The sequence below is a fragment of the Sinorhizobium sp. 22678 genome (assembly GCF_052044265.1).
GTDB lineage: Bacteria > Pseudomonadota > Alphaproteobacteria > Rhizobiales > Rhizobiaceae > Sinorhizobium > Sinorhizobium meliloti_A.
In genome coordinates, this window is record NZ_JBQEMS010000013.1 from 114,600 (window position 1) to 161,114 (window position 46,515).

Below are 46,515 nucleotides of genomic sequence, written 5' to 3' on the forward strand. Positions count from 1 at the left end.
GCGTCGCTGCGCATGATCGCCAAGATGCCGACGATCGCCGCGATGGCCTACAAGTACCATATCGGCCAGCCCTTCGTTTATCCGAAGAACGATCTCGACTACGCCTCGAACTTCCTGCGCATGTGTTTCGCCGTGCCTTGCGAGGAATATGTCGTGAATCCGGTTCTGGCGCGCGCCATGGACCGGATCTTCATCCTCCACGCCGACCATGAGCAGAACGCATCGACCTCGACCGTTCGCCTCGCCGGCTCGTCGGGTGCCAACCCGTTCGCCTGTATCGCTGCCGGTATCGCCTGCCTTTGGGGACCTGCCCATGGCGGCGCCAACGAGGCGGCGCTCAACATGCTCGCCGAGATCGGCACGGTCGACCGCATTCCGGAATATATCGCCAAGGCCAAGGACAAGAACGATCCGTTCCGTCTGATGGGCTTCGGCCACCGGGTCTACAAGAACTACGATCCGCGCGCGAAGATCATGCAGAAGACGACGCATGAGGTTCTCGCCGAGCTTGGCCACAAGGACGACCCGCTCCTGGAAGTCGCGATGGAGCTCGAACGCATCGCTCTGACGGACGAGTACTTCATCGAGAAGAAGCTCTACCCGAACATCGACTTCTACTCCGGCATCACGCTGAAGGCCCTGGGCTTCCCCACCACGATGTTCACGGTGCTCTTTGCGCTTGCCCGCACCGTCGGCTGGATCGCTCAATGGAACGAGATGATCGAAGATCCGGAACAGCGCATCGGCCGTCCGCGCCAGCTCTATGTCGGTGCGCCGCTGCGCGACTACGTGCCGATCTCCAAGCGGTAAACGGCGGACAAACTCGACAAAAAGCCCATTGCGCCAACCCTCATCCTCGGGCTTGCCCCGAGGATGACAGGTGGCAGGGTTTGCAGAGGCTGTGGCGAGGTTCTTGCCCGTCATCCTCGGGGCTTGGCCCGACGAACCACAGCGGTTCGAAGCACTCGCCTCTCCTCACCCCGCTCGAAGGCAAGCGAGAACGATATCCGCCGCCTTTTCACCGGGCGGACGGTTCGTTTCCATTCGCTGTTGAACGAGGGCGAAGCCGTCGAGCATCGCACGACGTTGCGCCGTATCGCTCGAAAGCCGTTCGAACCAGCGCGTCAGAACGGCCGGGCGGATCGACTTGTTGAAATATTCGGGCACGACCGGAAAATCCGCGATGAGGTTCGGAAGCGCCGCGGTCCATATCCGAATGCGGGAATGCAGGAGGCTGACGATCCAGTCCGCAGAATAGGTAGAGACGACCGGAACTCCGGCGAGCGCCAGTTCGAGGATCACCGTACCCGAGGCGGCAATGGCCGCGTCGGCTTGGGCAAAAGCCTCCCATTTCCTGTCGGCGGTTATGCTTATCTCGGGCTGGACCCTCCAGGATGCCGTCAACGCCCTCACACGGTCTTCCTGGCGCGGCACGGTCGGCAAGAGGAACCGAATGCCTTCGTGCCGCTCCGCGAGCTCTTCGGCTGCTTCGCGGAAGATCGGAAGCAGGCGGCTGACCTCGCTCCCGCGCGATCCGGGCAGCAGGAGGCAGGCCTTCGGCTCGCGCCGATCCTGCATCTGCCGTCTCAGTCGTTGGCGCTCCCGGACGGCGAGAACATTGCCGTCAGATGCGAGCCGATGCCCGACATAGGTCGTCGGCGGACCGCCGAGCTTCCCCATCGCTTCCGGCTCGAAGGGTAAAATCGCGAGCACGTGATCCACATAGGCCCGCATGCGCGGCGCCCGCTCCGGCTTCCACGCCCAGACGCTCGGGCAGACATAGTCGATCACCGGCAAGTCGGGCAATGCGTCGCGGACGCGTTGCGCCACGCGGTGGGTGAAGTCCGGGCTGTCGATGATCAACAGAGCATCCGGACGCGCAGCGGCGATCGCGCGGGCGGTCTGCCCAATCCGCAACAGAAGCTTCGGCAGGTTCGCCAGAACCTGCGAGAAACCCATGATCGACAGTTCGGAATAGTCGAAAAGCGACCGGAGCCCTTCGGCTTCCAGCCCCTCGCCGCCAACGCCCACGAGTTCGAGCGGACCGTCTAGACGATCACGCAATGCCCGCACCAGGTCGGCGCCGAGCAGGTCTCCGGAAACTTCTCCGGCGATAACCGCCAGCCTGTAGGCTCTGCCTGTCATCTCCGGTCCTTGCGGCAATCGCGCTCGATACCGAGAACGAACAGCCCGCTCCTGTCGGCTTCCTCCACGAGACGCGCGCGATCGAGAACCAGCGCGCGCCCTGCCTCGAGGGCGATGCCCGCGAGGCCGGCAGCATGCGCTCCTGCGACCGTCGACGGACCGATCGAGGGCAGATCCGCCCGCTCGTCCTGTTGCGGCTTGCAGAGCTTGACGAGGACGCCGCGACGACGATTTGAAATCCGTCCGTCTTTCCTGAGGTCGGCCACTCTCGCCAACATGGCGTCCGTCCCTTCCGCCCCCTCCAGCGCCACGACCCTGCCGCCGACCGCAACGGCGCCCTGGCCGACATCGAGCGCACCCAGCGCGTTGGCTGCGGCAATCCCGGCTTCGATGTCACGCCGATCTTCGTCCGTCGGGACATGGGCGCCGAGCGGACCGGTATCGGCAAGAAGCCCCGGAACGACCTCGTGCGCGCCGATCACATGGGCGCCGCTCGCCTCGATCAATTCGATCACCATGCGCAGCACGGCGTCGTCCCCGCCGGATATCAAGGTGCGGAAAACCCGCGGCACCTTGGCCAGCGTCTTCAGCGTAGGACGGATATCGCGCCACTCCGGCCGCCGCCGCACCGCACCGGAAAGGACGACCCGGTCGATTCCCTCGGTCTCGAAAGTGCGGCTGATCGCGGCAAAGTCTCCAATTGCGCAAACGACATGGTCGAAGCCGGTCCAATCGGTATCCGCCTCACGCGAAAGCGCAATGATGAACGGGTCTTCGCCCTGGAAGCGCGCTGCCTCGGCCACGTGATGGGGAAGCGTTCCGGCGCCGGCGATGATGGCGAGCCTGCCTTTGGAATGCGGCAGGCGATGAATCGCCACCGCCATCAGCCCTTGGCGCCGCGATTCGGCGACGACAGCGCGCGGTCGCTCTCCGCGGCAATGAAATCCAGGATCTCGATTGCCGGCGCGCAATCGAGATATTCGTTGCGGATAGCGGCTGCATTCGCGCGAATCGAGCCGTCTCCCTCGAATATCTGCTTATAGCACCGCCGGACGCGATGAATCGCCGCACGCTCGATCCCCGCACGGGTCATCCCGACCACGTTAAGGCCGCTCAAAATGCCGGGGTTGCCGTTAAGCATTCCATAGGGAATGACGTCATAGCTCACCGCCGACAGGCCACCGATGAAGGCCTGACGCCCGATGCGGGTAAACTGGTGAACCGCCGATCCCCCCCCGAGTATGGCTCGGTCCTCGACTGTGACGTGCCCCGCAAGCATGACATTGTTGGAAAGGATGATATTGTTGCCGAGGCGGCAGTCATGCGCCACGTGCGAATAGGCCAGGAACAGGTTGTTGTTGCCGATGATGGTCGCGCCGCCATGCTCCACCGTGCCCGTATTCATGGTCACGCCTTCGCGGATGGTACAGTTTTCGCCAATCACCAGTTTCGTATTCAAGGCGCTGTGGTGGACGCTCTGCGAGTCGCCGCCGATGACGGCACCCGGAAAGATCTTCGAGCCCTTGCCGACGCTCGTATGACCGATGACCGCGACGTGGCTCAGAATTTCGACGTCATCTGCAAGAATGACATTCGGCCCGATATGGCAGAACGGGCCGATCTTCACGTTTTCGCCGATTACCGCACCGTTCTCGATGGCCGAGGACGGGTGGATCTTCGCACTTGATGCTATCATTCTCAGGCGTCTTCCTTGCTGACAATCATCGCGCCGATATCAGCTTCCGCGACGAGTTGCCCGTCAACTTTTGCATCACAGTGAAACTTCCAGATATTGCCGCGCTGCTTCTGCTTCACCACATGGAACTCCACCCGGTCGCCTGGCACGACGGGCTTGCGGAAGCGGGCATTGTCGATCGTCATGAAATACACGAGATTGCTGCCGATTCCCGTCTTGCGCGCACAGATCGCGCCGGCCGTCTGTGCCATCCCTTCGATCAGAAGAACGCCCGGCATGATCGGCTTCTCGGGAAAGTGCCCGGTGAAATGCGGCTCGTTGGCCGTCACGTTCTTGATCCCGATGGCCGAATTGTCGTCATCGATCTCGATGATGCGGTCCACGAGCAGGAAGGGATAACGATGGGGAAGAAGCTTCAGGATTTCCTGTATGTCCGCCGTGCCGAGGACCGTTGCAGCCTCATTCATCCTTGCCACCCTTCTTCTTCTGCCTCTCGCTCGACCGCAGCGCCATTTCGGCGACATCGCGCAGGAAATCCCGCATCGGTCGCGCCGGAATTCCGCCATAGCGCTCGCCGGCCGGCACATCGCTCGCCACGCCACTCATCGCAGCGATCTGCGCTCCGTCTCCAATGGTGATATGACCGTTGACCCCGACGCCCCCACCGATCATGACCCCGTCGCCGATCTGCGTGCTGCCGGCGATACCGACCTGGCTGACGATGCCGCAGTAACGACCGATGCGGACGTTATGGCCGATCTGCACCAGATTGTCGATTTTCGTCCCCTCGCCGATCACGGTGTCATCCATCGTGCCGCGGTCGATCGTCGTGTTCGCACCGATCTCCACGTGATCCTGGATGATCACCCGCCCGACCTGGACGATCTTGATCATTCCGCCCTTCGGGCCCGGTGCATAGCCGAATCCGTCCTGACCGATGCGTGCGCCCGGATGAATGATGACGTTGTTGCCGACCAGCGCACAAAGGATGCTTGCACCGGCCGAAATGGTGCAATCGCGGCCGATCCGCACGCCCGGTCCGATCATTGCTCCCGCTGCGATGCGCGTTCCGCTTCCAATCTCGACGCCGGCTCCGATCACAGCCATCGGCTCGACCTCGACGCCCGCCTCGAGGCGCGCCGTCGGATCGATGAAGGCTCCCGCCGCTACGCCCCTCTCGCTCGTATTATAGGAAGGACGCATGGCCCTTTCGTGAAGCAAGGTGCCGGCAAGGGCGAAGGCCGTGTGCGGTTTCGACGTCAGCAGCACGGGTATCGTATCGGGAACAAGCGACGAAATGGCCTTGTCGCAGATGATCGCGGCGGCACGGCAGCTCTGCAACTCTTCGCGATTCTTGCGCGACAGCATGTAACAGATGTCGCCCGGCTTGGCGCGATAGACAGGCGCGACCGAACGCACCGTGCGATCGGCGGCAGCAATATCCAGCAACTCCGCCCCAATCTGATTCGCGAGGTCGCCCAGACGAATCCCCTGATGGGGCGGAAAAAACCAATTCTGTTCCATGGACACTCCAGAACGATTCTCTGGCAGTTCTGGACTGCTCTCTATCAGAACGACGAGTTGATACCGAACTTGAAGTTCTGGACCTCGTCGAAGTCTTCCTTCGCAACCGGCACGGCATAATCGACACGCAGCGGACCGAAAGGTGAAGCCCAGATAAGGCTGACGCCGACCGACGCACGCAGCGAAGCGTCGTTGCCGCGCACCGATTCACCGGCTCCGGTCAGCTCCAACTCATTGTTGTAGAGCGTGCCCGCGTCGACGAACAATGCACCGCGGAAGCCGCTGTCACGCGGAAGGCCCGGCAGCGGGAACGTCGCTTCCGCAGACGCCGTGAAATACGTCGTGCCGCCAAGGGCATCGCCGTTGTTTGCCCGCGGACCGATACCGTTGCGCTCGAAGCCGCGGATATCGTTGCTGGTCAGCTGGAACTGGTCGAAGACTTCAAGCGAACCGGACGTCTTGAACAGCTGGCCGGCGCTGCCGGAGATCGAGCCGATGATGTCGGCCTCGTCGTGCAGCGTATAGTACCATTTGGCCTTACCCGTCAGCTTGTAGAAGTCCGACGTACCGCCAAGACCTGCAAACTCCTGGGTGACCGAAGCGAGAATGCCCTCGTGCGGCAGTTGCGCATCGTCGAGCGTGTTGTAGGTGATCGACTGGGACACGGAGGAACGCGTCCAGGGGCCGTCCTCGATCGCGCGAACATAGGGAGAGGAAAGCTCGTCCTCGTCGCCGAAATATTCGAGCTCCGTGTAGTTGTAGCGCAGCGTCGTCGACAGGTTTTCCGTGATCGGCGCAGTCACGCGCAGGCTGAATCCCTGATCGTTGTAGCTGTAGTTGTCGTCATCGAAGTCGTTTTCGTTCTTGAAGAGGTCGAAGCCCGCCGCGAGACGGTAGCCGAGGAAATAGGGCTCGGTGAACGAAACATTGTAGGTCTGGCTGTCTTCGCCCTTACCGGCGGCAAGACGAATATACTGGCCGCGGCCCAGGAAGTTCTTTTCTTCGATCGAAGCTTCGACGAGGAAGCCGCCGCCGTCGCCGGCGGAATAGCCGGCGCCGATGCCGAACGAGCCGGTCGACTGATCCTGCACGTCGACGACGATGACCACACGGTCAGCCGCACTGCCCGGCTGCGTCGAGATGTTGACCGACGAGAAATAGCCGAGCGCTTCCAGGCGGCGCTTGGCGCGCGCAACCATTTCCTGGTTGAAGGCATCGCCCTCGCCGACGTCGAACTCGCGACGAATTACGTAGTCACGCGTCCGGGTGTTGCCGCGAATCTCGATGCGCTCGACATAGGCCCGCTCGCCCTGGTCCACGAGATAGTCGACGGCGATCGTGTGATTGGCGAGATCGCGATTGCCGCGCGGCGTGACGCGCGCAAAGGGATAACCCTCCGACGCGACGCGCTTCGAAATCTCGCTCATCGTGTTCTGAATGTCCTTGGCCTTGTAGACCGTGCCTTCGCGGCTCTGAACGAGCCCCCTCAGTTCCTCGGCGTCGATGCCTTCGACGGTCGATTCGATGTTGACCGAACCGAAGTCGTATCGAGGACCTTCCTCGACCGTGATCGTTACCGTGTATTCGTTGGTCGCCTCATTGAGCGCCGCTTCGGACGAGACCACCTGAAAATCGGCATAGCCGCGGTTGTAGTAGAACTGCCGCAGCAATTCCTCGTCGGCCCGCAGCTTATCCGGATTGTAGACGTCCTTGCGCGTGAGGAACGAGAAGATGCCCGATTCCTTGGTCGCAATCACCGACTGCAGACGGCCGTCGCTGTAGGCCTCGTTGCCTACGAAGTTGATCTGCGTGATCTTCGTGCGTTCGCCTTCATTGATGACGAAGGCCAGGTTGACACGTCCTTCGGCAATCGGAACGACCTGGGTCGTCACGGTCACGTCGCTGCGGCCGATGGCGGCATAGGCGTCCTTGATCGCCTGAATGTCGGTTTCGACGGTCGCCTCGCTATAGGGACCGAGCGGCTGGGTGCGAACGACACCCTGGAGCTTGTCATCCTTGATCTTGCGGTTGCCGTTGAAGACCACCTGGTTGACGAGCTGATTCTCGCTGACGGAAACCACAAGCGATCCGCCGGAAACCGTGATGCTGACATCGGAGAAATAGCCGGTGGCATAGAGCCGCTTCACGGATGCGTCGATATCGGCATTGCTGAAGCTCTTGCCGGGAACGATCGTGATGTTGGCGCGAACGGTTTCCGCGCTGACACGCGTTGCCCCACGCACGTCAACCCGATTGATGACCGCGGCTTGCGCGACTGAGGTACCAGCAACAAGTCCTACCCCGGTACCCGTGGCGACCATGCTTGCTGACAGAGCAAACGCCGACACCGCGTTCAAAAACCTTGAACCAGCTTTCATGTCAAAATCTTACCTTTTCCCAACGTCCCGCGGCAGTTTCGTGCCGACTCCGGTCACGGTTGCCGTTTTAACCGCTTTTCCCATACAAGCAAGTCAGCTCGTTAATTTCTGTTTACTTCAATTCCAACCGTGGCTTAACAGCCACTACGGCCTCTTATTATCGTAAACAAACCGTTATCGAGCAGCCGGCTAAACTCCCTCGCTCTCCGAATCCTTAACGATGTCCGCTCCCGCCCAAGGCTCCGCTCTATCCGAAGAGCCAGTTGATATCGTTCCAGGCCGCAAAAACCGTCAGCATGAGCACCATGGCAAAGCCGATACGGAATGCGAGATCCTGTGCGGCGGGACCGACCGGCCTGCCGCGCAGCGCTTCGACCGCATAGAACATCAGATGACCGCCATCAAGCACCGGCACGGGCATCAGGTTGAGCAATCCAATGGAAACCGAAAGGACGGCCGCGAAATTCAGCACCTCGGCAATACCGAGCTTCGCCATCTGACCGGACATCTGGGCGATGCGGATCGGTCCGCCGACCTGATCGGCGCTCATCCGGCCGACAAAGAGATTCGAAAGATAGTCGAGCGTGCCCGTTACGATCCGCCAGCTCTGCAGTGCCCCTTGCCCCACCGCTTCGAGAGGTCCGTAGGTCTCGACCCGGAAATTGCCGGCCTCCTGGTTCGTTCCGATCCCGATCTTGCCCTCCTCCATCTTGTTGCCGAGCGGGTCGACGGATTCGGTGCGCTGGGGCACCATCGGCAGGTCGATCGCAGCGCCATCGCGCTCGATCCGAACGGTGATCGGCAGCTCGGGACGGACGCTGACATAGCGGCGCACGTCGTCGAAGGTCGCGATCGGCTTTCCGTCGATCGAAAGCAGCCGGTCCCCCGGCAGAACACCCGCCTTTTCCGCGGCGCTGTCCGGCGCCACGAAAGCGACGACGGGATCGGCGACCGCACGGCCGTAAATGGAAAAAAGAACGGCGAAGATCGCAATCGCCAGTAGAAAATTCGCGATGGGACCGGCCGCGACCGTCGCGGCGCGCTTCCATAGCTTTGCACCCAGGAATGTGCGGCCCCGTTCTTCCGGCGCGATCGTCTCCAGCCGCCGGTAGTCGGGCGTGCTCGCCGCATCCTCGTCGCCGAAAAACTTCACGTACCCGCCAAGCGGGATCGCGCAGAATTTCCAGCGGGTGCCATGGCGATCGGTCCAGCCGAAGAGCTCGGGTCCGAAGCCGACGGAAAAGGCCAGGATGCGGATGCCCGACCAGCGCCCAACCAGGTAATGTCCCATCTCGTGAACGAAGACCAGCAACGTCAGGAGAAAAAGGAAGGTGGGGATCGTGTACTGGAGATTGTCAAGCAGCAGGCTCATAGTCATTCCTAACGCGTCCGTTGCCACGTCCGCCAGTTCAAATTGCAAGGTCGGGGCCGTGACGCCATGGTCGGACCGCCGCAGGATAGTCCCGCTTCGAGCCCGATATAAGGACTACACCGGCAGTCTTCAAAGACCCAGCAGAATCGCGCCGAAAGAGACTTCCCGGCCGCCCGCCAGCAAGAACTGCCCAAGCACCAGAGCCAGTGCGGCAATGCAGGCGAATATCAGCCCGTCCACCCGGTCCATGACGCCGCCGTGACCCGGGATCAGCCTGCTTGAATCCTTGACGCCGAACCGGCGCTTGACGAAGGACTCGAACAGATCGCCTGTCTGGCTTGCGACGGACAGGATCAGCGCGATGACGGGAATGCGCAGGTCCTCGAGGGCAAAGTGAGCCATGAAAACGGCGACACCCGCAAGAACGCCGAAAATCGCCCCGCCGATCGCGCCCGACCAGGTCTTGCCCGGCGAGATTGCGGGCGCCAGCTTTGGCCCGCCGATCGCCCGCCCTGTGAAGTAGGCGAAAATATCGGTTGCCCATACGACGGCGAACACGAACAGCATCGCCATCAGACCGAGATAGTCCGCTCCGCGGATCGCCGCGAGCGAAATGCTCGTCAGACCCGCATAGACGATCCCGCCCGGCAGCCACCAGCTGGTTCCCTTTATCGCCACCCAAAGCGCTGCCGCGAGCACACAGAGGGCAAGCCCCGGGAGGCTGACATGCATATAACCGAGGAGGACGAGACCGGCGATCACCGCCTGCGCCAGCCAGCCGAGGGCATTGCCCTGAAAGTCCCGCTCGGGGAGCTTCGTGATAGTGGACCACTCGTAATAGACGAGAAGGCCGATCGCGACGGAGAGAAGCTGGAAGGCAAAGCCGCCGATCCAGGTTGCAGCAAGAACCACCGCAGCAAGAACCACCCCGGAGGCGATACGAAGTTTGAGTTCGGCCTGCATCAGGAGCCGACCGCCAAAGTCGGTTGGGTCAGCCCGCCGAACCGGCGCTCGCGGCAGGCATATTGTTCGATCGCCGCAAAGAATGTCTCGCGCGTGAAATCCGGCCAGAGGTCCGGAATGAACAGCAATTCGGAGTAGGCCCCCTGCCAAAGGAGAAAGTTGGAGAGACGCTCCTCGCCGCTCGTCCGGATGATGAGATCGGGATCTGGAATGCCCGCCGTATCGATCGTCGAGGATATCCGTTCCGCGGTAATCTCTTCCGGCCGCAGACGACCGGCGGCCACGTCCCCCGCCAGGCGGCGCATGGCTCTCGCCAGCTCGTCTCTGGCGCCGTAATTGAACGCGATGACCACCGTGATGCCGGTGTTCGCGACCGTCGTCTCCTCCGCTTCGATGAGCAGAGGCAGGATATCGCCGCTCAGATTCGATCGGTCGCCGATGACCCGGATGCGGACGTTCTCACGGTGGAGATCGGCGAGATCCCGTCGGATGAAAGCCTTGAGCAGGCCCATGAGGTCGCTGACCTCGTTTTCCGGCCTGTTCCAGTTCTCCGACGAGAATGCGAACAGGGTCAGGTAACGGATACCGATCTCCGCCGCCGTCCTTACCGCCCCGCGGACCGCCTCAACGCCCTTGCGGTGGCCCATGGTACGGGGCAGTCCACGCGCATTCGCCCAACGACCGTTGCCGTCCATGATGATGGCGACGTGAGCCGGTACGTTTGCGGGATTGAATTCTTGCATGGGTTGTCCGGACAAAGAGACTCACCTATCCGCAGGTCAGACCTGCATGATTTCCTTTTCCTTCTCCGCGAGCAAGCGGTCGATTTCGGAAATTACGTCATCGGTCATTTTTTGGACCCGCTCGGACTGAGCACGGCTCTCGTCCTGGCCGATCTCGCCGTCCTTTTCGGCTTTTTTCAGGTCGTCCATACCGTCACGGCGAACGTGGCGGACGGCGACCTTGCTTTTTTCGGCATAGTCGTGGGCGACCTTGACCAGCGATTTGCGGCGCTCCTCGTTCAGTTCCGGCAACGGAATGCGCAGGTTCTGCCCGTCGACGATCGGGTTGAGCCCCAGATTGGACTCCCGGATTGCCCGCTCCACGGCACCGACCATGGACTTGTCCCACACCGAAACCGAGAGCATGCGCGACTCCGGAACCGTGATGTTTGCCACCTGGTTCAGCGGCATGCGAGAACCGTAGGCTTCGACGGTCACCGGATCGAGTACGTTCGCCGAAGCGCGGCCGGTCCGCAGCGACGCGATGTCGTGCTTGAAAGCAGCGATCGCCCCGTCCATCCGACGCTTGAGTTCCTTCAGATCCACACCTTCACTCATGGTTCAAGACTCCCGTTCTTATCAGCAGCCCTTGCGGGCCCCAGCAGCTTGTCAATTATCGGTCACGATGGTGGCACGGCCGCCACCCGTCAATATCTCCGTGAAGCCGCCCTTCTCGTGGATGGAGAAGACGACGATCGGAATGGCATTCTCCCGCGCAAGCGCCACGGCGGCAACATCCATGACTGCGAGGCCTTTTTCGAGAACCTCGCTATGGGTCAGGCGGTCGAAGCGGGTGGCCGAGGGGTCCTTCTTCGGATCCGCGGAATAGATGCCGTCGACCTGTGTTCCCTTGAAGATCGCCTCGGCGCCCATCTCCGCCGCACGAAGCGCCGCAGCCGAATCCGTCGTGAAGAACGGATTGCCCGTGCCGCCGGCGAATATCACGACACGCCCGAGCGAAAGATGATAAAGCGTCGCGCGCTGCGAGAAGCTCTCGCAGATTTCCGGCATGGCGATGGCCGACAGGACGACGGTGTCGATATCGAGTTTGCGCAGCGACGTCGCCAGCGCAAGTGCGTTGATGACCGTCGCCAGCATTCCCATGTGGTCGCCGGTTACACGGTCGCCGCCCTTGGACGCGACAGCGACACCGCGGAAGATGTTGCCGCCGCCGACGACGACGCCGACTTCGACACCCATCGCTCTCGCTTCCGCGATATCGGAGGCAATCCGGTCGGCTACGGCAACATCGATGCCGAACCCCTGGCTTCCCATAAGCGCTTCACCGGAGGCTTTGAGAAGAACGCGCTTGTAGATTGGCTTGGCCGACATCGTCACTCCTGAAATAGATCGGCGCGCGTGTGCAGGCATCTGGCGCACACCGGCGTAGAGGCAAATTCCGCTGCGTGGTATCAACCGCTCCGGCGGGTCCTACGCATCGACTGGAGCCGGATACACGAAGGGCACCGCGTTGTCACGCGATGCCCCAACGTTTTCCCATTCGAGGTGAAGAAATCAACCCTTCGCGGCGGCTGCCACCTCTGCCGCGAAATCGCTCTCTTCCTTTTCGACGCCTTCGCCGAGCAGGAGACGGGCAATGCCGGCAACTTCGATCGGCGCGCCGACGGACTTTTCCGCTTCCTTGATCGCGGCTTCCACCGTCAGATCAGGGTTCATGACGAAGGCCTGCGACAGAAGGGCGACTTCCTCGAAGAACTTGCGCATGCGGCCATCGACCATCTTCTCGATGATGTTGTCCGGCTTGCCGGAAGCGCGCGACTGCTCGATGAAGACGTTGCGCTCGCGCTCTGCGACCGCCGGGTCGATTTCGCTCGAACGGACCGCGAGCGGGTTGGTCGCGGCGACGTGCATGGCAACCTGCCGGCCGATCGCGTTCAGAGCTTCCTTGTCGCCGGTCGACTTCAACGCGACGAGCACGCCGAGCTTGCCGATGCCGTCGCCTGCGGCATTGTGCACATAGGTCGCGACGACGCCGTCCTCGACCTCGAGCAGTGCCGAGCGGCGCAGCGTCATGTTCTCGCCGATCGTGGCGATGGCGTCCTTGATCGTATCTTCAACGGACTTGCCCGTCGCCGGATAGGTCGCCTTGGAGACGGCTGCAACGCTGCCGTCGGTGCCGAGGGCGACATTGGCGACACCGCGAACCAGCTCCTGAAAGGCGTCGTTGCGGGCAACGAAGTCGGTCTCGGAGTTGATTTCGACGACGACGGCCTTGGTGCCGGAGCTGGCAATGCCGATGAGGCCTTCGGCAGCAGTGCGGCCGGACTTCTTGTCAGCCTTGGCGATGCCCTTGGCGCGCAGCCAGTCGATGGCGGCTTCCATGTCGCCATTGGTCTCGGCAAGCGCCTTCTTGCAGTCCATCATACCTGCGCCGGTCTTTTCGCGCAGCTCCTTCACCATTGCGGCGGTTACAGTCATCTTTGTGCCTCTTGTCTGTTTGCTGGCGCGCCGACCGGGATTGGCGCAGTGCCAGAAGGTTTGGCAGGAAATGGCCTTTCTGTGTGACATCGTGATGAAGCCACTTTAGCGATGTTCGCGGGCTCACCGCGCGCGATCGGCCGGGCCATTTCCGGCTGATAAAGAACAAGGCCGTTCAGATTCTACATCACAAACGGCCTCGTCCCGATATTTCATGCGTACGGCAGCGCTTGGTCTGCCGGTCGGGCCGATCAGGCTTCGGACGCTTCCTCGAGAGCCGGCTCGACCGGAACCTCTTCGGATGCGCCGAGATCGCGGCCAGAGGCGCCCTGCTGACGGGCGATACCGTCAATGGCGGCGCGGGCGATGAGATCGCAGTAAAGGGCGATAGCGCGCGATGCGTCGTCGTTGCCCGGGATCGCGTAGTCGATCTGGTCCGGATCGCAATTGGAGTCGATGACGGCAACGACCGGAATGCCAAGACGCTTGGCTTCGTCGATGGCGATCGATTCCTTGTTGGTGTCGATGATGAACATCAGATCCGGGGTACCGCCCATATCGCGGATACCGCCGAGTGCGCGGTTGAGCTTCTCGCGCTCGCGCTCGAGGTTCAGGCGCTCCTTCTTCGTGAAGCCGGAAGCTTCCGAAGCCAGGATTTCATCGAGCTTGCGCAGGCGCTGGATCGAGTTGGAGATCGTCTTCCAGTTCGTCATCATGCCGCCGAGCCAGCGGGCATTGACGTAGTACTGGGCGGAACGCTTCGCTGCGTCCGCGATGATCTCGGAAGCCTGGCGCTTGGTGCCGACGAAAAGCACGCGGCCGCCGCTGGCGACGGTGTCGCTGACGACCTGCAGGGCGCGCGACAGCATCGGTACGGTCTGGGCGAGATCGATGATGTGAACGTTGTTACGGTCGCCGAAGATGTACGGCTTCATCTTCGGGTTCCAGCGGTGCGTCTGGTGACCGAAGTGGACGCCCGCTTCGAGAAGCTGGCGCATAGTAAAATCAGGCAATGCCATGCCTTTGTCTCCTTTTCCGGTTGAACCTCCGCAAGGCGTCGAGCGCACCGCAATGCGCCCACCGGCGGAACGATCCGGATTTCTCCCGGAAAATCCCATGCCTTACGTGTGGAATGGCCAGCCCCATAGCGGTAACCGGCCCGGAAATCAAGCCTTGGGGACGCTTTTTGTATCGCGCCGGCTCAGGCCGCCTTCGTTCGGCACCGAGCCAGCACCTCGGCGGTGACATGTTCCGGAATGTCGCCGATTTCGGCCATGCGCGCATCGAGCTTGGCCAGCATTTCCTCGAACACAGCGGAGTAGGCCGGCTCGTTCGCCCGGTTGCGCAGCTCGAACGGGTCCTCCTCGCAATCGAACAGTTCCCATTCCGCAGGCTCGTCGCCGGAAAAGGCACCAGGCTGGCCGAGCGGATCGTTATACCAGTAGATGAGCTTGTAGCGGGCGTCGCGCACGCCGTAATGCGCGAAGGCATTGTGGAACTCGTCCTTGTGCATCCAGTACCGGTGATAGGCGAGACCCTTATCGTCCTCGTCCGCCGTCTGCTCGATAATCGGGCGCATGCTCCTGCCCTGCATGTAACTGGGGATCGGCAGGCCCGCATAATCGAGAAAGGTCGGCGCGAAATCGACATTGGTCGCGATGTGGCCGGCTTGCGTGCCGGGCCGGATGCCCTCCGGATAGCGGATCAGGAAAGGCATCCGGAGCGATTCTTCGTACATGAAGCGCTTGTCGAACCAGCCGTGCTCGCCAAGGAAGAACCCCTGGTCGGACGTATAGATGACGATGGTGTCGTCGCGCAGGCCTTCGGCGTCGAGATAGTCGAGCAGACGGCCGACATTATCGTCCACGGCGGCAATGGTCTGCAGGTAGCGCATCATGTAGCGCTGGTACTTGAAGAGGGCGAGTTTCCGCGGATCGGTAAAGAGATAATTCTCTCCGGTGGCTCCGTCGATCAACCGCAGTTCCTGACCTTCCTCGATGTCCGGAACCTTGCGCTGGGTCCAGCCTGGCAGAAGCGGTTCGCCGATCTCGTCGCCGCCTTCGGGCTGGACGAGGCCGAGGTCCCTGTATGTCATGTCGGAGCGAATGCGCATTTTCGCCGCTGCCGCCGCTGCTGCGCGGTTGGAATAATCGTCGGAGAAAGTTTCCGGAACCGGCAGTTTCCCGTCGGCATAGAGATGCCTGTCGCGCGGGTGCGGCTCGAAGCTGCGATGCGGCGCCTTGTGGTGGCACATCAGGAAGAACGGCCGCTCCGGATCACGCCTGCCGAGGAAATCGAGGCATTTGTCCGTGATGATGTCCGTGGCGTAGCCTCTCTCCGTTCGCGGTCCGTTGCGGTCGATCATCACCGGATCGAAATACTCGCCCTGCCCGGGCAGTACCGACCATTCGTCAAATCCCGTCGGCTCGTGCGCCTGGCCCTCGCCCAGGTGCCACTTGCCGAAGATCGCTGTCTGATAGCCGCCCGCGCGCAGATGTTTGGCGACATTGGGGAGCCGGTTGTCGATATGGGTATCGAGCGTGGTGACCATGTTCACATGGTTGTAGGTGCCGGTCAAAATGGCGGCACGGCTGGGCGTGCAAATCGAATTGGTGACGTAGCACCGATCGAACCGCATGCCTTCGTCGGCGATGCGGTCGATATTGGGCGTGCTGTTCAGGCCCGCGCCGTAGGCGGAAATCGCCCGCGCCGCATGGTCGTCCGACATGATGAACAGAATATTGGGCTGCTTTGTCATTCTAATCTCGATGGAGAGTGCCGGCGCGACGGAGCGCGCCGGCGGGTTGGCGTTCAGTCGCCTGCGTAGAGGTCGGCGAGATAGTAGTCCTTCGGGTCGAGCGGGTTCTGCATCTTGCCGAAAGCGACGAACTGGTCGTTGAGACCCTTCAGCCAGTTGGCCACCGTCCCATCCCTGCTGGCTGCAACGAGCTCGGCGGTGGTCAGGAACTTGCCGTTGCGGCTTTCGACTTCAAGCGGTTCGGCCGGCACTCCGAGGAACTTGGCGGTAATCGCGACCGAGCGCGGCACGTCGGCAACGCGATAGTCGTTGGCCTCCTTCATCGTGGCGATGAATTTCCTGACCACGTCCACGTCGCCGGCTATCACCTCATTGCGGGCGACGAAAGCCGAAGGGAATGAGTTCTCGGGATAGAAATCGTCGCTCTTGGCGACTTCGACCAGATCCGGGACGGTCTTCTTGATGATGCCCACCAGCGGATACCAGATGCCGGCGCCGTCGATCTGCTTCGATGCAAAAGCCGAAACGACCGTCGAAGGGTCCATCTTCACCACTTCTATGTCGGAAATCGTCATGCCAGCCTTGGCAAGGCCGAGACGCAACAGCATGTCGCCCGATGTGCCTTCCGGAACGCCGACCTTCTTGCCCTTGAGGTCCGCGACGGAGTTGATGCCCTTCTGCGCGATGACGCGGTCGGACAGTCCGAGCACATTGATCGCGACGAGTTTGGCCTTGCCAGTGGCCGGGAGCCAAAGGGCGCCTGGACCGACATACCCGAAATCGAGACTGCCCGCGCCCAACGCCTGGATCTGGATCGGGCCGTTGGTGAAGATCTTCAGGTCGGGTTCCAGGCCGTGTTTTGCCCACAGGTTCTGGTCGGTGGCGATCGCCGTCAGGCTCGTGCCGAAATAGTCGGCGATGTAACCGATCCGCACGGGCTTTGCCTCTGCGTAAGCGGCTCGCGTGGTGGCGCCCACTATGGGGACCGCCAGCGCACCGGCAGCGGCAACGCGGATGAAACTGCGTCGGGTAAAAGTCACGGCATTCCTCCTCCTTGTGATGAACTCGAACTGACCTGGGGTTTCTGATGGTAAACGGCGTGCCAAACCCGATTGCGGACCTGCGCGAATTCAGGCGATAGCCGGATCTCTTCGTTGCGCGGATAGGGCAGGTCCACGGGGATGATCTCGTGCAGGCGGCCTGGCCGCGCGGCCATCACGATGACGCGATTGGCGAGATAGACCGCCTCATCGACATCATGGGTGATGAAGATCACCGTCCGTCGCTCGCGGCTCCAGGTGTCGAGCAGCTGGTCCTGCATGTTGACGCGGGTCAATGCGTCGAGCGCGCCGAAGGGCTCGTCCATGAGGAGGATCGTCGGATTGACCGCATAGGCACGGGCGATTGCGCAGCGCTGCTTCATGCCGCCGGACAAGGTCTTGGGCAAGGCATCGGCGAAATCCTTCAGCCCGACGAGATCGATGAAGTGATCGGCGATGCGCCTGCGCTCGGCCGCCGGCATGTTTTTGATGCGCAGGCCGAATTCGACGTTCTGGCGAACCGTCAGCCACGGAAACAGCGCATATTGCTGGAAGATCACGCCGCGTTCGGGCCCCGGCCCGTCGACCGGCTTACCGTCGACCAGAACACGTCCGTCCGACACCTCCGTCAGGCCGGCCGCGATATTCATGGCCGTCGACTTGCCGCAGCCGGACGGCCCGACCACCGTGACGAATTCACCCTCGCCGATATCCAGGCTCAGCCTGTCGAGCGCGAGGACCGAGCTCTCGCCTTCGCCGAAACGGCGGGTGACGTTTTGAAATGAAATCTTCGGGTCGGAGGCCGGGTCCGGAACAGCTGTCATTGCGCGCGCTCCTGCCAGCGGGTCAGACGGCGTTCCGCCGCCTGGACGATGCGATCCATGAGCAGGCCGAGAATGCCTATCGTGACGAGGCTGACGAAAATGGTGGGTAGGTCATAATAGAGTTGCGCCTGCTGCATTCGGAAGCCGAGGCCCGATTGCGCTGCGATGAGCTCGGCCGCGACGACCGTTGCCCAGGCCGAGCCGAGCCCGATCCGGACGCCGACCAGAATGAAGGGAATGGAGGCAGGGACGATCACGCGGTAGAACAGCACGCCGTCGTCGGCCCCAAGCACGCGTGCAGCGCTGATCAACGTACGGTCGACGCCGATGACACCCTGATAGGCGGCGACGACGCAGGAAAGGAACGAGGCGAGGAAAATGACGAAGACCTTCGGCGCTTCGTCGATGCCCATGGTCACGATCGCGAGCGGTATGACCGCCAGGGGCGGAATCATGCGGAAAAACTGGATGTAGGGCTCGATCAGTGCGCGGGCGACGCGGTACCAGCCCATCAGGAAACCGACGGGAATGGCTGCCGCCACGCCGAGCAGGAAGCCGGCCAGCACGCGGCGAAGACTGGAGACGACGTCCAGCGGCAACTGGCCGTTCGCGATCAGCTCCACTGCGCGCCGGAAAACCTCGGCCGGTCCCGGCAGGATCACCAGCCCCGCCGCCGTGATGCCCCACCATACCGTGACGGCGAACGCCAAGGCGATCAGGTTCAGGACGATGGGCGCCAGCTCCGCCGGCGAAAACCCGTTCCCTGTCGTTTCCTCGTCTTTGGACGTCAGAGTGCTCAATACCGGGCTCCCGAATAGAAAAAGTGGTCGAGCGCGACCGCCGCCCCGCCGATCGCGCCCGGCTGCGAGCCAAAAGCGGTTCGTTCGAACCGCAGGATATCGCGCATATGAGGCATGACCCGTGGCGGCAGATGTTTTCGCAGATGCGCGAACAGGTTCTCCGGCGCGTCAGCGAGGTGACCGCCGAAGACGATCAGATCGGGCGTAAGCAGACTGATTGCGATAGCGAGCGAGTCCGTCAGCCGAGCGAGTGTCGGACGCCAGACGTCCGTGTTCTCCACCTGCATCAGGAGATCGGCCGGAGCAGAGCCTTCCAGCCCCAATGCACGCATCAGGACGCGTTCGTTCACATAGCTTTCGAGACAGCCATGATTGCCGCAACTGCACCGTGGCCCGTTCTGTGAGATCTGGATGTGACCGAGCTCGACTGCACCATGGCCGCCCGGCCGAAACGGCACGCCGTCGACCACCAGCCCTGCCCCGAGACCGGAACGCAGATAGACGTAAAGCAATGCCGGGACCCCGCGGCCGAGACCGAAGCGCGCCTCCGCGACCGCCATTGCCGTAACGTTATGCTCCAGCACCACCGTCAGGCCCGTGCGTCGCTCCAGCATGCCCGCCAGCGGCAGGTTGCGCCAGCCGGTGTTGATCGAAGCCAGGATGGTGCGCTGGCCGGCATCGACGGGTCCCGGCACTCCTACTCCGACGCCGAGCAGATGGTCTGTGCGCGCGAGAAGCTTCAGATTTTCTATTTCGTCGGCGATCCGCGCGGTCACGGCCTCCGGCGAGGTGTCCGGCAGCGCGAATTCGAACGAAGCGGCCGCTTTCGGCGAACCCAGGAGATCTGTGACCGTCAGTTGAACGAGCCCGGCACCGATATGCACGCCGGCAACGTGATGAGCGTTCGGCAGGAGCCGGATCGCCAGTCCCGGCCGCCCCACCCCGCTGCTTGCCGCCGGCTCCACCTCGGCGACGGAGCCGTCGGCGAGGAGCTGCGCCGTCACATGGGTAAGGGTCGTCGCGGACAGCCCGGCGCGGCGCGCAAGGATGGCGCGCGATTGGGGCCCTTCGTCGCGAAGGATGCGCAGGACCTGGCCGTGATGCACACCCACTGTTCGCCCCCCCATTTATTTTCTCAACTTTAGAAAATAAATGGCCGCTGTCAATAGGAGCAGGTTGCGGTCACTTTCGAAAATCGCTTCTGCGGTTGCCTATTTGCACTCTTCGCTATTGAAGACCTCGAGCTTTGCGAGTTTTCCGCTCAGGACGAAGTCTCCGTAGTCCATGGTGAGATCCCGCGTCACGCCGTTCTCGTAGAGCTTGAACGCCATGCGGTAGACGGGCAGCGCGTCGCCGTTCGCTTCGTCGTTGAAATAGGTGATCGTCACCGGCCAGTAGTTCTCGCCCGCAAGCTTTCCGGCCTTGCCGACATCCGCATCGTCAGGAGCGGGCTTACGCGGCTTGCCCACGAAGGTCGAGGTAATCAGCGTCTTGTCGCCCGAATCGGAACCATCGAAAATACGCGCCTCGAAAAAGGTCTCTCCTTTTTTCGCACGTTCGATCACCTCGAGCATGTGTTCTGTCGGAAACCGGCTGGCCGCAAGCGCCACCTGGCGCTTGTCGGGGGCGGTCAGCTCGACCTTGACGCCGGACTTATCGTCATGCGCGCTTCCGCGCACCTCCTTGTCCAGCTTCTCATCGGTAAAGGAGCGGGTGAGGAAACGGAAATTGCCGTTCTTCATGTCCTCGTAGGTGGTGGTCTGCTGATCGGTTAAGCGAACCTCGTCACCCGTATCGACCTGGGTGACGAAGCGGAAGCTGACGGTATAGCCTTCGCAGGAGGAGCCGTTGAACTCATAGACCATTCGGCCATACATGCCGGAGATGCCGGACCGCTCGGAGGCGTCCTTCAATTCCAGATCGTAGACGGCGCGGTGGGGAACGAGAGCAGTCGCCTGTGCCGCGCCCGCCGTCATGACCACGACACAGACGCTTCCCACAGTGACGAGACCGAAGCCTTTACGAAACATCCGTTTCCTCCTGTTGGACTCGCCGCCAATGCGATAAACATGCATTCGGCAGAAACAAGGCAGATCGGTTCTGGTCCACGCCTGTCAAGATCTGCTTTGCATGCCGGATTTTAGCACAAAAGACAACAACGGAGCCTTCCATGTCCGCAGAGATCGAAACCCGCCTCACCGAACTCGGCATCGTCCTTCCGCAGGCAGTTGCGCCTGTCGCGAACTACGTGCCTTACGTCGTCTCGGGGTCGATGCTCTACATTTCCGGGCAGTTGCCGATGGAAAACGGCAAGGTCGCCGTAACCGGCCATGTCGGCAAGGATGTCGATGTCGCCGGCGCGCAAAGAGCCGCCGAACTCTGCGCGATCAACATCCTGGCCCAGGCCAAAGCGGCTCTCGGCGATCTCGGCCGTATCCGCCGCCTCGTCAAGATCAACGGCTTCGTCGCTTCCACGCCGGACTTCGTCGAACAGCACCTGGTGATCAACGGCGCCTCGAACCTGCTTGCCAATGCGCTCGGCGAAGCGGGCAAACACGCTCGTGCCGCTGTCGGAATGGCTTCCCTTCCCTTCAACGCGGCTGTCGAGATCGAGGCCGTGATCGAAATCGCATGATCAGGGACGTCCAATGAAGGATCTTTCCTGGCTCAAGGCCCAGCCGATCGCCCATCGCGGCTTCCACGACATGAATCGGGAGGTTTGGGAAAACACGCTCTCCGCCTTCTCTCGCGCGGTCGAAGCCGGCTTCGCGATCGAGTGCGACCTTCAATTCGCGGCTGACAGCGTTCCCGTCGTTTTCCACGACCACGACCTGCAACGGCTCTGCGGGATCGCGGGCGACGTGCGCGCGAAGACGTCCGCCGAGCTGGGGCTTCTGTCAGTCGGCGGCACGGGCGACAAGGTGCCGACCCTGAAGCAGATGCTGCGCCTCGTTGCCGGCCGTGTCCCACTGATCATCGAGCTCAAGGGGCGACTGGGCGACGACGAAGGCTTTTGCGCGGCCGTGCTCGAGACGCTGGAAGGCTATGAGGGCCACGTGGCGCTGATGAGCTTCGACCATTGGCTGCTCAGGGACCTGAAGGAACTCGATGCGCCCTACCCCCTCGGCCTGACTGCCGAGGGTGTCAATCCGGAAACCTTCTTCGTGCACGAGGAGGCGATGCATCTCGGGCTGGATTTCATCTCCTATCATTACGGCCATCTTCCCAACGCGTTCACGGAAAAGGAGCGCGCGCTCGGCCGAACGCTCATCACCTGGACGGTACGCGACAGACAGGCCCAGGAGCATACATTCGCCAATGCCGACCAGATGACCTTCGAGGGTTTCGATCCCCGGTAGAGCATGATTTCCTAGGCGCATGACAGACGCGATCACCATCCGCATAGAACCTTCGTTCACGTCGATATCGCCGGCGAGCTGGGGCAGGCTTGCCGGCGCTTCCAAAGGGCATGCCGGCACGGCCTACAATCCCTTCGTCTCGCATGCCTATCTGTCGGCATTGGAGGAATCGGGCTCGGCGACGGCGGAGACTGGCTGGCTCGGGCAGCATCTCCTCATGGAGGACGCGGACGGTTTCCTGCGGGGGGCTCTCGCCTGCTACGTCAAGAGCCACAGCCAGGGGGAATATGTTTTCGACCATGGCTGGGCGGATGCCTTCGAGCGGGCCGGCGGCCGCTACTATCCGAAACTGCAATGTTCCGTGCCCTTCACGCCGGCGACGGGGCCAAGGCTGCTGGTGGCCGGGGGATGCGATCCACGAACCGTGCGCGACGCGCTCGCTGCCGGCCTCAAGGAGCTCACGCGCCGCCACCGCCTCTCCTCGGCCCACGTGACCTTCGTCCCGACCGACGAAATGCCCATCCTGGAGCAGGCGGGCTTCCTGCATCGGATGGATCAGCAGTTCCACTTCATGAATGAAGGCTATGGATCGCATGACGACTTTCTCGCCACGCTCACCTCGCGAAAGCGCAAGGCACTCAAGAAAGAACGCCGATCGGCGGTGGAAAACGGGATAACCATCGACTGGCTGACCGGCAGCGACCTGACGGAAGCTATCTGGGACCAGTTCTTTGCCTTCTACATGGATACCGGCGGACGCAAATGGGGGCGTCCCTATCTGACCCGCGCCTTCTACTCGCTGATCGGAGAGCGCATGGCCGACGATATCTTGCTGGTCATGGCCAAGCGCGGCGGGCGCTATATCGCCGGAGCGATCAATTTCATCGGCGGCGATGCGCTATATGGCCGACACTGGGGCTGCATCGAAGACCACCCCTTCCTGCATTTCGAAGTCTGCTACCATCAGGCGATCGACTACGCGATCGCGAAGGGATTGAAGCGCGTCGAAGCCGGCGCGCAAGGCGAGCACAAGCTTGCACGGGGCTATATGCCGGTGACGACTCATTCCGCACATTTCATCAGCCATCCGGGGCTTGCGCGCGCCGTAGCCGATTATCTGGAACGGGAGCGCCGGGATGTGGAAGAAACCGGCGAGTTTCTTGCGGAACACGGTCCTTTCCGCAAAGGTGAACGCCAGGACGGCTGAGACGCCGCGAACGCCTGCCAGGAAGAGGAAACGACATGAGCGCATACGACACCAACAATATCTTCGCCAAGATATTGCGCGGCGAGATCCCCTCGCATCGCGTCTATGAGGATGAGGCCACCGTCGCCTTCATGGACGTGATGCCTCAGGCCGAAGGCCATGTCCTGGTGTTGCCTAAGGCGCCGTCCCGCAACATTCTCGATGCGGATCCAGCCACCCTCGCCAGCCTGATCGCGACCGTCCAGAAGATCGCCCTCGCCGCGAAGGCCGCTTTCGCGGCGGACGGCGTCACCATCATGCAGTTCAACGAGGCGCCGGCCGGTCAATCCGTTTTCCATCTGCACTTCCACGTGATCCCCAGGCGGGAGGGCATTCCGCTGAAGCCGCATTCCGGCAAGATGGAAGACGGAGAGGTGCTGGCCGCAAACGCGGAGAAGATCCGCCGAGCGCTTTAGGCTGCCATGTAACGTTTGATTCAACCGCTTACGGAATTTTACTATTATTCCGCTTTAACTCATCAGAAGCCCAGCCACCAGAGGCCTGCGGCCAGGGCAGCGATCGCCGTTCCGATCCCGGCGACGGGTTTCTGGCGGGCGAGGAAAAACGCGATCGCGCCGAGAACGACGGAGCCGAGCCGAAGCCACAGAGGCGACTGGGCCAAAACGCCGGTCGGGTAAAGTACGAGTTTGGCAATGACGGCCGCCACCAGCGCCGTCGCCACCGCCCTCACCCAGTTCAGCGCCTCCGAATCGTCGCGCAGCCGATTTCCGGCGAGCACTCCGAGCCACCGCCAGATGTCGGTCGCGAGCCAGCCGGCGATCGCAATGAATGCGTAGGCCCACCATCCGTCCATCCAGCTCACGCGCTCGTTTCCTTTCGCATGCGCCAGAAGCGCTCACCAAGCCAGGCGAGCGTTCCTCCGCCGAGGCCGGCGAGCAGAATGTCGAACTCCGGGGCGATCCGGTAGCAGACCGGCCCTGCGGCGAGACCGATCGCGAGCGCGGCATAGACAACCGGATGACGGGCGGAATTCCAGATCGAGGCGAGGAAATAGACCGGCGTCAGAAAGAAGAGACATCCGGCGACGATCGGCGGGAAATCGGCGACGAGGCGATAAACGATCCCGACCAGCGCCATGTTCGTCGCGACCAGCGTGATGCCGAAGCCGGCGAAGAAGGTCGCGCGGTGCCGGCGCGGAACCGCATGCACGCGCTCCATCGCGAAGACCCAGGCGGTGATGGCGATGAAATGCGAAAGCAAGAGAAGCAGCCATGTCGGCGTCTTCGGCGTACGGAGTTCGGGAACGAGTGCGGCGACCATCGGCATCAACCGAACCGACGAAAGCGTGACTGCCAGGAACGCCGTCGCAAGACTGGCGCCGCTGAGGATGGAACTTACGAGAATGACCTTTGCCGGCAGGGCCCAGACGATGCCGGTCATGAACACGACTTGCGCCGGTGGGAGCCCGGCCTGAACCGTCAGCGAGCAGAAGCCCACGAAGGAAAGCATGAGGATTATGGCCGGAAGGCTGAATATCCCACGCGCACCCGCCAGAAACCAGCCCAGAGGCGATCGCTCCTCTTCGATACGGTTAGTGGAATCCACCCGCTATGCTCCACGCTCACAAGAAAGTGCCGGGTAACTCACCCGGCACTGTCACGTCCAGTCGCGATCGCGTTATTTCTTGCGCGGCACCTTCGGAACCGTCCGCCCCCTGAGCGGAGCCGCGCCGGAACCGCCGCTCTTGTTCGAGGACTTGGCGGCCGTCTTCTTCGACTTGGCTTTCGCGCCCTCTTCGGATGCGGCTACGCTTTCCTTTTCGGCAGCCTTCTTGGGTTTCGCGCCCTTGCCGGCGGGACGCGAGACCTCGGCCTTGGGCTTGATCGGAGCCGTTTCCGGCACGGCTTCGAGCATGAGCCCTTTCGTGCCGTCTTCCTTTGCCCCGATCGTCACCTTGACGACACCGCCCTTCTTCAGCTTGCCGAAGAGGATTTCGTCCGCGAGCGGCTTCTTGATATTTTCCTGGATGACGCGTGCCAGCGGCCGTGCACCCATCTTCTCGTCATAGCCCCTCTCCGCGAGCCAGGCGATCGCATCAGGCGCAAGGTCGAAGGTGACATTGCGCTCCGCAAGCTGCGTTTCGAGCTGCATGACGAACTTCTGCACGACCTTGTGGATAACCGGGGTCGGCAGCGAGTTGAACGGAATGACGGAGTCCAGACGGTTGCGGAACTCCGGCGTGAAAAGGCGATTCAGCGCCTCCACGTCCTCACCCGTCCGCTTGGAGGAACCGAAGCCGATCGCCGCCCGAGCCATGTCGGACGCGCCGGCATTGGTCGTCATGATCAGGATGACGTTCCGGAAATCGATCTTCTTGCCGTTATGGTCGGTCAGCGAACCGTGGTCCATGACCTGCAGGAGGATGTTGAAGAGATCCGGATGCGCCTTTTCGATTTCGTCGAGCAGCAGCACGCAATGCGGATGCTGGTCGACGCCGTCGGTCAGGAGTCCGCCCTGATCGAAGCCGACATAGCCGGGAGGCGCGCCGATCAGTCGCGAGACCGTGTGGCGTTCCATATATTCCGACATGTCGAAGCGCAGCAGCTCGACGCCGAGCGAGGTGGCGAGTTGCTTCGCCACTTCCGTCTTGCCGACGCCGGTCGGGCCGGAGAAGACGTAGCAGCCGATCGGCTTGTTGGGCTCGCGAAGGCCTGCGCGCGCCAGCTTGATCGACGAGGCGAGCGCCTCGATCGCCAGATCCTGGCCATAAACGACGGAACGCAGTTCCTGCTCGAGATTGGCGAGCACCGCCTCGTCGTCCTTGGACACGGTCTTCGGCGGGATGCGTGCCATCGTTGCGACGGTCGCTTCGATCTCCCTTTCGGTGATCAGCTTGCGGCGTTTGCTGACGGGCAAAAGCATCTGCGCGGCACCGGACTCGTCGATGACGTCGATCGCCTTGTCCGGCAGCTTCCGGTCATTGATGTAGCGTGCCGAAAGCTCCACCGCCGCCTTGATGGCATCGTTGGTGTATTTCAGCTGGTGGTAGTCCTCGAAATACGGCTTGAGGCCCTTCATGATCTCGATCGTGTCCGCGATCGTCGGCTCGTTGACGTCGATCTTCTGGAAGCGGCGAACGAGAGCCCGGTCCTTCTCGAAGAACTGGCGATACTCCTTATAGGTGGTCGAGCCGATGCAGCGGATCGCGCCGGAAGACAGCGCGGGCTTCAAGAGGTTCGACGCGTCCATGGCGCCGCCCGACGTGGCGCCGGCACCTATGACCGTGTGGATCTCGTCGATGAACAGCACCGCACCGGGGTAATCTTCGAGTTCCTTGACCACCTGCTTCAGGCGCTCCTCGAAGTCGCCGCGATAGCGCGTGCCGGCCAGCAGGGTTCCCATGTCGAGCGCGAAGATCGTGGCGTCCTGCAACGCCTCGGGCACCTTCTTCTCGACGATGCGCTTGGCAAGGCCCTCGGCGATCGCCGTCTTGCCCACGCCAGGATCGCCCACGTAAAGCGGGTTGTTCTTGGACCTGCGGCAAAGCACCTGAATGGTCCGGTTGACTTCGGCGTGACGCCCGATCAACGGATCGATCTTGCCGGACTTGGCCTTTTCGTTGAGGTTCACGCAATAAGCCGTGAGCGCATCCTGCTGCTTCTTCGGGCCCGCCTCCTCGCTCTCGCGCGAAGCCTTCTGTTCGGAGTCCTGGTCTTCCGCCCCGCGCACCGGCCGCGCCTCGGAGCTTCCCGGCCGCTTGCCTATACCGTGCGAAATGAAATTGACTGCGTCATACCGCGTCATCTCCTGCTCCTGCAGGAAATAGGCAGCATGGCTCTCGCGCTCGGCGAAGATCGCCACGAGCACGTTGGCGCCCGTCACCTCTTCGCGGCCCGAGGACTGCACATGGATGACGGCTCGCTGGATCACGCGCTGAAAGCCCGCCGTCGGCTTGGAGTCTTCGTCGTAGCCGGTGACGAGGTTCGACAATTCGTTGTCGACGTAATCGGTCACGGTCTTGCGAAGCGTGTCGAGATTGACATTGCACGCGCCCATCACAGCCGCCGCATCGGCATCATCGATCAATGCCAGCAGCAGGTGCTCGAGCGTCGCATATTCGTGATGGCGCTCGTTGGCAAAAGTCAGTGCCTGATGCAGCGCCTTTTCGAGGCTGGGCGAAAATGTTGGCACGTTAGTTCCTCATTTCTTTTCCATGACGCATTGCAACGGATGTTGATGCTGCCTGGCGAAATCCATCACCTGCGTCACCTTGGTTTCGGCGACCTCGTAGGTGAAGACGCCGCATTCTCCAACGCCGTGGTTGTGGACATGTAGCATTATGACGGTCGCTTCTTCGCGGTTCTTCTGAAAGAAGCGCTCGAGGATGTGAATGACGAATTCCATCGGTGTGTAATCGTCATTCAAAAGCAGAACGCGGTACAAACTCGGCTTCTTGGTCTTCGGCTTGGTGCGGGTGATAACGGACGTGCCACGACTGGGGCCGCCTCCGTCTCCTTCGCTTCCCTGCTGCATCCGGACCGGCATGGCGATCATTCTTGTTCATTCCTTTACAGCCGCGGATCCATTTGCATTCGGCCACGACATGCTTGCCTTTATCTAATGGTTCGTTCTTGGATTTTAAGACCGAACCCACGCACTGCAAACATATTCGCACGGCGAAACACAAGATTGATCAAATTTCTTCGCCGGCACCTGCTGCCTTCAGGCCGTCGGCGGTCTTGAAGACGCGCAGAATACGAACGGACGAAGGCCGGCCGCGGCATCCGCGACCGGCCTGGTCTGCAATAGCGATGAAGCTGATGGTCAGGCGGCGGCGGCCGTTTTGACCGCAGTGCCTGCCTTGGCAACCGGCGCCTCATAGGGCTTGTAGGCGTCCTTGGCGAGGTCGGCATACATCTCACCGATCTTCGTCGCCTCGGCGAAAAAGCCTTCGTAGCTTGCCTTCAGATAATTCGTCTGAAGCTCGAACGCTGCTTCGAGGCTTTTGGCACTGGTAAGCTTTTCGACATGAGCAACGCCATCCTCGAAGGATTTTTTCGAATAGTCGGCCGCTTCGGTCGCAATAGCCTGGAAACCTTTGGTCATGGCTGAGTAGCTCTTCACGGCCACGTCGAGCGCTTCCTTGCTCTTCCTGTTCGCATCGTCGAAGTTAAACATCGGGCGTCTCCTTGTAACGGCTCGGCTAGGAACGCGGCCAGTCTAGGTGCACTGCACAAAAAGTCAAGTTCAGTGTGCGTTGCAATAAAATACAGTTTTTGCAACGACTTGATGAAGACGGACGCCTCCAGTCAAATTTCTCCGAAAAGTATGATTTAACAACAGGAAACCCGGCCTGATTGCTCAGTACCGGGTCTTGCAACGCGCGATTACCACGGATCCAGGTGGATTCGTGTTGCTCTCAGAGGTCTATGTCGAGGATCGCCATCGAGAAATTATAGGAGAGCTCGCCGTCCTCTTCGTCACGGAAGACGACACCGAGAAATTCGTCCCCGAGATAGACTTCAGCGGATTCGTCCTTCTTCGGGCGAGCCTTGACGACCATGGACTGGTTGAACGTGCGCTTAAGATAGGCCTCAAGCTTGCGGATTTCTTCGGGCTTCAAAACTATTCTCCGTAGCCGATTGATTTGCCGCGCTTGTTGCACGGGCCATTGCCAGGTGTAAACCCATCAGAGCGCCAAGCGTTCGCCGGGAGGCGAAGAAATGCTCGCAACGCCTTGAATTGGTGCACTGATTTTTCGCAGCGTCGATGCCCGGCACAGCCGGGCTTCGGGCGCCTTGATCAGATATCGAACGACGCCAGGATCTGGTCCATCTGACGCGACGGCTCGGAACAGCCGGCCTCGCCGACGACCTTCGCCGGCACACCGGCAACCGTCGATTTGGGAGGGACCGCCTTCAGCACGACGGAACCGGCGGCCACGCGTGAGCAGTGGCCGATGTGGATATTGCCGAGAATCTTTGCGCCGGCGCCGATCAGCACGCCGTTGCCGATCTTCGGATGACGGTCGCTGCCTTCCTTGCCGGTGCCGCCAAGCGTCACGCCATGCAAGATAGATACGTTATCGCCGATGACCGCGGTTTCGCCGACAACGAGCCCCGTTGCATGATCGAGGAAGATACCGCGCCCGATGCGGGCGGCCGGATTGATGTCGGTCTGGAAAACGCTGGAGGAGCGGCTCTGGAGATAGAGCGCAAAGTCTCTCCGGCCGCGGCTCCACAGCCAGTGAGCCAGACGGTGCGTCTGTATGGCATGGAAGCCCTTGAAATAAAGCACCGGCTCCATGAAGCGCGTGCAGGCGGGATCGCGATCGTAGACCGCCTGGATATCCACGCGCAGGACGGCGCCCCATTCGGGCCAGTCCTCGAGCATCTCGGCAAAGGTCTGGTGCAGGAGGCTCGCCTGGAGGTCGGGATGATCCAGCCTCTCGCAAATCCGGTAGATAACGCAATCTTCCAGGGAATGCTGATTGACCACCGTCGAATAGAGAAAGGCCGCCAGCATCGGGTCGCGCTCGGCCGCCAGCCGCGCCTCCTCACGCAGGCTATCCCAGATCGGATCGATCGCTTCGAGCGATTCCGTATGACGAAGTTCTGTCTTGGCGACCATGGTCGCTCTCCTTCCTGGGCGTTCCCTCTGCGGGGTCGTCTTTGGCCTGCCGTCTTAAGATGGGGTCGTGTTCGGGCATATATAGGCCAATTCCCCGCCGACATAAATGGCCTGGCCGGATTTCACCTCTCGTTGGTCGCACGGCCGAGAGCAGCTCGAGGAAAAGTGCGCAGGGTTTTCCGCCTGGATCGGCCTCACCCAACTCCGGCAAGAAACTCCAGGACCGCCTTCTTGAACACACGGTCGCCGACCGCCAGCATGTGGTCGCGCCCGGGAATGTCGAGTGCCACGGCATGCTGCATCAGCGCGGCAAGCTCCTCAGCCGACCCGGCGATGTCATCCTTTGTCCCGACACCGATCAGCACCGGCACGTCTATGCGGCCCACCTCGTCGGCGGTAAGCAGGTCGCGCGATGTCGATATGCATGCGGCAAGCGCCTGACGATCGCTTTTCGTCTGGTCTGCGAAGGCGCGGAACGTCCGGCCCCGCTCGTGCGTAACGTCCTCCAAAGAAGGTGCAAGCAGCGCGTCGGCGATCGGATCCCACTCCCCCACCCCCGTGATCATGCCTATCCCGAGACCGCCGAATACCAGCGAACGGACGCGATCCGGGTGCTGCAAAGCCAGGAATGCCGAGATCCGCGCGCCCATCGAATAACCCATGACATGCGCCTCGCCGATGCCGAGATGCACCAGAAGTGCCGCCGCATCCCCCGCCATCTGCGGCGGGTGATAGAGCGAGGGATCATGGGGCTTGCTGCTTTGCCCGTGCCCGCGATTGTCGAGCGCGATGACGCGGTATCCGGCGTCGCCGAGCGTCTTCAGCCATCCGGGAAACACCCAGTTGACATTGGCGCTCGATGCAAAGCCGTGAATGAGCAGGATCGGGTCGCCCGAGGGGTCACCTTCGTCGAAATAGGCGATTTCCAGTCCGTCATGCGTGAAGCGGGAAAATGGCGGAGGGTTCAAGTCCATCTGGTTTTCCTGGTATTGTCCTGTCGGCGCGGACGTTAGTTGGTAAAGCAACCGCCGGAAACCCCAACCGCTTCAAAAACCATAAAGCGCGGCATGTTTGCCGCTACACATTTTCGCCAAAGCTCACTATGGTGCCGGCAAATTCGACACCCCAATCGACATCTAAGACTTGCATATATCGGAGTACGACATGGCCGGCCACAGCATCCCCCATTTTCAGAACGACGGCGGGCACCGGGTCATCGAGATCGGCGTCAAGGAATTCATGTGCACGGGTGCTTCCGTCCCGTTCGACCACCCTCACATCTTCGTCGACATGGGCGACGAGAACGAGAAGGTCTGTTCCTATTGCTCGACCCTCTACCGCTACAATCCTTCCCTGAAGGCGACGGAAACGATTCCTCCGGGCTGCCTTTTCACGACTAAAGCCGCCTGATCCTGCGCAGGCGACGGCGCGACATCCATGCAAAAGGCTGATCCGGTTGCGATCGTCGGTGCCGGCATCGCCGGGCTGACCGCCGCGCTCTGCCTTGCACGGCAGGGTTTCCGGACGGATATATTCGAGCAGGCCGAAGCATTGGAGGAGGCCGGTGCCGGGCTTCAGCTTTCGTCGAATGCATCGCGCATCCTCATCGACCTCGGCTTGCTGCCCGCTCTCGAACGCGTCTGGAATGAACCGGAAGCGATCTCGCTTACCGACGGCCGCTCGCTGCGGCCACTTGCCAGCGTGCCTGCCGGCGCACGCGCCCGCGAGCGCTGGGGCGCTCCCTATGGCGTCCTGCATCGTGCCAGCCTGCAAACGATCCTTCTGGATGCGGTCCGGGCGGAGCCGCTTTGCCGTCTTCACCTGGGAAATCGCGTCGGGGACGATCCGCGAGCAGTCATCACCGAAGCGAGCAAGCGATCACCGGCAGCGATCATCGGTGCGGACGGTATCTGGTCGCGGATACGCTTCTCTGTCCCCGGCGCCGGCACCGTCCGTTTTTCGGGCAATGTCGCCTGGCGCTTCACGCTGTCACGCACCCGGGCGCCCGCCTGCCTGTTGCCTGATCGCGTCACCGCCTTCCTCGCGCCGAAGGCCCATCTCGTCGCCTATCCGATCAGAAAGATCGACGGCTTCAACCTCGTCGCGATCGTTGCCGGAAAGGCGTCGGGCGAAACCTGGACGGGGCACGAAACCGGCGATCGCCGGCGCGAGTTCGAGGCGGCCTTCACGGATTGGCATCCCGACCTGCGCGCGCTTCTCGGTCACGCCGGCTCGGCGACCTACTGGCCGCTCTGCACGGTTGAAGACGGGGCCTGGCACAATGGGCGCGACACCATTCTCATCGGCGATTCTGCCCATGCCATGACGCCATTTGCAGCCCAGGGCGCGGCGATGGCCATCGAGGACGCCCGTGAACTCGCCCGCTGTATGGCCGATACTCCCGACCTTCCCTCCGCCTTCGCGCGTTATGAAGACGCACGCAGAACGCGGATCGGCCGCGTTCGCAAGCGCGCCGCATTCAACAGCTTCGCCTACCACGCAGCAGGTCCGGTGCGGATCGCGCGCGATTTCGTTCTCTCTTTCAGAAAACCCGAAGCGCTCGCAGCCGATTTCGACTGGCTTTACGGCTACGGCGCTTAGTTGGAACGCGATGAGGGAAGCCTATTCGCCTCCCTGTCGCTTCGTTCAGACCTCAGACGGCGTTTGCCGCGGCGAGGCCCGCCTCGATATCCCGGCGGATGTCCGGTACATCCTCGAGTCCGATCTGCAGCCGGATGACCGGCCCCTCGGACGGGGCCTTCGCGACCTTGCGGTCGGAGAGGTTCACGTGAACGGCGAGGCTTTCGAAGCCGCCCCAGGAGTAACCGAGCCCGAACAGCGAGAGCGCATCCAGGAAGGCATGCGCCTTTGCCTTGCCGTCTTCGGGTTCAGCCCTGAGCACGAAGGAGAATATCCCGCTCGCGCCGCCGAAGTCGCGCTTCCACAATTCGTGTCCGGGAAAGCTCGGCAGTGCCGGATGAAGCACGCGCGCCACCTCGTCACGGCCCTCGAGCCATTCAGCGATCGCCAGCGCGCTTGCCTGATGGCGCTCCAGGCGGACGCCCATCGTGCGCAGGCCGCGCAGGATTTGATAACTGTCGTCCGGCGAAACGCAGACGCCGAGCGTAACCATCGCCTCGCTGAGGGCCGGCCAATGGGCCGCATTGGCGGAAACGGTTCCGAGAAGAACGTCCGAGTGACCGGAGGGGTATTTGGTCGCCGCATGGATCGAAACGTCGACGCCGTGGTCGAGGGGCCGGAAGTAGACCGGCGTCGCCCAGGTGTTATCCATGGTCACGATACAGCCGTGCCGGTGCGCCGCGGCGGAGATTGCCGGAATATCCTGCATCTCGAACGTATTCGAGCCCGGAGCTTCCGTATGCACCAGCCGCGTGTTCGGCCTGATCAGGTTTTCGATCCCGGCGCCGATCGTCGGGTCATAATATTCGACAGTGACGCCGAGCCTGGAGAGCATCGTGTCGCAGAAATGGCGGGTGGGGAAGTAGACCGAATCGACGATGAGAACATGGTCGCCCGAAGAGAGATAGGCCAGGAACGGCACCGTGACCGCAGCGAGCCCGGAAGGAACGAGGATCGTGCCCGCTGCGCCCTCCAGCTCGTTCACGGCCTCGCAAAGCGCGTCAGTCGTCGGTGTGCCGCGCGTACCGTAGGTATATTTCTGCGCCCGCGTCTCCATCGTCCTCGCATTCGGGAACAGCACGGTGGAAGCGTGAACCACCGGCGGATTGACGAAACCATGGAAGTCGGAGGGATTGTTGCCGGTATGCGCGAGGCGGGTATTGATGCCCTGCTCCGCTCGCCCGCTCGTGTTGTCTGCCATTGAAACATCCGCTGTTGATTTTCGCTGCCGACTCATCGAACGGGCTACGGGCCGGGTCAAGGAAAAATTCGAGCCGGCCGGCTGTGAATCACGAAGGAGGCGCAACTGGCGGTTTTTTATCCATGGCGGGCAAATCCGTCGCGGGACCTGCCTAAACTTCTGGCGAGCTTCACGTTTTTCACATGGAAGATCACAAAATCGGCCACGTCTCTTGACCCTTCCAGATTTTGAGCATGAGATAGTTTTTACTCAGGCCAGGAGGGTGGCTGAGGCTGCACGCGCCAAGAGCGCGCTACCGTGCAGACGCGAAAAACGACAACCGAAAAGGTTCGAAAAAATGGCAAGAAGAATTCTGACAGCTCTCGTTGGCGCTGCTGTCGTGGGGATTGGCACACATGCGGCATCCGCCGCGACGCTCGACGACGTAAAGGCCAAGGGCTTCGTCCAGTGCGGCGTGAATACCGGCCTCGCCGGTTTCGCAGCCCCTGACGCCTCGGGCAATTGGAGCGGTTTCGACGTCGACTACTGCAAGGCGATTGCGGCTGCGATCTTCGCCGACGGCAGCAAGGTCAAGTATACGCCGCTCTCCGCCAAGGAACGCTTTCCGGCGCTGCAGTCCGGCGAAGTCGACGTGCTTGCGCGCAACACGACCTGGTCGATCAACCGCGACACCGCGCTCGGCTTCAACTTCCGTCCCGTCAACTATTACGACGGCCAGGGCTTCATGGTTCGCAAGGAACTCGACGTGAAGTCCGCCCTCGAGCTTTCCGGCGCCGCCGTCTGCGTGCAGACGGGCACGACGACCGAGCTCAACCTTGCCGACTACTTCAAGGCGAACAATCTGCAGTACAATCCGGTCGTCTTCGAAAAACTCGAGGAAGTGAACGCTGCCTACGACGCCGGCCGTTGCGATGTCTATACGACCGACCAGTCCGGCCTCTATTCGCTGCGCCTCACCCTCTCGAAGCCCGATGACCACATCGTTCTGCCGGAGATCATCTCCAAAGAGCCGCTCGCACCGGCGGTCCGCCAGGGTGACGATCAGTGGTTCGACATCGTCAGCTGGGTTCATTACGCCCTGGTCCAGGCCGAAGAGTTCGGCATAACCCAGGCCAATGTCGAAGAAATGAAGAAGTCGACGAACCCCGACGTTCAACGCTTCCTGGGCGTCGAGGCCGACAGCAAGATCGGCACGGACCTCGGCCTCACCAACGAATGGGCGGTCAATATCGTCAAGGCAGTCGGAAACTACGGCGAAGTGTTCGACCGCAACATCGGCGCAGGCAGCCCGCTGAAGATCGAGCGCGGCCTCAACGCCCTCTGGAACAAGGGCGGTCTCCAGTACGCACCGCCGGTCCGCTGATCGGACGCGGGTGGAGGGGGGACGGCGCGGCCGTTCCCCCGATCAACGATAAAAACCCGATAACGGGAACATCCGAAAGGATGGATTAGGGGAAAGAGGCATTGCATGGCCATCGGCGTCACCAACGCGCCTGAACGAAGCACGTCATCGGGATCGATCATCAACGATCCTCAGGTGCGCGGGATATTCTATCAGGCAATCACCATCATCATCCTCGCAGCGCTCATCTACTGGATCGTCGACAACACCGTCGACAACCTGAGACGCGCGAACATCGCATCCGGCTACGACTTCGTTAGAAGCCGCGCCGGCTTCGATGTCGGACAGTCGCTGATTTCATTTACCAGCGATTCCACCTATGGCCGCGCCTTGCTGGTCGGCTTCGTCAACACTTTGCTCGTCGCAATTACCGGAATCATCACGGCGACGATCATCGGTTTTATCGTCGGCATCGGACGCCTTTCGCACAACTGGATCATCGCCAAGCTCTCGCTGGCCTATGTCGAGGTGTTCCGCAACATCCCGCCGCTGCTCGTCATATTCTTCTGGTACAGCGGGGTGCTGTCGATATTGCCGCAGGCACGAGATGCGCTTGCCCTGCCCTTCGATATCTTTCTGAGCAATCGCGGTGTCGCCTTTCCGAGGCCGATTGCCGAAGAGGGTGCAGGATACACGCTCCTCGCGTTTGTTATCGCCGTCGCCGCAAGTGTGTTCTTTGCCCGTTACGCGCGCCAACGGCAGTTGGCGACCGGCGAGCGCCTTCCCGTCCTGTGGACCGTGCTCGGACTGATCATCGGCCTGCCGCTGGTCACATTTCTCGTGACCGGTGCGCCGATCACCTTCGACATTCCCGTGGCGGGCAAGTTCAACCTCACGGGCGGTTCGGTCGTCGGACCGGAGTTCATGTCGCTGTTCCTCGCGCTTTCCTTCTACACGGCAGCCTTCATCGCTGAAATCGTCCGGGCCGGTATCCGCGGCGTTTCCAAGGGCCAGACGGAGGCGGCACATGCGCTCGGCATACGCCCGGCGCTGACGACGCGCCTCGTGGTCGTGCCGCAGGCGATGCGCATCATCATTCCGCCGCTGACCAGTCAATATCTCAACCTCACCAAGAACTCTTCGCTGGCGGTTGCCATCGGTTATGCCGACCTCGTCGCCGTCGGCGGCACCATCCTCAACCAGACCGGACAGTCAATCGAGATCGTAAGCATCTGGCTCATCGTCTATCTCAGCCTGAGCCTCGCGACGTCGCTGTTCATGAACTGGTACAACGCCCGAATGGCGCTGGTGGAGAGGTGAGATCATGAGCACGAATCAGGCCTCTTTCGTTCGCGCTTCGATGATCGAAGCTTCGCCAGCCCCGTCGCTGGAAAGCGGTGTCGTCTCCTGGCTGCGGAAAAATCTGTTCGCCACGCCCAAGGACACGGCCCTGACGATCATCAGCTTGCTCATCCTGGCATGGCTGGTGCCGCCCGCAATCCAGTGGCTCTTCATCGATGCCGCCTGGAGCGGCGGCGGCCGCGGCGTCTGTGCCACGCTCTCGCAAGGCGGCTCGCAGCCGGAAGGCTGGAGCGGCGCCTGCTGGGCTTTCGTCAATGCGAAATTCGCCCAGTTCCTTTTTGGCCGCTACCCGCTCGATGAGCGCTGGCGTCCGGCACTCGTCGGCATCCTTTTCGTGTTGCTGCTGGTGCCGATGCTGATACCGAGAATCCCATACAAGGGATTGAACGCACTTCTGCTGCTGGTCGCCCTGCCTATCCTTGCGGCGATCCTCCTGCCCGGCGGCTGGTTCGGCCTCACCTATGTCGAAACGCCGCTCTGGGGCGGCCTGATGGTCACCCTGGTCCTCTCCTTCGTCGGCATCGCAGTTTCGCTGCCGCTCGGCATCCTGCTGGCGCTTGGACGCCGGTCGAACATGCCGGTGATCAAGATGCTGTGCACCGTCTTCATCGAAGTCATCCGCGGCGTTCCATTGATCACGGTCCTGTTCATGGCCAGCGTCATGCTGCCGCTGTTCCTGCCGCAGGGCGTCACCTTCGACAAGTTCCTGCGCGCCCTGATCGGTGTGTCGCTCTTTGCCTCCGCCTACATGGCGGAAGTCGTTCGCGGCGGTCTGCAGGCAATTCCGAAGGGCCAGTATGAGGGCGCCGATTCGCTGGGGCTCAGCTTTTGGCAGAAAATGGGCTTCATCGTTTTGCCGCAGGCCCTGAAGCTGGTCATTCCCGGTATCGTCAACACATTCATAGGCCTGTTCAAGGACACATCGCTGGTGTCGATCATCGGCATGTTCGATCTGCTCGGCATCGTTCGCCTGAACTTCAGCGATACGAACTGGGCCAGCGCCGTCACGCCGCTGACCGGCCTTATCTTCGCGGGCTTCGTCTTTTGGCTTTTCTGCTTCGGCATGTCGCGCTATTCAGGCTTCATGGAACGCCTGCTCGACAGAAGCCAGCGGTAAAAAAGGGGAAAAGAAAATGGCAAATACCGCCACTGCACCGAAATTGGCCGTCTCGACGACGGATGTCGCGATCGAAATCACCAACATGAACAAATGGTACGGTGATTTCCATGTGCTGCGCGACATCAATCTCAAGGTCATGCGGGGCGAGCGCATCGTCGTCGCCGGCCCGTCGGGCTCCGGCAAGTCGACGATGATTCGCTGCATCAATCGGCTCGAGGAACACCAGAAGGGCAAGATCGTCGTCGACGGCATCGAACTCACCAACGACCTGAAGAAGATCGACGAAGTGCGCCGGGAAGTCGGCATGGTCTTCCAGCACTTCAACCTCTTCCCGCATCTCACGATCCTGGAAAACTGCACGCTGGCGCCGATCTGGGTCCGCAAGATGCCGAAGAAGGAAGCTGAGCAGGTGGCGATGCACTTTCTGGAGCGCGTGAAGATTCCGGAGCAGGCGCTCAAATATCCAGGCCAGCTTTCGGGCGGTCAGCAGCAGCGCGTCGCCATCGCCCGCTCGCTTTGCATGCGGCCCAAAATCCTTCTCTTCGACGAGCCTACCTCTGCGCTCGACCCGGAAATGGTCAAGGAAGTGCTCGACACCATGGTGGGACTCGCCGAAGAGGGCATGACCATGATCTGCGTCACCCACGAAATGGGCTTCGCCCGACAGGTCGCCAACCGCGTGATCTTCATGGATCAGGGCCAGATCGTCGAACAGAACTCGCCGGCCGAGTTCTTCGACAATCCGCAGCACGAGCGGACCAAGCTGTTCCTCAGCCAGATCCTGCACTGATCGTCAACCGCTCGAAATGACTGCGGCCCGCTTTCACGGCGGGCCGTTACCTGGAAGTGCTCTGGTGGAGGTCGCGTTTTAAACCTGCAGCGACGGAGGCGAGTTCGTCCACTCCTCGGGTTTCCCCACGCCCGTTCCCTCTCCCCGCGCGCGGGAAAAGGCGATCCCCCACAAATGCTGGTGATTATTGGCAGCCGGAGCGCCCGCCACGAGTCCCTTCGCCCCGCTTGGGGGGAGAAGGTGCCGGCAGGCGGATGAGGGGCGAAATTTCTTTAGAGCACTTCAAGGAAGAGTGTGTGACGGTTTACCGTCCGGAAGTGCGTTGAATCAGATCGCTAGAGCATTTCAATGTTCCTATGAAACGTTGAAATGCTCTAGGAGGACGCTATTGCCCTCGGCGGCAGGGATCAGCCGACGAACGCACGTTCGATGACGAACTCTGCCGGCTTGTTGTTGGCGCCTTCCGTCAGGCCGGCGGCTTCGAGGATTTCCTTGGTGTCCTTCAGCATGGCAGTGGAGCCGCAGATCATGCCGCGGTCGATCGCGGGATCGAGCGGCGGCAGGCCAAGGTCGGCGAAAAACTTGCCGTTGGTCATCAGGTCGGTGATCCGGCCCTTGAAAGGATATTCCTCACGCGTCACCGTCGCGTAGTGCCGGAGCTTGTCGCCGACGATCTCGTTCAGGAATTCGTGGCTGCGGATTTCCTCGACAAGGTCGAAGCCATATTTCAGCTCCGCCACGTCGCGGCACGTGTGGGTGAGGATGACCTCCTCGAACTTCTCGAAGGTTTCCGGGTCGCGGATGAGGCTCGCAAAAGGCGCGATACCCGTGCCCGTCGAAAACATATAGAGCCTGCGGCCAGGCACGAGCGCATCCAGCACCAGCGTGCCCGTCGGCTTCTTGCGCATCAGCACCTGGTCCCCGGGCTTGATCCCCTGCAGATGCGACGTCAGCGGTCCGTCAGGCACCTTGATCGAGAAGAATTCCAGTTCCTCGTCCCAGGCCGGGCTCGCGATCGAATAGGCACGATAAACGGGCTTGTCGCCAACCATCAGGCCGATCATCGCAAATTCGCCCGAGCGGAAGCGGAACTCCTGCGGGCGCGTCATGCGGAAGCGGAAGAGCCGGTCGGTGTAGTGTTCGACGCTCGTCACCGTTTCAGCGAAGACGCCTGCCGGAGCCTGTACCGCGAAATCTTCTTTTTTTGCCGGAGCATTCATCGTGACCACAGTCCTATAAATGGTGACGCTGTTTATCAACTACAAGCGGATATTCCAACCCATGCCGAATTGAAAGGAAATCCCTTCCAAATATAGTCGCTTTCGAGGATTTCGGCTTGCTTCACACTGTCGCGGCCGCGCCGCTCACGAGACGCGGCGCCAGCTGTAGGAATTGGCGTTGACGGACGGCTTTGCCGTCGGCTGGTAGTGGTTGGAAATCCCCGGCAGGCGGCCCTCCGAAAGCCGCTTGATCGCCGTGGCGTTGGTTACGGCGAAGCTGTCGACGCCGCAACGCAGCATAAGCGGGATCGGGTCGATCAGCACGTCGCCGACGGCGCGAATCTCGCCCTGATAGCCGAGCCGCGAACGCAGCAGCGAAGCATGGCTGAAGGACCGGCCATCGCTGAAAGCCGGAAATGCCACCGCCACCAGCGCTATCCTTTCGAGATGGGGCTGAAGACGCATCACGTCGTCTGCGGGGTTGATCAGAACGCCAAGCTCCGAGGCATCGCTCTCCGCAACCGCTGCCAGGAAGGCGTCGATGTTCAGGATCGCCTTTTCGTTCGACCCGGCTTTGGTCTCGTCGGTTTCGATCACCCAGGGATCATCGTTCACGAAGCCCGTTTCTTTCCAGATTTTCGTCATCTTATGCTGTCCTTTGATCACGCCGCCGCCTGGGCGCCGCCGCCATAGAGCGCGTCCTTGAAAGGCTGCGGCCCCACCCGGCGATAGGCTTCGAGGAAGGTCTCGGACTTGTCTCGGCGCAAGCCGAGATAGGTGTCGACGATCGTTTCCACCGCGTCGGTCACTCTTTCCGGCTCGAAGCCGCGGCCGATGATCTCGCCGATCGATGTATGTTCGTCACCGGAGCCGCCGAGCGTGATCTGATAGAGCTCCGCGCCCTTCTTCTCGACGCCCAGAAGACCGATATGGCCGACGTGATGATGCCCGCAGGCATTGATGCAGCCGGAGATCTTGATCTTGAGCTCGCCGATTTCGGCCTGCCGCTCGGCCGAGCCGAAACGGTTCGAAATCTCCTGCGCGACCGGAATCGAGCGCGCATTGGCAAGCGCACAGTAGTCGAGCCCCGGACAGGCAATGATGTCGGTGATCAGCCCCGCATTGGCGGTGGCGAGGCCGGCGGCGACCAGGGCGCGATAGACCGGCTCGAGGTCCGCCAGCGCCACATGCGGCAGGATCAGGTTCTGCTCATGGCTGACGCGTATCTCGTCGAAGGCATATTCCTCGGCGATATCGGCGACCGCATCCATCTGTTCGTGGCTCGCGTCGCCCGGAATGCCCCCGATCGGCTTCAGCGAGATCGTTACCATGCCGTAATCGGGATGCTTGTGCGGCTGAACGTTCTGGTGCACCCAGCGGGCAAATTCCGGATCGGCCTTCTTCCAGCGGGCGAGACTGCCCCAGCCCTCGGGCCGGTTCGGCAGCATCGCCGGCGCAAAATAAGCAGCAATCGCCTGGATATCCGCATCCGGCAGCTTCAGTTCCGTGTCCTTCAGATTGGCGAATTCGACCTCCACCTGACGGGCCAGTTCCTCGGCACCGGTTTCATGAACCAGGATCTTGATGCGCGCCTTGTACTTGTTGTCGCGGCGACCATGAAGGTTGTAAACGCGCATGATCGCGGTCGTGTAGGAAAGCAGATCCTCTTCCGGCAGGAAGTCGCGGATTTTCTTGGCGATCAGCGGCGTGCGGCCCTGCCCGCCGCCCACATAGACGGCAAAGCCAAGCTTGCCATTCTCGTCCTTCTTCAGGTGCAGGCCGATGTCATGCACCTGAATGGCGGCGCGGTCGCGCTCGGCGCCGGTCACCGCGATCTTGAACTTGCGCGGCAGGAACGAGAACTCCGGATGGACGCTCGACCATTGCCTGAGGATTTCGGCATAGGGGCGCGGATCGGCGACTTCGTCCGCCGCGGCACCGGCGAAATGGTCCGCCGTCACATTGCGAATGCAGTTGCCGGAGGTCTGCAGCGCGTGCATCTCCACGCTCGCCAGCTCCTGGAGGATATCAGGCGTGTCGGAAAGGCGCGGCCAGTTGTACTGGATGTTCTGGCGGGTGGTGAAATGTCCGTAGCCGCGGTCATATTTGCGGGCGATATGGGCGAGCATCCGCATCTGCCGGCTCGAGAGCGTACCATAGGGGATGGCGACGCGGAGCATATAGGCATGGAGCTGCAGATAGACGCCGTTCATCAGGCGCAGCGGCTTGAACGCATCCTCCGCGAGTTCACCGGACAGCCGCCGCTGGACCTGGTCGCGGAACTGCTCGACGCGTGCGGAAACGAAGGCGTGGTCGAATTCGTCGTAACGATACATGGCTTCTCAGGTCCTCAGGCAGCAACATTTTTTGGGCCCGCAAGCCCGCTATATCCGGGAGCGTAGGGGATCGACGGCCCTTCGGCGCGGATCCGCTCACGCATGCGCAACGGCCGCAGCGTACCGTCGACTTCCTCGACGTCGACAACGTTGACGTCTACCACTTTATTCTCGTCGAACGAGCGCTTTCCGGTCGCCTCCAGGGCCGCGACGGCCTCCGCATGGCGAGCCACGAAGGCATCCTGCAACGACTCCACCCAATTGCCGGAAGCGTCGAGCCAGACGGAAATGCCATCCGCCAGACGGTTTGCCGTCAGAACCTTTTCCACCATCGCGTCGTCCTCAATTCCAAATCTGTTCGGTGCGTTTCGCTGAAACTTTGCCGGCACCGCTATACTTGATGCGGCCGGCGGTAAGCGGCTCGGAGCGTGCGAAATTCGCGCCCGCGACCGCTTCGCCGATGATCACCATGACCGGCCCGTCCAGTTCCGTGCGGGCCTCGAGGTCCGGCAGATCGCGGAGCGTTCCGTGCAGGAGACGGCGCTCGGCACGGCTCGCATTCTCGATGACAGCGACGGTCGTGTCCTGCGGCAGACCGGCCTGCATGAGCCGCGAGGCGACGGAAGCCGCAACGGAGCGGCCCATATAGACCGCAATCGTCGCGCCGGAAACAGCCAGTCGCGCCCAATCGGGAAGAACGCTGCCTGTCAAATCGTGGCCCGTCGTGAAAACCAGCGACGACGCCACGCCGCGCAGCGTCAGCGGCAGTTCGAAATCGGCGGCCGCGGCAAAGGCCGATGTGATCCCCGGCACCACCTCGTAGCTGATGCCGGCCTCACGCAGCGCCGCCATTTCCTCGCCCGCCCGGCCGTAGACCAGAGGGTCGCCGGATTTCAGCCGGACGACGCGCTTGCCTTCGCCGGCAAGCTTCACCAGCAACTGATTGATCTCGTCCTGCGACTTGCTATGGCAGCCCTTGCGCTTGCCGACCGAAAGCCGCTCGGCGTCGCGGCGGCCCATGTCGACGATCGCTTGCGGCACCAGCGCATCATAGACGATGGCGTCCGCTTCCATCATCACGCGCTGCGCCCGGAGCGTCAGCAGGTCTTCGGCGCCCGGCCCGGCGCCGACCAGCCACACATGGCCGGCCACGCCGCCAGCGGCATCCAGAAGCTTCGAGGCCTCCCGGCGTGCGGATGCAAGATCGCCGACCGCGACGTGATCCGCCACGGGGCCCGAGAAGAAGCGCCGCCAGAAAACACGCCGCGCGACGCCGCGCGGCACGAGGCGGTCGACGGCGTCGCGATAGTTGGCTGCCAAGGAGGCAACGATACCCAGCGACGGCGACAGCAATTGATCGATCTGCGCGCGGATCATCTGCGCCAGAACCGGCCCTGCCCCTTCTGTGCCGATCGCAACTGCGACGGGCGCCCGGTTGACGAGTGCCGGCGTCAGGAAATCGCAATAGTCCGGCTGATCCACGGCATTTGCGGGGATTTTCCGCTCGCGCGCCGCAGTCACGACAACGCGGTCAAGCGCCGCATCTCCGGTCGCGGCAAAGACGAGGACGGCGCCTTCCACCTGATGAGCCCCAAAGGGTTTGCGCACGGTCTCGATATTGTTGGCATCCAGAAAAGCTTCGAATGCCGGTTCCGGCCGATCCGCATAGGCGACGATGCGCGCCTCGGTGTTCAGCAGCAACCGCACCTTGGCGAAGGCCTCGTCCCCATTGCCGAACACCGCCACGCTTTTCTGCGCGACGCGAAAGAATGCCGGAAAGACGGACAATTTCTGCGACATGACGAGGGGACGGCTCCTTTTGCAGGCTGCGGCGAATATCCCCTATAGGCCGCAACAATTGAAGGAACAGAAATTTCAATGCTTTTCCGGTCACGTATTGTTTTGCTCGACAGCCGATCTTTTTGAGCAAATATCTCCGGAGCCCTGAACCACCGGTGGTTCGGCCATTGCGCCGATCGGCTGACCTCCGTTAAATGCCGGCTCAAGCAGGAGACCGAGACATGAAGCAAACCCAACTGGCAGAGCGCCTGTTGACCGTCATCGAAGAGGACATACTGCCGCTCACCGAGAAGGGCGTAGCCGACGGCAACAAGGTGTTCGGCGCCGCTATCCTGCGCAAGTCCGATCTGTCGCTGGTACTGGCCGAAACCAATAACGAGACCGAGAATCCGCTGTGGCATGGCGAGGTGCACACGCTCAAGCGCTTCTACGAGATGGCCGAGACGCCGGACACGCGCGAGCTGATCTTCCTGTCGACGCATGAGCCCTGCTCCATGTGTCTCTCGGCGATCACCTGGGCAGGTTTCGATAATTTCTACTACTTCTTCAGCCACGAGGATTCGCGCGACAGCTTCGCTATCCCGCATGACCTGAAAATCCTGAAGGAGGTCTTCCGCCTCGAACGGGGCGGCTACGCCCGGCAGAATGCATTCTGGAAATCGGCGTCCATCGCGACACTGATGCAGGAGACCGATCCGGAAACGCGGCAGCGGCTCACCGGCCAGGACGCCCGCATCCGGGCACGTTACGATCGTCTGTCCGATACCTATCAGGCGAGCAAAGACACCAACGCCATACCGCTGAACTGAGCCATGGAAGCCTCCCGCGACATTCAACGCCTGCTCGACATCATGGCCGCGCTCCGCGATCCGGAGACGGGCTGCCCTTGGGACGTCGTGCAGACGTTCGATACGATCCGGCCTTATACGATCGAAGAGGCCTACGAGGTCGCAGACGCGATCGAGCGTCATGATATGGACGACCTGTGCGACGAACTCGGGGACCTTTTGCTGCAAGTGGTGTTTCACGCACGCATGGCCGAGGAAGCCGGCGCGTTTTCCTTCGGCGACGTCGTCGAAGCCATCACGCGGAAGATGATCCGCCGCCATCCGCATGTTTTCGCCCGCTCCGACGCCGACACCGCCGAGGCGGTGAAGCTGCAATGGGACGAGATCAAGCAGGCCGAGAAAGCCGACCGGCGACAACGGCGCCTGCAGCGCGGCGTGTCGCAAGAGGAGCATGCCGGCCATCTCGGCTCGATCCAGCGCAGCTTTCCGGCGTTGGTCGAGGCCCTGAAGCTGCAGGAACGGGCGGCAAAGGTCGGCTTCGACTGGTCCGAGCCTGAGCCGATCCTCGACAAGGTCGAGGAGGAAATCGGCGAGCTGCGGCAGGCACTGAAGGACGGTGACCGGGGGAAGGTCGCGGACGAGCTCGGCGACCTGATCTTCGCGCTCGTCAATATCGGCCGCCATGTCGGCACCGATCCGGAAATGGCGCTGCGCGGCACCAATACCAAGTTCCGGCGCCGTTTCGGACACATCGAAAAGGAACTGGAAGCCGGAGGCGAAACGCTCGACGCGGCATCGCTGGAGCGCATGGAAGAACTCTGGCAGGCGGCGAAGGCTATCGAAAGGCAACTGACCTAGGCTTGCGGCGTTACCCGCTGCGTCATTGCCGTTCCTTGTATCTGCCTGTTGAGGAATCCAGCCAGGCCAAGTCATTGGACTGGAAAGACTCTTTCGCGCCGCAGACGCGGCGCTGCTGGATCCCTGTGACGAGCACAGGGATGAGGGTGGAAGGGGTGCGGTCCTTCAGAAAACTTCTCACAGCCCGTGCGGATAGTGGACGAAGGTTTCCGTCACACCCGTGCCCTCCTCATTCCTGTGCTTGTCACAGGAATCCAGCCAGACCAAGTCCTTGGGCTGGAAAGACTCTTCCGCGCCGCAGACGCGGCGCAGCTCTCATCCCTGTGACGAGCACAGCGATGAGGGTGGAGAAGGTCCCTCGGCGCGTTTCATAAACCGCGAAGATAGTGGGAGATATCTTCCCATTCCGGGTTTAATTCTTCTATCAACTTAAGCTTCCACTTCCTCGGCCATTTCTTCATCGTCTTCTCCCGCATGATGGCGGAAGTCAGCAGGTCGAACTCCTCAAACCACACCAAGGTCTTCACGCCGTATCTGGACGTGAACCCAGGTGTCAGATCGTTCTGGTGCTCCAGGAGGCGGCGCGGCAGGTCCCGGGTTACGCCCGTGTACAGCGTCCCGTTTCGCTTCGATGCGAGAATGTAGACGTAACCTTTCATTGCGTGAAAGGTTGACCATTCTCTCGCATATTCGCAAGCAGAAGTTGTAGCGCCCAAACCTCCCCGGCCCTCATTCCTGTGCTTGTCACAGGAATCCAGCCAGGCCAAGTCATTGGACTGGAAAGACTCTTCCGCGCGCAGACGCGACGCTGCTCTCATCCCTGTGACGAGCACTGTTGGGGTGGACGGCTCCCAACGGCATCGCAATGTGCCAGAGTGAGTCGTTAAGATCTCAATCGAGGGAGACCGTCCGTGGAGCAGATTATCCGAATTGGCATGGATACGTCAAAGAGCGTTTTCCAGTTGCATGGAGTGAACGCCGCCGAGCAACCGATCCTGCGCCGGAAGCTGACGCGCAAGGAAATGGTGAAATTCTTCCAGAAGGCGGCACCGACCAGTATTGCGCTGGAAGCGTGTGGTGGTTCCCACCATTGGGCCCGACTGCTGCGTTCCTTCGGCCATGAGGTGAAATTGATCGCGCC

Annotated in this window: 47 protein-coding genes and 1 pseudogene (1 of these 48 cut by a window edge); 14 read left to right on the plus strand and 34 right to left on the minus strand. The window is 61.6% G+C overall.

Translation table 11 applies throughout. The features are described 5' to 3' along the window. Positions 1 to 810, plus strand: the 3' portion of a protein-coding gene (gltA, locus tag ACTJKL_RS20095; RefSeq protein WP_003537363.1) for a citrate synthase. 480 nt of this gene lie to the left of the window's left edge; 810 of the gene's 1,290 nt are visible here — the last part of the coding sequence; its start codon lies off the left edge, out of view; the stop codon is at positions 808 to 810. Between the two features lie 165 nt (positions 811 to 975). On the opposite strand, the gene lpxB is transcribed toward gltA, so the two are convergent. The 19 genes from lpxB to ACTJKL_RS20190 all read right to left on the minus strand — a co-directional run bounded on the left by lpxB (position 976) and on the right by ACTJKL_RS20190 (position 20,751). Beyond that, positions 976 to 2,145, minus strand: coding sequence for a lipid-A-disaccharide synthase (gene lpxB / locus ACTJKL_RS20100; RefSeq protein ID WP_440853637.1), 1,170 nt, complete (start codon positions 2,143 to 2,145; stop codon positions 976 to 978). Beyond that, positions 2,142 to 3,029: an LpxI family protein gene (locus ACTJKL_RS20105; protein ID WP_440853638.1), complete on the minus strand. Its 888-nt coding sequence runs from the start codon at positions 3,027 to 3,029 to the stop codon at positions 2,142 to 2,144. The genes lpxB and ACTJKL_RS20105 overlap by 4 nt, the downstream gene beginning before the upstream one ends. Continuing rightward, entirely contained in the window at positions 3,029 to 3,847 is an 819-nt protein-coding gene (gene lpxA / locus ACTJKL_RS20110; RefSeq protein ID WP_324763449.1) for an acyl-ACP--UDP-N-acetylglucosamine O-acyltransferase, read from the minus strand. The genes ACTJKL_RS20105 and lpxA overlap by 1 nt, the downstream gene beginning before the upstream one ends. After that, complete coding sequence (gene fabZ / locus ACTJKL_RS20115; RefSeq protein WP_440853639.1) at positions 3,844 to 4,308, minus strand: 3-hydroxyacyl-ACP dehydratase FabZ; 465 nt, start codon at positions 4,306 to 4,308, stop codon at positions 3,844 to 3,846. Before fabZ ends, lpxA begins: the two co-directional genes overlap by 4 nt. After that, entirely contained in the window at positions 4,301 to 5,365 is a 1,065-nt protein-coding gene (lpxD, locus tag ACTJKL_RS20120) for a UDP-3-O-(3-hydroxymyristoyl)glucosamine N-acyltransferase (protein ID WP_018097754.1), read from the minus strand. Before lpxD ends, fabZ begins: the two co-directional genes overlap by 8 nt. Before the next feature lie 44 nt (positions 5,366 to 5,409). Then, positions 5,410 to 7,743: an outer membrane protein assembly factor BamA gene (bamA, locus tag ACTJKL_RS20125; RefSeq protein WP_100673902.1), complete on the minus strand. Its 2,334-nt coding sequence runs from the start codon at positions 7,741 to 7,743 to the stop codon at positions 5,410 to 5,412. Between the two features lie 247 nt (positions 7,744 to 7,990). Further along, on the minus strand, positions 7,991 to 9,115 hold the full coding sequence (rseP, locus tag ACTJKL_RS20130; RefSeq protein WP_018097756.1) for an RIP metalloprotease RseP: 1,125 nt from the start codon (positions 9,113 to 9,115) through the stop codon (positions 7,991 to 7,993). 129 nt (positions 9,116 to 9,244) lie between these two features. Continuing rightward, complete coding sequence (locus ACTJKL_RS20135; RefSeq protein WP_338284131.1) at positions 9,245 to 10,078, minus strand: phosphatidate cytidylyltransferase; 834 nt, start codon at positions 10,076 to 10,078, stop codon at positions 9,245 to 9,247. After that, complete coding sequence (locus tag ACTJKL_RS20140) at positions 10,078 to 10,821, minus strand: isoprenyl transferase (protein WP_100673905.1); 744 nt, start codon at positions 10,819 to 10,821, stop codon at positions 10,078 to 10,080. Before ACTJKL_RS20140 ends, ACTJKL_RS20135 begins: the two co-directional genes overlap by 1 nt. A gap of 36 nt (positions 10,822 to 10,857) precedes the next feature. Further along, positions 10,858 to 11,418: a ribosome recycling factor gene (gene frr / locus ACTJKL_RS20145; RefSeq protein WP_003534987.1), complete on the minus strand. Its 561-nt coding sequence runs from the start codon at positions 11,416 to 11,418 to the stop codon at positions 10,858 to 10,860. Between the two features lie 51 nt (positions 11,419 to 11,469). Further along, positions 11,470 to 12,192 carry a UMP kinase gene (pyrH, locus tag ACTJKL_RS20150; RefSeq protein WP_018097759.1) on the minus strand — a complete coding sequence of 241 codons (723 nt, stop codon included), beginning with the start codon at positions 12,190 to 12,192 and terminating at the stop codon, positions 11,470 to 11,472. Positions 12,193 to 12,375: 183 nt separating this feature from the next. Beyond that, the gene (tsf, locus tag ACTJKL_RS20155; protein ID WP_275598015.1) at positions 12,376 to 13,299 is read right to left on the minus strand and encodes a translation elongation factor Ts; all 924 of its coding nucleotides are present in this window, start codon (positions 13,297 to 13,299) and stop codon (positions 12,376 to 12,378) included. Positions 13,300 to 13,550: 251 nt separating this feature from the next. Next, positions 13,551 to 14,318, minus strand: coding sequence for a 30S ribosomal protein S2 (gene rpsB / locus ACTJKL_RS20160; RefSeq protein WP_003534993.1), 768 nt, complete (start codon positions 14,316 to 14,318; stop codon positions 13,551 to 13,553). Between the two features lie 182 nt (positions 14,319 to 14,500). Further along, positions 14,501 to 16,057, minus strand: a complete 1,557-nt coding sequence (locus ACTJKL_RS20165) for a sulfatase family protein (RefSeq protein WP_440853640.1) — start codon at positions 16,055 to 16,057, stop codon at positions 14,501 to 14,503. A gap of 53 nt (positions 16,058 to 16,110) precedes the next feature. After that, a complete protein-coding gene (locus ACTJKL_RS20170) occupies positions 16,111 to 17,049 on the minus strand; it encodes an aliphatic sulfonate ABC transporter substrate-binding protein (protein WP_440853652.1) in 939 nt (312 codons plus the stop codon). 44 nt (positions 17,050 to 17,093) lie between these two features. Beyond that, positions 17,094 to 17,921, minus strand: a complete 828-nt coding sequence (locus tag ACTJKL_RS20175; RefSeq protein WP_127710809.1) for an ABC transporter ATP-binding protein — start codon at positions 17,919 to 17,921, stop codon at positions 17,094 to 17,096. Continuing rightward, complete coding sequence (locus ACTJKL_RS20180) at positions 17,918 to 18,661, minus strand: ABC transporter permease (RefSeq protein WP_440853653.1); 744 nt, start codon at positions 18,659 to 18,661, stop codon at positions 17,918 to 17,920. The genes ACTJKL_RS20175 and ACTJKL_RS20180 overlap by 4 nt, the downstream gene beginning before the upstream one ends. 56 nt (positions 18,662 to 18,717) lie before the next feature. Continuing rightward, positions 18,718 to 19,833, minus strand: a complete 1,116-nt coding sequence (locus ACTJKL_RS20185; RefSeq protein WP_440853641.1) for an ROK family transcriptional regulator — start codon at positions 19,831 to 19,833, stop codon at positions 18,718 to 18,720. Between the two features lie 99 nt (positions 19,834 to 19,932). Beyond that, entirely contained in the window at positions 19,933 to 20,751 is an 819-nt protein-coding gene (locus ACTJKL_RS20190; protein WP_379940906.1) for a cell envelope integrity EipB family protein, read from the minus strand. A gap of 140 nt (positions 20,752 to 20,891) precedes the next feature. Here ACTJKL_RS20190 and ACTJKL_RS20195 point away from each other — a divergent pair, with 140 nt between their 5' ends. From ACTJKL_RS20195 to ACTJKL_RS20210, 4 genes are read left to right on the plus strand one after another with little or no spacing between them, the layout of a single operon-like run. Beyond that, a complete protein-coding gene (locus ACTJKL_RS20195) occupies positions 20,892 to 21,356 on the plus strand; it encodes a RidA family protein (protein ID WP_440853642.1) in 465 nt (154 codons plus the stop codon). A gap of 13 nt (positions 21,357 to 21,369) precedes the next feature. Beyond that, positions 21,370 to 22,080, plus strand: a complete 711-nt coding sequence (locus tag ACTJKL_RS20200) for a glycerophosphodiester phosphodiesterase (RefSeq protein WP_440853643.1) — start codon at positions 21,370 to 21,372, stop codon at positions 22,078 to 22,080. A 19-nt stretch (positions 22,081 to 22,099) separates the two neighbouring features. Further along, complete coding sequence (locus ACTJKL_RS20205) at positions 22,100 to 23,287, plus strand: GNAT family N-acetyltransferase (RefSeq protein ID WP_440853644.1); 1,188 nt, start codon at positions 22,100 to 22,102, stop codon at positions 23,285 to 23,287. A gap of 35 nt (positions 23,288 to 23,322) precedes the next feature. Further along, positions 23,323 to 23,742, plus strand: a complete 420-nt coding sequence (locus tag ACTJKL_RS20210) for an HIT family protein (protein ID WP_018097770.1) — start codon at positions 23,323 to 23,325, stop codon at positions 23,740 to 23,742. A 62-nt stretch (positions 23,743 to 23,804) separates the two neighbouring features. On the opposite strand, the gene ACTJKL_RS20215 is transcribed toward ACTJKL_RS20210, so the two are convergent. From ACTJKL_RS20215 to ACTJKL_RS20250, 8 genes are all read right to left on the minus strand, one after another. Continuing rightward, positions 23,805 to 24,140 (minus strand): AzlD domain-containing protein, encoded by a 336-nt coding sequence (locus tag ACTJKL_RS20215; RefSeq protein WP_080636661.1) that lies wholly within the window; start codon positions 24,138 to 24,140, stop codon positions 23,805 to 23,807. Positions 24,141 to 24,145: 5 nt separating this feature from the next. Next, on the minus strand, positions 24,146 to 24,892 hold the full coding sequence (locus ACTJKL_RS20220) for an AzlC family ABC transporter permease (protein WP_440853645.1): 747 nt from the start codon (positions 24,890 to 24,892) through the stop codon (positions 24,146 to 24,148). A 72-nt stretch (positions 24,893 to 24,964) separates the two neighbouring features. Further along, complete coding sequence (gene clpA, locus ACTJKL_RS20225; RefSeq protein ID WP_018097773.1) at positions 24,965 to 27,478, minus strand: ATP-dependent Clp protease ATP-binding subunit ClpA; 2,514 nt, start codon at positions 27,476 to 27,478, stop codon at positions 24,965 to 24,967. 9 nt (positions 27,479 to 27,487) lie between these two features. Next, the gene (clpS, locus tag ACTJKL_RS20230) at positions 27,488 to 27,841 is read right to left on the minus strand and encodes an ATP-dependent Clp protease adapter ClpS (protein ID WP_003535011.1); all 354 of its coding nucleotides are present in this window, start codon (positions 27,839 to 27,841) and stop codon (positions 27,488 to 27,490) included. 270 nt (positions 27,842 to 28,111) lie between these two features. Continuing rightward, a complete protein-coding gene (phaP2, locus tag ACTJKL_RS20235) occupies positions 28,112 to 28,465 on the minus strand; it encodes a phasin PhaP2 (protein WP_100673917.1) in 354 nt (117 codons plus the stop codon). Between the two features lie 241 nt (positions 28,466 to 28,706). Continuing rightward, complete coding sequence (locus ACTJKL_RS20240; RefSeq protein WP_003535016.1) at positions 28,707 to 28,910, minus strand: DUF3126 family protein; 204 nt, start codon at positions 28,908 to 28,910, stop codon at positions 28,707 to 28,709. Positions 28,911 to 29,089: 179 nt separating this feature from the next. Beyond that, positions 29,090 to 29,917, minus strand: coding sequence for a serine O-acetyltransferase (gene cysE, locus ACTJKL_RS20245; protein ID WP_100673918.1), 828 nt, complete (start codon positions 29,915 to 29,917; stop codon positions 29,090 to 29,092). Between the two features lie 194 nt (positions 29,918 to 30,111). Further along, positions 30,112 to 30,891, minus strand: coding sequence for an alpha/beta fold hydrolase (locus tag ACTJKL_RS20250; protein ID WP_015241159.1), 780 nt, complete (start codon positions 30,889 to 30,891; stop codon positions 30,112 to 30,114). Positions 30,892 to 31,081: 190 nt separating this feature from the next. Between ACTJKL_RS20250 and ACTJKL_RS20255 the strand changes: the two genes are divergently transcribed. Beyond that, positions 31,082 to 31,327 carry a zinc-finger domain-containing protein gene (locus ACTJKL_RS20255; protein WP_003535025.1) on the plus strand — a complete coding sequence of 82 codons (246 nt, stop codon included), beginning with the start codon at positions 31,082 to 31,084 and terminating at the stop codon, positions 31,325 to 31,327. A gap of 27 nt (positions 31,328 to 31,354) precedes the next feature. Then, positions 31,355 to 32,518: an FAD-dependent monooxygenase gene (locus tag ACTJKL_RS20260; protein WP_440853646.1), complete on the plus strand. Its 1,164-nt coding sequence runs from the start codon at positions 31,355 to 31,357 to the stop codon at positions 32,516 to 32,518. A 52-nt stretch (positions 32,519 to 32,570) separates the two neighbouring features. Here the strand turns inward: ACTJKL_RS20260 and ACTJKL_RS20265 are convergent, their stop codons facing one another. Next, positions 32,571 to 33,758, minus strand: a complete 1,188-nt coding sequence (locus ACTJKL_RS20265) for a cystathionine beta-lyase (RefSeq protein WP_100673921.1) — start codon at positions 33,756 to 33,758, stop codon at positions 32,571 to 32,573. Positions 33,759 to 34,095: 337 nt separating this feature from the next. Here ACTJKL_RS20265 and ACTJKL_RS20270 point away from each other — a divergent pair, with 337 nt between their 5' ends. From ACTJKL_RS20270 to ACTJKL_RS20285, 4 genes are all read left to right on the plus strand, one after another. Next, entirely contained in the window at positions 34,096 to 35,121 is a 1,026-nt protein-coding gene (locus ACTJKL_RS20270) for an amino acid ABC transporter substrate-binding protein (protein ID WP_100673922.1), read from the plus strand. A 105-nt stretch (positions 35,122 to 35,226) separates the two neighbouring features. Further along, positions 35,227 to 36,420: an amino acid ABC transporter permease gene (locus ACTJKL_RS20275; RefSeq protein WP_018097780.1), complete on the plus strand. Its 1,194-nt coding sequence runs from the start codon at positions 35,227 to 35,229 to the stop codon at positions 36,418 to 36,420. Between the two features lie 4 nt (positions 36,421 to 36,424). Beyond that, entirely contained in the window at positions 36,425 to 37,579 is a 1,155-nt protein-coding gene (locus ACTJKL_RS20280; RefSeq protein WP_100673923.1) for an amino acid ABC transporter permease, read from the plus strand. A 16-nt stretch (positions 37,580 to 37,595) separates the two neighbouring features. Then, a complete protein-coding gene (locus ACTJKL_RS20285) occupies positions 37,596 to 38,372 on the plus strand; it encodes an amino acid ABC transporter ATP-binding protein (RefSeq protein ID WP_100673924.1) in 777 nt (258 codons plus the stop codon). Between the two features lie 407 nt (positions 38,373 to 38,779). Here the strand turns inward: ACTJKL_RS20285 and ACTJKL_RS20290 are convergent, their stop codons facing one another. The 5 genes from ACTJKL_RS20290 to cysG form a co-directional block, all read right to left on the minus strand. Then, the gene (locus tag ACTJKL_RS20290) at positions 38,780 to 39,592 is read right to left on the minus strand and encodes a ferredoxin--NADP reductase (RefSeq protein ID WP_379940919.1); all 813 of its coding nucleotides are present in this window, start codon (positions 39,590 to 39,592) and stop codon (positions 38,780 to 38,782) included. Between the two features lie 144 nt (positions 39,593 to 39,736). Then, the gene (locus ACTJKL_RS20295) at positions 39,737 to 40,237 is read right to left on the minus strand and encodes a DUF934 domain-containing protein (RefSeq protein WP_275598024.1); all 501 of its coding nucleotides are present in this window, start codon (positions 40,235 to 40,237) and stop codon (positions 39,737 to 39,739) included. A gap of 17 nt (positions 40,238 to 40,254) precedes the next feature. Continuing rightward, the gene (locus ACTJKL_RS20300; RefSeq protein ID WP_100673926.1) at positions 40,255 to 41,928 is read right to left on the minus strand and encodes a nitrite/sulfite reductase; all 1,674 of its coding nucleotides are present in this window, start codon (positions 41,926 to 41,928) and stop codon (positions 40,255 to 40,257) included. Between the two features lie 14 nt (positions 41,929 to 41,942). Then, entirely contained in the window at positions 41,943 to 42,260 is a 318-nt protein-coding gene (locus tag ACTJKL_RS20305) for a DUF2849 domain-containing protein (RefSeq protein ID WP_018097788.1), read from the minus strand. Between the two features lie 10 nt (positions 42,261 to 42,270). After that, on the minus strand, positions 42,271 to 43,728 hold the full coding sequence (cysG, locus tag ACTJKL_RS20310) for a siroheme synthase CysG (protein ID WP_411923287.1): 1,458 nt from the start codon (positions 43,726 to 43,728) through the stop codon (positions 42,271 to 42,273). Positions 43,729 to 43,949: 221 nt separating this feature from the next. Here cysG and ACTJKL_RS20315 point away from each other — a divergent pair, with 221 nt between their 5' ends. Further along, positions 43,950 to 44,537 carry a deaminase gene (locus tag ACTJKL_RS20315; protein ID WP_440853647.1) on the plus strand — a complete coding sequence of 196 codons (588 nt, stop codon included), beginning with the start codon at positions 43,950 to 43,952 and terminating at the stop codon, positions 44,535 to 44,537. 3 nt (positions 44,538 to 44,540) lie between these two features. Further along, positions 44,541 to 45,374 (plus strand): nucleoside triphosphate pyrophosphohydrolase, encoded by an 834-nt coding sequence (gene mazG, locus ACTJKL_RS20320; RefSeq protein WP_324763311.1) that lies wholly within the window; start codon positions 44,541 to 44,543, stop codon positions 45,372 to 45,374. Positions 45,375 to 45,742: 368 nt separating this feature from the next. Here mazG and ACTJKL_RS20325 read toward each other — a convergent pair whose 3' ends face one another. Beyond that, on the minus strand, positions 45,743 to 46,033 hold the full coding sequence (locus ACTJKL_RS20325; RefSeq protein WP_440853648.1) for a GIY-YIG nuclease family protein: 291 nt from the start codon (positions 46,031 to 46,033) through the stop codon (positions 45,743 to 45,745). 252 nt (positions 46,034 to 46,285) lie between these two features. Between ACTJKL_RS20325 and ACTJKL_RS20330 the strand changes: the two are divergent. Beyond that, positions 46,286 to 46,515: pseudogene (locus tag ACTJKL_RS20330) on the plus strand (IS110 family transposase); the annotation flags it as partial.

Coding starts and splice junctions, on each gene's coding strand:
- ACTJKL_RS20190 (WP_379940906.1), bottom strand. CDS start 20,751: ATGTTTCGTAAAGGCTTCGGTCTCGTCACTGTGGGAAGCGTCTGTGTC.
- ACTJKL_RS20280 (WP_100673923.1), top strand. CDS start 36,425: ATGAGCACGAATCAGGCCTCTTTCGTTCGCGCTTCGATGATCGAAGCT.
- ACTJKL_RS20200 (WP_440853643.1), top strand. CDS start 21,370: ATGAAGGATCTTTCCTGGCTCAAGGCCCAGCCGATCGCCCATCGCGGC.
- ACTJKL_RS20175 (WP_127710809.1), bottom strand. CDS start 17,921: ATGACAGCTGTTCCGGACCCGGCCTCCGACCCGAAGATTTCATTTCAA.
- rpsB (WP_003534993.1), bottom strand. CDS start 14,318: ATGGCATTGCCTGATTTTACTATGCGCCAGCTTCTCGAAGCGGGCGTC.
- ACTJKL_RS20265 (WP_100673921.1), bottom strand. CDS start 33,758: ATGGCAGACAACACGAGCGGGCGAGCGGAGCAGGGCATCAATACCCGC.
- frr (WP_003534987.1), bottom strand. CDS start 11,418: ATGAGTGAAGGTGTGGATCTGAAGGAACTCAAGCGTCGGATGGACGGG.
- cysE (WP_100673918.1), bottom strand. CDS start 29,917: ATGGTCGCCAAGACAGAACTTCGTCATACGGAATCGCTCGAAGCGATC.
- cysG (WP_411923287.1), bottom strand. CDS start 43,728: ATGTCGCAGAAATTGTCCGTCTTTCCGGCATTCTTTCGCGTCGCGCAG.
- mazG (WP_324763311.1), top strand. CDS start 44,541: ATGGAAGCCTCCCGCGACATTCAACGCCTGCTCGACATCATGGCCGCG.
- ACTJKL_RS20210 (WP_018097770.1), top strand. CDS start 23,323: ATGAGCGCATACGACACCAACAATATCTTCGCCAAGATATTGCGCGGC.
- ACTJKL_RS20215 (WP_080636661.1), bottom strand. CDS start 24,140: ATGGACGGATGGTGGGCCTACGCATTCATTGCGATCGCCGGCTGGCTC.
- lpxB (WP_440853637.1), bottom strand. CDS start 2,145: ATGACAGGCAGAGCCTACAGGCTGGCGGTTATCGCCGGAGAAGTTTCC.
- ACTJKL_RS20275 (WP_018097780.1), top strand. CDS start 35,227: ATGGCCATCGGCGTCACCAACGCGCCTGAACGAAGCACGTCATCGGGA.
- fabZ (WP_440853639.1), bottom strand. CDS start 4,308: ATGAATGAGGCTGCAACGGTCCTCGGCACGGCGGACATACAGGAAATC.
- ACTJKL_RS20270 (WP_100673922.1), top strand. CDS start 34,096: ATGGCAAGAAGAATTCTGACAGCTCTCGTTGGCGCTGCTGTCGTGGGG.
- ACTJKL_RS20290 (WP_379940919.1), bottom strand. CDS start 39,592: ATGAATGCTCCGGCAAAAAAAGAAGATTTCGCGGTACAGGCTCCGGCA.
- ACTJKL_RS20205 (WP_440853644.1), top strand. CDS start 22,100: ATGACAGACGCGATCACCATCCGCATAGAACCTTCGTTCACGTCGATA.
- rseP (WP_018097756.1), bottom strand. CDS start 9,115: ATGAGCCTGCTGCTTGACAATCTCCAGTACACGATCCCCACCTTCCTT.
- clpS (WP_003535011.1), bottom strand. CDS start 27,841: ATGATCGCCATGCCGGTCCGGATGCAGCAGGGAAGCGAAGGAGACGGA.
- pyrH (WP_018097759.1), bottom strand. CDS start 12,192: ATGTCGGCCAAGCCAATCTACAAGCGCGTTCTTCTCAAAGCCTCCGGT.
- ACTJKL_RS20250 (WP_015241159.1), bottom strand. CDS start 30,891: ATGGACTTGAACCCTCCGCCATTTTCCCGCTTCACGCATGACGGACTG.
- bamA (WP_100673902.1), bottom strand. CDS start 7,743: ATGAAAGCTGGTTCAAGGTTTTTGAACGCGGTGTCGGCGTTTGCTCTG.
- ACTJKL_RS20260 (WP_440853646.1), top strand. CDS start 31,355: ATGCAAAAGGCTGATCCGGTTGCGATCGTCGGTGCCGGCATCGCCGGG.
- ACTJKL_RS20105 (WP_440853638.1), bottom strand. CDS start 3,029: ATGGCGGTGGCGATTCATCGCCTGCCGCATTCCAAAGGCAGGCTCGCC.
- ACTJKL_RS20135 (WP_338284131.1), bottom strand. CDS start 10,078: ATGCAGGCCGAACTCAAACTTCGTATCGCCTCCGGGGTGGTTCTTGCT.
- ACTJKL_RS20315 (WP_440853647.1), top strand. CDS start 43,950: ATGAAGCAAACCCAACTGGCAGAGCGCCTGTTGACCGTCATCGAAGAG.
- ACTJKL_RS20255 (WP_003535025.1), top strand. CDS start 31,082: ATGGCCGGCCACAGCATCCCCCATTTTCAGAACGACGGCGGGCACCGG.
- lpxD (WP_018097754.1), bottom strand. CDS start 5,365: ATGGAACAGAATTGGTTTTTTCCGCCCCATCAGGGGATTCGTCTGGGC.
- ACTJKL_RS20165 (WP_440853640.1), bottom strand. CDS start 16,057: ATGACAAAGCAGCCCAATATTCTGTTCATCATGTCGGACGACCATGCG.
- ACTJKL_RS20325 (WP_440853648.1), bottom strand. CDS start 46,033: ATGAAAGGTTACGTCTACATTCTCGCATCGAAGCGAAACGGGACGCTG.
- ACTJKL_RS20305 (WP_018097788.1), bottom strand. CDS start 42,260: ATGGTGGAAAAGGTTCTGACGGCAAACCGTCTGGCGGATGGCATTTCC.
- ACTJKL_RS20285 (WP_100673924.1), top strand. CDS start 37,596: ATGGCAAATACCGCCACTGCACCGAAATTGGCCGTCTCGACGACGGAT.
- tsf (WP_275598015.1), bottom strand. CDS start 13,299: ATGACTGTAACCGCCGCAATGGTGAAGGAGCTGCGCGAAAAGACCGGC.
- phaP2 (WP_100673917.1), bottom strand. CDS start 28,465: ATGTTTAACTTCGACGATGCGAACAGGAAGAGCAAGGAAGCGCTCGAC.
- ACTJKL_RS20140 (WP_100673905.1), bottom strand. CDS start 10,821: ATGCAAGAATTCAATCCCGCAAACGTACCGGCTCACGTCGCCATCATC.
- ACTJKL_RS20300 (WP_100673926.1), bottom strand. CDS start 41,928: ATGTATCGTTACGACGAATTCGACCACGCCTTCGTTTCCGCACGCGTC.
- ACTJKL_RS20295 (WP_275598024.1), bottom strand. CDS start 40,237: ATGACGAAAATCTGGAAAGAAACGGGCTTCGTGAACGATGATCCCTGG.
- ACTJKL_RS20195 (WP_440853642.1), top strand. CDS start 20,892: ATGTCCGCAGAGATCGAAACCCGCCTCACCGAACTCGGCATCGTCCTT.